At 54.3% G+C, this 56434-nt stretch carries 61 protein-coding genes (1 of these 61 cut by a window edge); 19 read left to right on the forward strand and 42 right to left on the reverse strand.

Annotation, left to right across the window (positions count from 1 at the left end):
- From ABIB59_RS24065 to fkpA, 9 genes are all read right to left on the reverse strand, one after another.
- On the reverse strand, positions 1 to 644 hold a 644-nt coding region (locus ABIB59_RS24065; protein ID WP_354037300.1), incomplete at its 3' end, for a GTP-binding protein.
- Between the two features lie 70 nt (positions 645 to 714).
- Entirely contained in the window at positions 715 to 2829 is a 2115-nt protein-coding gene (gene fusA / locus ABIB59_RS24070; RefSeq protein WP_041851438.1) for an elongation factor G, read from the reverse strand.
- Positions 2830 to 2917: 88 nt separating this feature from the next.
- Positions 2918 to 3388: a 30S ribosomal protein S7 gene (gene rpsG, locus ABIB59_RS24075; protein ID WP_035894363.1), complete on the reverse strand. Its 471-nt coding sequence runs from the start codon at positions 3386 to 3388 to the stop codon at positions 2918 to 2920.
- A 95-nt stretch (positions 3389 to 3483) separates the two neighbouring features.
- Positions 3484 to 3858, reverse strand: a complete 375-nt coding sequence (gene rpsL, locus ABIB59_RS24080) for a 30S ribosomal protein S12 (RefSeq protein WP_000246815.1) — start codon at positions 3856 to 3858, stop codon at positions 3484 to 3486.
- 124 nt (positions 3859 to 3982) lie between these two features.
- Positions 3983 to 4270 (reverse strand): sulfurtransferase complex subunit TusB, encoded by a 288-nt coding sequence (gene tusB / locus ABIB59_RS24085; protein ID WP_354037308.1) that lies wholly within the window; start codon positions 4268 to 4270, stop codon positions 3983 to 3985.
- 7 nt (positions 4271 to 4277) lie between these two features.
- Positions 4278 to 4637 carry a sulfurtransferase complex subunit TusC gene (gene tusC / locus ABIB59_RS24090; RefSeq protein WP_041851436.1) on the reverse strand — a complete coding sequence of 120 codons (360 nt, stop codon included), beginning with the start codon at positions 4635 to 4637 and terminating at the stop codon, positions 4278 to 4280.
- On the reverse strand, positions 4637 to 5023 hold the full coding sequence (gene tusD, locus ABIB59_RS24095) for a sulfurtransferase complex subunit TusD (protein ID WP_354037310.1): 387 nt from the start codon (positions 5021 to 5023) through the stop codon (positions 4637 to 4639). Before tusD ends, tusC begins: the two co-directional genes overlap by 1 nt.
- Positions 5023 to 5745 carry a helix-turn-helix transcriptional regulator gene (locus ABIB59_RS24100; protein WP_041851434.1) on the reverse strand — a complete coding sequence of 241 codons (723 nt, stop codon included), beginning with the start codon at positions 5743 to 5745 and terminating at the stop codon, positions 5023 to 5025. Before ABIB59_RS24100 ends, tusD begins: the two co-directional genes overlap by 1 nt.
- A 282-nt stretch (positions 5746 to 6027) precedes the next feature.
- On the reverse strand, positions 6028 to 6882 hold the full coding sequence (gene fkpA / locus ABIB59_RS24105; RefSeq protein WP_354037312.1) for an FKBP-type peptidyl-prolyl cis-trans isomerase: 855 nt from the start codon (positions 6880 to 6882) through the stop codon (positions 6028 to 6030).
- Between the two features lie 234 nt (positions 6883 to 7116).
- Between fkpA and ABIB59_RS24110 the strand changes: the two genes are divergently transcribed.
- Positions 7117 to 7335, forward strand: coding sequence for a protein SlyX (locus tag ABIB59_RS24110; protein ID WP_041851432.1), 219 nt, complete (start codon positions 7117 to 7119; stop codon positions 7333 to 7335).
- A 159-nt stretch (positions 7336 to 7494) separates the two neighbouring features.
- On the opposite strand, the gene slyD is transcribed toward ABIB59_RS24110, so the two are convergent.
- From slyD to kefG, 4 genes are all read right to left on the reverse strand, one after another.
- Positions 7495 to 8088 (reverse strand): peptidylprolyl isomerase, encoded by a 594-nt coding sequence (slyD, locus tag ABIB59_RS24115; protein WP_041851431.1) that lies wholly within the window; start codon positions 8086 to 8088, stop codon positions 7495 to 7497.
- 94 nt (positions 8089 to 8182) lie between these two features.
- Positions 8183 to 8383 carry a YheV family putative zinc ribbon protein gene (locus ABIB59_RS24120; protein WP_041851430.1) on the reverse strand — a complete coding sequence of 67 codons (201 nt, stop codon included), beginning with the start codon at positions 8381 to 8383 and terminating at the stop codon, positions 8183 to 8185.
- 10 nt (positions 8384 to 8393) lie between these two features.
- A complete protein-coding gene (kefB, locus tag ABIB59_RS24125; RefSeq protein WP_041851429.1) occupies positions 8394 to 10199 on the reverse strand; it encodes a glutathione-regulated potassium-efflux system protein KefB in 1806 nt (601 codons plus the stop codon).
- Positions 10199 to 10750 carry a glutathione-regulated potassium-efflux system ancillary protein KefG gene (gene kefG / locus ABIB59_RS24130; RefSeq protein ID WP_041851428.1) on the reverse strand — a complete coding sequence of 184 codons (552 nt, stop codon included), beginning with the start codon at positions 10748 to 10750 and terminating at the stop codon, positions 10199 to 10201. Before kefG ends, kefB begins: the two co-directional genes overlap by 1 nt.
- Positions 10751 to 10923: 173 nt before the next feature.
- Here kefG and ABIB59_RS24135 point away from each other — a divergent pair, with 173 nt between their 5' ends.
- The gene (locus tag ABIB59_RS24135) at positions 10924 to 12828 is read left to right on the forward strand and encodes an ABC transporter ATP-binding protein (RefSeq protein ID WP_041851427.1); all 1905 of its coding nucleotides are present in this window, start codon (positions 10924 to 10926) and stop codon (positions 12826 to 12828) included.
- An 18-nt stretch (positions 12829 to 12846) separates the two neighbouring features.
- Positions 12847 to 13779, forward strand: coding sequence for a LysR family transcriptional regulator (locus ABIB59_RS24140; RefSeq protein ID WP_354037316.1), 933 nt, complete (start codon positions 12847 to 12849; stop codon positions 13777 to 13779).
- Between the two features lie 12 nt (positions 13780 to 13791).
- Here ABIB59_RS24140 and mdcH read toward each other — a convergent pair whose 3' ends face one another.
- The 10 genes from mdcH to prs form a co-directional block, all read right to left on the reverse strand.
- Positions 13792 to 14694, reverse strand: coding sequence for a malonate decarboxylase subunit epsilon (gene mdcH, locus ABIB59_RS24145; RefSeq protein WP_041851425.1), 903 nt, complete (start codon positions 14692 to 14694; stop codon positions 13792 to 13794).
- Positions 14695 to 15309 carry a malonate decarboxylase holo-ACP synthase gene (locus tag ABIB59_RS24150; RefSeq protein WP_354037319.1) on the reverse strand — a complete coding sequence of 205 codons (615 nt, stop codon included), beginning with the start codon at positions 15307 to 15309 and terminating at the stop codon, positions 14695 to 14697.
- Between the two features lie 3 nt (positions 15310 to 15312).
- The gene (locus tag ABIB59_RS24155; RefSeq protein WP_354037321.1) at positions 15313 to 16272 is read right to left on the reverse strand and encodes an AEC family transporter; all 960 of its coding nucleotides are present in this window, start codon (positions 16270 to 16272) and stop codon (positions 15313 to 15315) included.
- 130 nt (positions 16273 to 16402) lie between these two features.
- Positions 16403 to 17203: a biotin-independent malonate decarboxylase subunit gamma gene (gene mdcE / locus ABIB59_RS24160; RefSeq protein ID WP_354037408.1), complete on the reverse strand. Its 801-nt coding sequence runs from the start codon at positions 17201 to 17203 to the stop codon at positions 16403 to 16405.
- Complete coding sequence (locus tag ABIB59_RS24165) at positions 17203 to 18036, reverse strand: biotin-independent malonate decarboxylase subunit beta (protein ID WP_110295368.1); 834 nt, start codon at positions 18034 to 18036, stop codon at positions 17203 to 17205. The genes mdcE and ABIB59_RS24165 overlap by 1 nt, the downstream gene beginning before the upstream one ends.
- Positions 18029 to 18328 (reverse strand): malonate decarboxylase acyl carrier protein, encoded by a 300-nt coding sequence (gene mdcC, locus ABIB59_RS24170; protein ID WP_041851420.1) that lies wholly within the window; start codon positions 18326 to 18328, stop codon positions 18029 to 18031. Before mdcC ends, ABIB59_RS24165 begins: the two co-directional genes overlap by 8 nt.
- Before the next feature lie 9 nt (positions 18329 to 18337).
- The gene (locus ABIB59_RS24175) at positions 18338 to 19195 is read right to left on the reverse strand and encodes a triphosphoribosyl-dephospho-CoA synthase (protein WP_071194928.1); all 858 of its coding nucleotides are present in this window, start codon (positions 19193 to 19195) and stop codon (positions 18338 to 18340) included.
- Positions 19195 to 20850, reverse strand: coding sequence for a malonate decarboxylase subunit alpha (gene mdcA, locus ABIB59_RS24180; RefSeq protein ID WP_354037324.1), 1656 nt, complete (start codon positions 20848 to 20850; stop codon positions 19195 to 19197). The genes ABIB59_RS24175 and mdcA overlap by 1 nt, the downstream gene beginning before the upstream one ends.
- A gap of 212 nt (positions 20851 to 21062) precedes the next feature.
- Positions 21063 to 22553: a nicotinate phosphoribosyltransferase gene (locus ABIB59_RS24185; protein ID WP_354037326.1), complete on the reverse strand. Its 1491-nt coding sequence runs from the start codon at positions 22551 to 22553 to the stop codon at positions 21063 to 21065.
- A gap of 13 nt (positions 22554 to 22566) precedes the next feature.
- Positions 22567 to 23427 carry a ribose-phosphate diphosphokinase gene (prs, locus tag ABIB59_RS24190; RefSeq protein ID WP_354037328.1) on the reverse strand — a complete coding sequence of 287 codons (861 nt, stop codon included), beginning with the start codon at positions 23425 to 23427 and terminating at the stop codon, positions 22567 to 22569.
- A 192-nt stretch (positions 23428 to 23619) separates the two neighbouring features.
- Between prs and ABIB59_RS24195 the strand changes: the two genes are divergently transcribed.
- From ABIB59_RS24195 to ABIB59_RS24210, 4 genes are all read left to right on the forward strand, one after another.
- Positions 23620 to 24339, forward strand: a complete 720-nt coding sequence (locus ABIB59_RS24195) for an NUDIX hydrolase (RefSeq protein WP_041851415.1) — start codon at positions 23620 to 23622, stop codon at positions 24337 to 24339.
- 123 nt (positions 24340 to 24462) lie between these two features.
- Positions 24463 to 25446, forward strand: coding sequence for a hydrolase (locus tag ABIB59_RS24200; RefSeq protein WP_072039771.1), 984 nt, complete (start codon positions 24463 to 24465; stop codon positions 25444 to 25446).
- Complete coding sequence (locus ABIB59_RS24205; RefSeq protein WP_041851414.1) at positions 25447 to 25665, forward strand: YheU family protein; 219 nt, start codon at positions 25447 to 25449, stop codon at positions 25663 to 25665.
- Positions 25666 to 25716: 51 nt separating this feature from the next.
- On the forward strand, positions 25717 to 26586 hold the full coding sequence (locus tag ABIB59_RS24210; RefSeq protein ID WP_041851413.1) for a phosphoribulokinase: 870 nt from the start codon (positions 25717 to 25719) through the stop codon (positions 26584 to 26586).
- A gap of 90 nt (positions 26587 to 26676) precedes the next feature.
- Here the strand turns inward: ABIB59_RS24210 and ABIB59_RS24215 are convergent, their stop codons facing one another.
- A complete protein-coding gene (locus tag ABIB59_RS24215) occupies positions 26677 to 27081 on the reverse strand; it encodes an OsmC family protein (protein WP_041851412.1) in 405 nt (134 codons plus the stop codon).
- A 309-nt stretch (positions 27082 to 27390) separates the two neighbouring features.
- On the opposite strand from ABIB59_RS24215, the gene crp reads away from it, so the two are divergent.
- Complete coding sequence (crp, locus tag ABIB59_RS24220) at positions 27391 to 28023, forward strand: cAMP-activated global transcriptional regulator CRP (RefSeq protein ID WP_000242758.1); 633 nt, start codon at positions 27391 to 27393, stop codon at positions 28021 to 28023.
- A 53-nt stretch (positions 28024 to 28076) separates the two neighbouring features.
- Complete coding sequence (locus tag ABIB59_RS24225; RefSeq protein ID WP_041851411.1) at positions 28077 to 30155, forward strand: YccS/YhfK family putative transporter; 2079 nt, start codon at positions 28077 to 28079, stop codon at positions 30153 to 30155.
- On the opposite strand, the gene argD is transcribed toward ABIB59_RS24225, so the two are convergent.
- The 6 genes from argD to ABIB59_RS24255 form a co-directional block, all read right to left on the reverse strand.
- On the reverse strand, positions 30152 to 31372 hold the full coding sequence (gene argD, locus ABIB59_RS24230; RefSeq protein ID WP_354037343.1) for a bifunctional acetylornithine/succinyldiaminopimelate transaminase: 1221 nt from the start codon (positions 31370 to 31372) through the stop codon (positions 30152 to 30154). The two genes, ABIB59_RS24225 and argD, sit on opposite strands and share 4 nt — an antisense overlap.
- Positions 31373 to 31451: 79 nt before the next feature.
- The gene (pabA, locus tag ABIB59_RS24235; protein WP_125123786.1) at positions 31452 to 32024 is read right to left on the reverse strand and encodes an aminodeoxychorismate synthase component 2; all 573 of its coding nucleotides are present in this window, start codon (positions 32022 to 32024) and stop codon (positions 31452 to 31454) included.
- A gap of 30 nt (positions 32025 to 32054) precedes the next feature.
- The gene (locus tag ABIB59_RS24240) at positions 32055 to 32657 is read right to left on the reverse strand and encodes a putative adenosine monophosphate-protein transferase Fic (RefSeq protein ID WP_041851408.1); all 603 of its coding nucleotides are present in this window, start codon (positions 32655 to 32657) and stop codon (positions 32055 to 32057) included.
- Positions 32647 to 32817 carry a FicA/YhfG family antitoxin gene (gene ficA, locus ABIB59_RS24245; protein WP_064572417.1) on the reverse strand — a complete coding sequence of 57 codons (171 nt, stop codon included), beginning with the start codon at positions 32815 to 32817 and terminating at the stop codon, positions 32647 to 32649. The genes ABIB59_RS24240 and ficA overlap by 11 nt, the downstream gene beginning before the upstream one ends.
- A 106-nt stretch (positions 32818 to 32923) precedes the next feature.
- Complete coding sequence (gene ppiA / locus ABIB59_RS24250; RefSeq protein ID WP_041851407.1) at positions 32924 to 33496, reverse strand: peptidylprolyl isomerase A; 573 nt, start codon at positions 33494 to 33496, stop codon at positions 32924 to 32926.
- A 152-nt stretch (positions 33497 to 33648) separates the two neighbouring features.
- Positions 33649 to 34944 carry a cytosine deaminase gene (locus tag ABIB59_RS24255; RefSeq protein WP_132440284.1) on the reverse strand — a complete coding sequence of 432 codons (1296 nt, stop codon included), beginning with the start codon at positions 34942 to 34944 and terminating at the stop codon, positions 33649 to 33651.
- A gap of 240 nt (positions 34945 to 35184) precedes the next feature.
- Between ABIB59_RS24255 and nirB the strand changes: the two genes are divergently transcribed.
- The 9 genes from nirB to ABIB59_RS24300 all read left to right on the forward strand — a co-directional run bounded on the left by nirB (position 35185) and on the right by ABIB59_RS24300 (position 45566).
- Positions 35185 to 37728: a nitrite reductase large subunit NirB gene (gene nirB, locus ABIB59_RS24260; RefSeq protein WP_041851405.1), complete on the forward strand. Its 2544-nt coding sequence runs from the start codon at positions 35185 to 35187 to the stop codon at positions 37726 to 37728.
- Entirely contained in the window at positions 37725 to 38051 is a 327-nt protein-coding gene (gene nirD / locus ABIB59_RS24265; protein WP_041851404.1) for a nitrite reductase small subunit NirD, read from the forward strand. Before nirB ends, nirD begins: the two co-directional genes overlap by 4 nt.
- 69 nt (positions 38052 to 38120) lie before the next feature.
- A complete protein-coding gene (gene nirC, locus ABIB59_RS24270) occupies positions 38121 to 38930 on the forward strand; it encodes a nitrite transporter NirC (protein WP_079497016.1) in 810 nt (269 codons plus the stop codon).
- Between the two features lie 74 nt (positions 38931 to 39004).
- A complete protein-coding gene (cysG, locus tag ABIB59_RS24275) occupies positions 39005 to 40369 on the forward strand; it encodes a siroheme synthase CysG (RefSeq protein WP_079497015.1) in 1365 nt (454 codons plus the stop codon).
- Positions 40370 to 40690: 321 nt separating this feature from the next.
- A complete protein-coding gene (frlA, locus tag ABIB59_RS24280; RefSeq protein WP_041851401.1) occupies positions 40691 to 42031 on the forward strand; it encodes a fructoselysine/psicoselysine transporter FrlA in 1341 nt (446 codons plus the stop codon).
- A gap of 21 nt (positions 42032 to 42052) precedes the next feature.
- Positions 42053 to 43075 carry a fructoselysine 6-phosphate deglycase gene (gene frlB / locus ABIB59_RS24285; protein WP_354037348.1) on the forward strand — a complete coding sequence of 341 codons (1023 nt, stop codon included), beginning with the start codon at positions 42053 to 42055 and terminating at the stop codon, positions 43073 to 43075.
- Positions 43076 to 43125: 50 nt separating this feature from the next.
- Positions 43126 to 43956 (forward strand): fructoselysine 3-epimerase, encoded by an 831-nt coding sequence (frlC, locus tag ABIB59_RS24290; protein ID WP_071194939.1) that lies wholly within the window; start codon positions 43126 to 43128, stop codon positions 43954 to 43956.
- Positions 43953 to 44738 carry a fructoselysine 6-kinase gene (gene frlD, locus ABIB59_RS24295; RefSeq protein WP_354037351.1) on the forward strand — a complete coding sequence of 262 codons (786 nt, stop codon included), beginning with the start codon at positions 43953 to 43955 and terminating at the stop codon, positions 44736 to 44738. Before frlC ends, frlD begins: the two co-directional genes overlap by 4 nt.
- A 96-nt stretch (positions 44739 to 44834) precedes the next feature.
- The gene (locus ABIB59_RS24300; protein WP_041851397.1) at positions 44835 to 45566 is read left to right on the forward strand and encodes a GntR family transcriptional regulator; all 732 of its coding nucleotides are present in this window, start codon (positions 44835 to 44837) and stop codon (positions 45564 to 45566) included.
- A 114-nt stretch (positions 45567 to 45680) separates the two neighbouring features.
- On the opposite strand, the gene trpS is transcribed toward ABIB59_RS24300, so the two are convergent.
- The 12 genes from trpS to ABIB59_RS24360 form a co-directional block, all read right to left on the reverse strand.
- Complete coding sequence (gene trpS / locus ABIB59_RS24305) at positions 45681 to 46685, reverse strand: tryptophan--tRNA ligase (protein WP_041851396.1); 1005 nt, start codon at positions 46683 to 46685, stop codon at positions 45681 to 45683.
- On the reverse strand, positions 46678 to 47439 hold the full coding sequence (gene gph / locus ABIB59_RS24310) for a phosphoglycolate phosphatase (RefSeq protein ID WP_107223560.1): 762 nt from the start codon (positions 47437 to 47439) through the stop codon (positions 46678 to 46680). Before gph ends, trpS begins: the two co-directional genes overlap by 8 nt.
- Positions 47432 to 48109 carry a ribulose-phosphate 3-epimerase gene (rpe, locus tag ABIB59_RS24315; RefSeq protein WP_041851394.1) on the reverse strand — a complete coding sequence of 226 codons (678 nt, stop codon included), beginning with the start codon at positions 48107 to 48109 and terminating at the stop codon, positions 47432 to 47434. The genes gph and rpe overlap by 8 nt, the downstream gene beginning before the upstream one ends.
- Positions 48110 to 48188: 79 nt before the next feature.
- A complete protein-coding gene (gene dam, locus ABIB59_RS24320; RefSeq protein ID WP_041851393.1) occupies positions 48189 to 49010 on the reverse strand; it encodes an adenine-specific DNA-methyltransferase in 822 nt (273 codons plus the stop codon).
- Positions 49011 to 49135: 125 nt separating this feature from the next.
- Positions 49136 to 50461: a cell division protein DamX gene (damX, locus tag ABIB59_RS24325; RefSeq protein WP_354037354.1), complete on the reverse strand. Its 1326-nt coding sequence runs from the start codon at positions 50459 to 50461 to the stop codon at positions 49136 to 49138.
- Between the two features lie 90 nt (positions 50462 to 50551).
- On the reverse strand, positions 50552 to 51640 hold the full coding sequence (aroB, locus tag ABIB59_RS24330) for a 3-dehydroquinate synthase (RefSeq protein ID WP_071194942.1): 1089 nt from the start codon (positions 51638 to 51640) through the stop codon (positions 50552 to 50554).
- A gap of 55 nt (positions 51641 to 51695) precedes the next feature.
- Entirely contained in the window at positions 51696 to 52217 is a 522-nt protein-coding gene (gene aroK / locus ABIB59_RS24335; RefSeq protein WP_035892101.1) for a shikimate kinase AroK, read from the reverse strand.
- Between the two features lie 294 nt (positions 52218 to 52511).
- The gene (gene hofQ / locus ABIB59_RS24340; protein WP_110295377.1) at positions 52512 to 53750 is read right to left on the reverse strand and encodes a DNA uptake porin HofQ; all 1239 of its coding nucleotides are present in this window, start codon (positions 53748 to 53750) and stop codon (positions 52512 to 52514) included.
- On the reverse strand, positions 53713 to 54069 hold the full coding sequence (locus ABIB59_RS24345; RefSeq protein WP_354037357.1) for a HofP DNA utilization family protein: 357 nt from the start codon (positions 54067 to 54069) through the stop codon (positions 53713 to 53715). Before ABIB59_RS24345 ends, hofQ begins: the two co-directional genes overlap by 38 nt.
- Positions 54056 to 54520 carry a HofO family protein gene (locus tag ABIB59_RS24350; RefSeq protein ID WP_169038741.1) on the reverse strand — a complete coding sequence of 155 codons (465 nt, stop codon included), beginning with the start codon at positions 54518 to 54520 and terminating at the stop codon, positions 54056 to 54058. The genes ABIB59_RS24345 and ABIB59_RS24350 overlap by 14 nt, the downstream gene beginning before the upstream one ends.
- Complete coding sequence (locus ABIB59_RS24355; protein WP_079497007.1) at positions 54504 to 55043, reverse strand: PilN domain-containing protein; 540 nt, start codon at positions 55041 to 55043, stop codon at positions 54504 to 54506. The genes ABIB59_RS24350 and ABIB59_RS24355 overlap by 17 nt, the downstream gene beginning before the upstream one ends.
- Positions 55043 to 55828, reverse strand: a complete 786-nt coding sequence (locus ABIB59_RS24360) for a type IV pilus biogenesis protein PilM (protein WP_354037359.1) — start codon at positions 55826 to 55828, stop codon at positions 55043 to 55045. Before ABIB59_RS24360 ends, ABIB59_RS24355 begins: the two co-directional genes overlap by 1 nt.
- A 120-nt stretch (positions 55829 to 55948) precedes the next feature.
- On the opposite strand from ABIB59_RS24360, the gene mrcA reads away from it, so the two are divergent.
- On the forward strand, positions 55949 to 56434 hold the start of the coding sequence (gene mrcA, locus ABIB59_RS24365) for a peptidoglycan glycosyltransferase/peptidoglycan DD-transpeptidase MrcA (RefSeq protein ID WP_079497005.1). The gene runs 2067 nt beyond the window's last position; only the first 486 of its 2553 coding nucleotides appear in the window; the start codon lies at positions 55949 to 55951; the stop codon falls past the right edge of the window.

Raw genomic sequence — 56434 nt, forward strand, 5'->3', positions numbered from 1 at the left:
ATCGGCAGCAGGAACGGCTTGTCAATCGCACGCTCTGGTTCCGGGATATAGGTATCCAGGTGGCCAGCCAGTTCGATGATTTTCGCTTCCCACTCAGCTTCGCCTTCCAGCGCTTTCAGAGCAGAACCACGAACGATCGGAGTGTCGTCGCCCGGGAAATCGTACTGAGACAGAAGTTCACGAACTTCCATTTCAACCAGTTCCAGCAGCTCTTCGTCATCAACCATGTCGCATTTGTTCAGGAACACGATGATGTACGGAACGCCTACCTGACGACCCAGCAGGATGTGCTCACGAGTCTGCGGCATCGGGCCGTCAGTCGCAGCAACAACCAGGATCGCGCCGTCCATCTGCGCAGCACCGGTGATCATGTTTTTAACATAGTCGGCGTGGCCTGGGCAGTCTACGTGTGCGTAGTGACGGATCGCAGTATCGTACTCAACGTGAGAGGTGTTGATGGTGATACCACGTGCTTTTTCTTCCGGCGCGTTATCGATCTGGTCGAATGCACGAGCCTGGCCACCGTAAGTTTTGGACAGAACGGTAGTGATTGCAGCAGTCAGAGTAGTTTTACCGTGGTCAACGTGGCCGATGGTGCCGACGTTAACGTGCGGTTTTGTACGTTCAAATTTTTCTTTAGACACGGCTATATTCCTTACTATAGTGCTCCCCCCTTATGGAGAGAGCACGGGACTTTGGTTTTAACCCTGCGGCTTATTTACCACGGGCTTCGATTACGGCCTGAGCAACGTTGTTCGGGGCATCATCATACTTCAGGAATTCCATAGTGTACGATGCGCGACCTTTGGTCAGAGAACGCAGCTGAGTTGCGTATCCGAACATTTCAGACAGCGGTACTTCAGCGTGGATCTTAACGCCAGTCACTTCGGATTCCTGACCGCGCAGCATACCGCGACGACGGCTCAAGTCACCAATAACGTCACCAGTGTTCTCTTCCGGAGTCTCTACTTCAACCTTCATGATCGGCTCAAGCAGAACTGGTTTTGCTTTCTTAAAGCCTTCTTTAAAGGCAATAGACGCAGCCAGTTTAAACGCCAGTTCAGAGGAGTCAACGTCATGGTAAGAACCGAAGTGCAGACGCACGCCCATGTCAACTACCGGGTAACCAGCCAGCGGACCAGATTTCAGCTGCTCCTGGATGCCTTTATCAACGGCCGGGATGTATTCGCCAGGAATTACACCACCTTTAATGTCGTTGATGAACTCGTAACCTTTCGGATTTGAGCCCGGCTCCAGCGGGTACATGTCGATAACAACATGACCATACTGACCACGACCACCAGACTGTTTCGCGTGTTTACCTTCAACATCGGTAACTTTCTGACGAATCGCTTCACGGTAAGCAACCTGAGGTTTACCTACGTTAGCTTCAACGTTGAATTCACGTTTCATACGGTCAACGATGATATCGAGGTGCAGTTCACCCATACCAGCGATGATGGTCTGGTTAGATTCTTCGTCAGTCCATACACGGAAAGACGGGTCTTCTTTAGCCAGACGGCCCAGAGCCAGACCCATTTTTTCCTGGTCAGCTTTGGTTTTCGGTTCTACTGCGATGGAGATTACCGGTTCCGGGAATTCCATACGCTCCAGAATGATCGGGTGATCCGGGTTACACAGGGTGTCACCGGTGGTCACGTCTTTCAGACCGATAGCTGCAGCGATATCGCCCGCGCGAACTTCTTTGATCTCTTCACGTTTGTTCGCGTGCATCTGCACGATACGACCAAAACGTTCACGAGCCGCTTTCACGGAGTTCAGTACGGTATCACCAGAGTTAACCACGCCAGAGTACACGCGGAAGAACGTCAGGTTACCTACGAACGGGTCGGTAGCGATTTTGAATGCCAGCGCAGAGAACGGCTCGTCATCACTTGCGTGACGTTCAGCCGGGGTATCTTTACCGTCGTCCAGAATACCGTTGATTGCCGGTACGTCAGTCGGTGCAGGCAGGTAATCAATTACCGCATCCAGCATCGCCTGAACACCTTTGTTCTTAAATGCAGAACCACAGGTTACCAGGATGATTTCGTTGTTCAGAACACGCTGACGCAGCGCTTTCTTGATCTCTTCCTCGGTCAGCTCTTCGCCGCCCAGGTATTTTTCCATCAGCTCTTCAGACGCTTCAGCTGCGGACTCGATCAGGTTCTGGTGCCATTCGTCAGCCAGGTCCTGCATGTCAGCCGGGATATCTTCGTAAACGAAGGTAACGCCCTGGTCTGCATCGTTCCAGTTGATGGCTTTCATTTTCACCAGGTCAACAACACCGGTGAAACCTTCTTCAGCACCAATCGCCAGCTGCAGCGGAACAGGGTTCGCGCCCAGACGGGTTTTGATCTGACCAACAACTTTCAGGAAGTTCGCGCCCATACGGTCCATTTTGTTAACGAACGCGATACGCGGAACTTTATATTTGTTTGCCTGACGCCATACGGTTTCAGACTGCGGCTGAACACCACCAACTGCGCAGTAAACCATTACCGCGCCATCAAGAACACGCATGGAACGTTCTACTTCGATGGTGAAGTCAACGTGCCCCGGGGTGTCGATGATGTTTACGCGATGCGGTTCATACTGTTTGGCCATACCAGACCAGAATGCAGTAGTTGCAGCGGAAGTGATGGTGATACCACGTTCCTGCTCCTGCTCCATCCAGTCCATGGTAGCGGCGCCGTCGTGAACTTCACCGATTTTGTGGTTTACACCGGTGTAGAACAGAATACGTTCGGTAGTCGTGGTTTTACCGGCGTCGATGTGCGCACTGATACCGATGTTACGGTAGCGTGCGATGGGTGTTGTACGAGCCATTTGATTCCTCGTTTATTGCTTTAGACGTTCAGATTAAGTGAGCCAGAGCGGGCACCGAAGCGCCCGCCTGGTGACTAAACCGAAGGGATTACCAACGGTAGTGTGCGAACGCCTTGTTGGCTTCTGCCATACGGTGAACGTCTTCACGTTTCTTAACTGCAGTACCTTTGTTGTCTGCAGCATCAGAAAGTTCGTTCGCCAGGCGCAGAGCCATGGATTTATCACCGCGTTTACGAGCAGCTTCAACGATCCAACGCATTGCCAGAGCATTGCGACGAACCGGACGGACTTCAACTGGAACCTGATAAGTAGAACCACCAACGCGGCGAGACTTAACTTCTACAGTCGGGCGCACGTTTTCGAGAGCGACTTCGAATGCTTCCAGTTCGTTTTTACCAGAACGCTGAGCCAGGGTCTCAAGCGCGCTGTATACGATAGATTCGGCAGTAGATTTTTTACCATCTACCATCAGGATATTTACAAATTTAGCCAGCAGTTCTGATCCGAACTTCGGATCCGGCAGAATTTTACGCTGACCAATGACGCGACGACGTGGCATGGAAATACTCCGTTGTTAATTCAGGATTGTCCAAAACTCAAAGAGTTTAGTTTGACATTAATTTAAAACGTTTGGCCTTACTTAACGGAGAACCATTAAGCCTTAGGACGTTTCACGCCATACTTGGAGCGTGCTTGCTTACGGTCTTTAACACCGGAGCAGTCAAGCGCACCACGAACGGTGTGGTAACGAACACCCGGGAGGTCTTTTACACGACCGCCACGGATCAGGATCACGGAGTGCTCCTGCAGGTTGTGACCTTCACCACCGATGTAGGAAGTCACTTCAAAACCGTTAGTCAGACGAACACGACATACTTTACGCAGTGCGGAGTTCGGTTTTTTAGGAGTGGTAGTATATACACGAGTACATACGCCACGTTTTTGCGGGCATGCTTCCAGCGCAGGCACGTTGCTTTTCGCAACTTTGCGTGCACGTGGTTTGCGTACCAGCTGGTTAACTGTTGCCATTAAATAGCTCCTGGTTTTAGCTTTTGCTTCGTAAACACGTAATAAATCGACCTCATATAATATGAGGACGCAGAATTTTATGGCTGTGCTGAAAAGGTGTCAAGAAATATACAACGATCCCGTATCACCAACGCATCTGAGTCTCGTGTTTTACCGCCAGGCTAACGAAATCATTATAGCCAACCCTGACGACACTGCTCGAAATTTGACCAGACAGACCCCGCGCATCAATGTCTTCATTCAGCGCATGCATCGTTATGGGGGCATTTAGCAGCAACTCAAGGTACTGCCCGCCTTCCAGAGCCGCAATCACACCATCGGAAAGCAATAAAAGATCGTCCCCACTGCGCACGGTTCGCAGTAACGTTGCCATATCACATTGCCAGGGAGAGTGAGTCAAAGTGTGCAACATAAATGCCTCAAAACGTCATGACAACATCGTACCCATCTAATTGATCGCGAAGCGCATCCGGCTCCAGCAGTTGCGCTGGTAACACAAATTGCGTCGCATCACTCAGGCCACGCTCGCGAAGCGATGTCTGGCAAACCCAACAGGTTTCGATGTCATAAAGAGGAAGAACTTTAAAGGTCGCGATGTAATCTCGTGCCAGGATAGCGTTCGGCTGCTGATTCACCAGCAACTGGAAGACACCGTCACCGATAAAAAACACGCCGATATCATCGGTAAACGCGGACGCGGCCATTAATGCATCAAGGCCTTCACGTCCGGCAGCAGATCCATGCGGCGCAGAGCTAAAGATAAAAGCGATACGTTTCATTAAAATTGCACCACACGATCGCACGTTAATGCCGCTTCGGCCAGCGCCCCCAGGCCCGAGAGCGTGAACCCCGGCTGGAGATTAGCGCAAGGCAAGCCCTGTTGACTGGCCTCGTTTTCATCAACAACGCCCCGACGCAGCGCCGCCGCAACGCAGATATGCAATGCAACCTGATGCTGCTCATGCAGACGTTGCCATGCGCGAACGAGATCAAACTCGTCCGAGGCGGGAGAGGTCAACGCGTTCGCATTGCTGACCCCGTCCTGGTAGAAAAAGACACAATCCAGCTCATGCCCACAGGCGAGCAGCGCGCAGGCAAACTGCCAGGCACTGCTCGCCTGCTGGGAACCATAAGCCGGGCCGGTGACCATTAAGGCAAAACGCATTACCGATCCTGCCCGGAGAAGTCGCCGCTTTTGAACTGACGGATATACAGATAAACGGTGTGCTTGGAGATATTCAAACGATCCGCCACCTGGTTGATGGCATCTTTGATATCGAAGATACCTTTTTCGTAGAGGTTCAGAACGATTTGGCGATTCTTGGCGTTATTGGAAACGTTACGATCGGCATTCACTTCTTCAATCGTGAACTCAAGGGTCTGAGTTACCAGATCCTCTACCGAAGAGGCAAAGTTGACAGACGAACCTGCATCCGGTGTTTCTGGCGGGATAAAGGTGTTCATGATTTGCGAGAACGGCACGTCAAGGTTCATGTTGATGCACAACAGACCAATGACCCGATGATCGCGATTACGAATAGCAATAGTCACCGATTTCATTAAAACGCCGCTTTTCGCGCGCGTGAAGTAGCACTTGGACACGCTACTGTCCGCACCGGTCATATCATGCAGCATACGCAATGCAAGGTCAGTAATCGGCGAACCGATTTTACGCCCGGTGTGCTCGCCGTTAGCGATACGAATGGCGGAACATTTCAGATCCTGCAGGGAGTGCAAAACAATTTCGCAGTGAGAACCAATGAGCATCGCTAACCCGTCCACAACGGCTTCGTATGACTTAAGAATATCGAAGTCTGTTTGATCGAAAGGACGTTGATCCAGTAAATCAAGTTCACTGGTTTCGTTGGTTAAAAGCGACCTGGACATGAAAAAAAGCACTCCTTTTCAGGAGCCTGTCGTTATGTTTTCAGGGCAGGCTCGACATTTACACAGAGGATTAAATTAATACAGCGTGGGTGACGCTTTCCAGAATTATATACATTTTATGCTTCAAACTGCTTCTTTGTTGGCGGCATCAGCGCTGTCTGGTCACAGATTTGAGTATGCGTAGGAAATACTGGCATTCCCGCCCCGAAGCAATATGAATGATGTGTATCTCTGTGCTGCAATAAAAAAACCGCCGCTCAAAAGGCGGCGGCGTTTACATCATTATTTTTTGCTTGCGTCAGCGGGCTTATCGCCCGTAGCGGCTGGCGCATCAGGCGCAGCTGCTGCATCTGGCGCGGCAGATGCGTCTGCTTTCGGTGCTGGTTTGATATCCAGCAGTTCTACGTTAAAGACCAGCGTAGAGTTAGCCGGAATACCCGGAACGCCGTTTTTACCGTAAGCCAGTTCTGGCGGAATCACGAGTTTGATTTTGCCGCCTTTCTTGATGTTTTTCAGCCCTTCGGTCCAGCCAGGGATAACACCATCAAGACGGAAAGAGAGCGGCTCGCCACGGGTATAAGAGTTGTCGAACTCTTTACCGTCAATCAGCGTACCTTTGTAGTTAACAACTACGGTATCGCTGTCTTTCGGTGCATCACCCGTACCTTCTTTCTCTACCTGATAGAGCAGGCCAGTAGAAGAGGTTTTAACGCCTTTCTCTTTAGCGAACGCATCACGGAAAGCTTTGCCCTTGGTTTCGTTTTCCAGAGCGTCTTTTTCCATTTTTTCCTGCGCGGCTGTCTTCACGCGGGTTTCAAACGCCTGCAGAGTCTGTTCGATCTCCTGGTCGGTCAGTTTGCTCTTATCAGCAAACGCATCCTGAACACCTGCGATCAGCTGATCTTTGTCCAGTTTGATGCCCAGTTTTTCTTGCTCTTTCAGGGAGTTTTCCATGTAGCGGCCCAGTGACGCACCCAGCGCATACGCGGATTTCTGGTCGTCATTTTTAAATGCCGCTTTGCTGTCAGCTGCTGCAGTTGCATCTTTCGTTGCGGTTTCAGCAGCGAAGGTCAGCGGCGCATTCAGTGCAACGGCCATCGTGGTCGCCAGCAGCGTGACTTTAAACAGTGATTTCATCCATATCTCCAGGGCCGGGGCATCTCACCCCAGGGTTAAACGTAAATGAGAAACGTACTATAAAACGTTGTGGGCGAAATCAACATAAGGTCTCCCCCTGAAATCGCCTGTTTTCAGACTATTTTTGTTTAAATTAGTTTCGCGTCGCCAGTCGGATGCTGCAGACGGGGTGAAAGTTCAGTAAAATCCGTCATCCTGGCGATAACCGTGCAGAACATTGATACGAGGTACACCATGAACGATTTAACAATGGAAGCGCGGCTGGCAGAACTGGAAAGCAAACTGGCCTTCCAGGAGATGACCATTGAAGAGCTCAACCAGACGGTCATTGCCCATGAACTGGAAATGACGAAGCTGCGCGAACATATGCGCTTAATGGCAGAAAAACTCAAAGCCAGCCAGCCCTCACACATCGCTTCACAGTCCGAAGAGACACCTCCGCCCCATTATTGAGACGTAAAAAAAGCGGGAATCTCCCGCTTTTTTTGTGCCCGAACATTTACAGAGTCACCGCAACACATAAAGCTACTGGACTCCCCGGAGCATAGATCACTCTGTGACCGGGGTTCGCAAGCGTAGCCCATGCCGCTGTGGCTGGAAAGACGACGGGTATTAGTGGCAGCCGCAACCGCCATTACCACCGCAACCACCTTTGCCATGCTCATGACCGTGGTCATGATCGTGGCCGTGGCCGCCGCAGCAACCGTCGTGACCATGGTCGTGATCGTGATCATGGCCGTGAGCACCGTGAACGTGACCATGAGCCAGTTCTTCTTCGGTTGCTTCGCGAATAGCAACAACTTCAACGTTGAATTTCAGGTTCTGGCCAGCCAGCATGTGGTTACCGTCAACCACCACGTGATCGTCTTCCACTTCGGTAATTTCTACCGGTACCGGGCCCTGATCTGTTTCAGCCAGGAAACGCATGCCAACCTGCAGCTCGTCAACGCCCATGAAGACGTCTTTAGGAACGCGCTGAACCAGATTTTCGTCGTATTGACCGTAAGCGTCATTCGCGCCTACAGCAACATCAAATTTGTCGCCAACGTCGTGACCTTCCAGCGCTGTTTCCAGGCCAGAGATCAGGGAACCATGACCATGCAGGTAGTCCAGCGGCGCACTCACCGGAGACTCATCAACCAATACACCGTCTTCTGTACGTACCTGATAGGCCAGGCTGACCACCAGGTCTTTTGCTACTTTCATGATATCTCCTGAGCGTGGGAAAATTGCTGGCGCAGATTGTAACGGAAATCCGCCCCTGTGTACCCTTTAGCTTAAAAAAACTCTGGGTATATCGCTAGTCCGGATGAAAGATCCCGATAACTTGCTCATCTTTGCGGACATGTTCACGGGCTTCTTTATCCGCCTCACGCATCTGGTGACCGCACTTAACGCATTCAACTATATCGACATTATTCTCGCGCCACATTGCCATCGAATCCTGCGCCTGGCAGGACGGGCATACGGCCCCGGCAATAAAACGTTTACGTACTGCCATGGGTTCCCCCTTATTCAAACTCATCCCAGCCATCCAGTTGGCGACGCTCTTGCTGCATTTCACGCTGAAAAATCTCTTCCAGCTCTCGTCTCGCTTCCCGCACACGGGAAATTTGCATCGTATCGGTATGCACTGGCATCAGCTCACGCAGCATACGCATATCGAGACGCTTAAAGTGCAACTGCGCACGGTGGGCCTGATGCGGGTGCATCCCCACCGAGATAAGCGTCTTACGGCCTAATTCAAGCGCACTGGAAAACGTCTCACGGGAAAATTGTGTCACGCCCACCTGCAAGAGCTCATGTGCTTCCACACGGCCCCGCGCACGCGCCATGATCTTAAGCTGCGGGAAATGTTGCTGACACAGTTCCACCAGCTTCATCGTATCTTCCGGATCGTTACAGGTGATGACGATGGACTGGGCCTCTTCCGCCCCCGCAGAACGCAACAATTCAAGCTGCGTGGCGTCACCGTAATACACTTTATAGCCATATTTACGCATCAGGTTAACGGCGCTGATATCCCGCTCCAGTACCGTTATGCGCATTTTATTGGCCATCAGCAGACGACCAATCACCTGACCGAAACGCCCGAATCCCACCACAATCACCTGCGGTTTATCGTCGTCCACCCACGGCATTTCGTCTTCATCTTCTGGCTGGTTAAAGCGCCGGGACAGCAATTTATCAATGAGCTTCATCAGCGCTGGCGTGGTCATCATGGATAAGGTGACCGTCACCAGTAGCAACGCCATTTGATCATTGTGGAACAGGCGTTGCGAGGATGCCGAGGAAAAAAGCACAAAAGCAAATTCTCCCCCCTGGCTCAACACCCCGGCAAACTGCATTCGCTCGGAACTGCGCAGACCATAGATACGCGCCAGGGAATAGAGCACTCCCGTCTTCACTGCCACCAGCACGGCAACACTCGCCAGTACCCAAAGCAGATGGGTATAGAGCACGCCAAGGTTGAGCGCCATGCCGACAGAAATAAAGAACAACCCTAACAGCAACCCTTTAAACGGATCGATGGCTATTTCCAGCTCATGACGGTATTCACTTTCCGCCAGCAGCACACCCGCAATGAAGGTGCCCAGCGCCATCGACAACCCCAGCGCATCCATAAACAGCGCCGATCCGAGGACCAGTAACAATGTAGCGGCTGTAAAAACTTCCCGCACGCCGGATGCGGCAATAAAGCGAAACACCGGGCGCAACAGATAGCGCCCGCCAACCAGCACACCCGCAAACACCAGCACCTTGATGCCTATTTTTACCCAGTCAGGATGGTCATCACCGTTACCCGCCAACAGCGGTACCAGCGCCAGCGCCGGGATCACCGCTAAGTCCTGAAACAGGAGCACCGAAAAGCCAAGCTGGCCGGATTCGCTACGGTTCATCCCTTTTTCACGCATCAACTGGAGCGCCATCGCGGTAGAGGACATCGCCAGACCAATCCCGCCAATCACCGCCGCCTGCCAGGAGAATTGTGTCAGCATCAGTAATCCGGCCAGCACGGCCGCGCTCATCAGCACCTGTGCGGCACCTACGCCAAAGATAGAGCGACGCAGCGCCCAAAGTTTTGACGGATTTAACTCCAGTCCAATGATGAACATCAGGAAGACGACACCAAGTTCCGAAAAGTGCAGGATTTCATCGACATCGCTGATGAAACCGAGCCCCCAGGGGCCAATGGCAATCCCCGCCAGCAAGTAACCGAGCACCGCGCCGATTCCTAACCTGGCAGCAAGCGGAACCGCCACCACCGCAGCGAAAAGAAACAGGACGCCAGCCAGCAATAAATCCGAACCTTCCATTACAGGCCTCCCGTCATGATTGGCGAGGCCAGCCAGTCGCCGTAGGCTTTCGCATGGTTTGCCAGCGCTTCTGGCGGCTGCCTGCGCGCCCAGTAAATAATGATGGGATTCATCCAGTGCATGCGGCACATGGCCGCCGTTAACTCAAAAGGGCGCAGAATATCGCTTATGGGATAACGGTTGAGCCCGTCATGGCGATAGGCCGCCTCCGGCTCACCGGTGGTGATGACACTACGCCAGTACTTTCCCGCAAGCTGACTCCCTCCCGGGCCGCTGGCGAATTCGCGCGTAAGCACGCGATCAAACCACTCTTTCAGCAACGCCGGGCAACTGTAGGTATAAAGCGGATGTTGGAAAACAATAACCTCATGCTCGCGCAGCAGCGCCTGCTCCCGGGGAATATCAATAAAAAAGTCTGGATAGTGTGCATAGAGGTCATGCACGGTGACATTGTGCAGTTGCTTTGCCGGCTTGAGCAAAACTCGATTTGCCACCGAGTCCTGTGATTCCGGATGGGCATACAGCAGCAGTACTTTCGCTGTCTGGGACATCATCCCCCTCCCGGGCGTAAAACCTGTCATTTTTATTACCGCATTCAGCGGTCAGAATGATTTTGTCTAAATTCTTTGTTTTGGGCTACCATTGCGGGCCTGGTGAGGCGAAACCGCTCACTACTTACATTATCATAATGACAAATTAACATAGTCTGAACATACGGCGCCTTATGATTGTTTTCTCCTCGTTACAAATTCGTCGCGGCGTGCGTGTCCTGCTGGATAACGCCACAGCTACCATCAACCCGGGTCAGAAAGTCGGCCTGGTGGGCAAAAACGGCTGCGGCAAATCTACGTTGCTGGCGCTTTTGAAAAACGAGCTCAGCGCTGATGGCGGTAGTTTTACCTTTCCCAATAACTGGCAACTGGCGTGGGTAAATCAGGAAACCCCTGCCCTGCCGATGCCTGCACTCGACTATGTGATTGATGGCGATCGCGAATACCGTCGTCTCGAAGCAGAGCTGAACGCCGCCAACGAACGCAATGACGGACACGCCATCGCCACCGTCCACGGCAAGCTCGACGCTATCGACGCCTGGACTATCCGTTCGCGCGCCTCCAGTTTGCTACACGGTCTGGGCTTTTCTAACGAGCAGCTCGAACGTCCGGTCAGCGATTTCTCAGGCGGCTGGCGTATGCGTCTTAACCTCGCGCAGGCGCTGATTTGCCGCTCCGACCTGCTGCTGCTCGATGAACCGACCAACCACCTCGATCTCGATGCGGTAATCTGGCTGGAAAAGTGGCTAAAGAGCTATCAGGGCACTCTGATTCTTATCTCCCACGATCGTGACTTTCTCGATCCGGTGGTCGATAAAATTATTCATATCGAACAGCAAACCATGTTCGAATACACCGGAAACTACAGCTCCTTCGAGCGTCAGCGCGCAACCCGTCTGGCGCAGCAGCAGGCAATGTACGAAAGCCAGCAGGAGCGCGTGGCGCATCTGCAAAGTTTCATCGATCGCTTCAAGGCCAAAGCCAGCAAAGCGAAGCAGGCGCAAAGCCGCATCAAAATGCTTGAGCGTATGGAGCTTATCGCCCCGGCCCACGTGGATAACCCGTTCCACTTTAGCTTCCGTGCGCCAGAAAGCCTGCCCAATCCGCTGCTGAAAATGGAAAAAATCAGCGCCGGCTATGGCGACCGCGTCATCCTCGACTCTATTAAGCTCAACCTGGTGCCTGGGTCGCGTATCGGGTTGCTGGGCCGCAACGGTGCGGGTAAATCGACGCTGATTAAACTGCTGGCCGGTGAACTGACGCCGTTTAGCGGCGACATCGGTCTGGCGAAGGGCATCAAGCTTGGCTATTTCGCCCAGCATCAGTTGGAGTTCTTGCGTGCCGACGAGTCGCCGTTACAGCATCTGGCGCGTATGGCCCCGCAGGAGCTGGAGCAAAAGCTGCGTGATTATCTCGGCGGTTTTGGTTTCCAGGGCGACAAAGTCAGCGAAGAGACTCGCCGCTTCTCCGGGGGCGAAAAAGCACGCCTGGTACTGGCGCTGATCGTCTGGCAGCGCCCGAACCTGCTGCTGCTCGATGAACCCACCAACCACCTTGATCTCGACATGCGTCAGGCGCTGACCGAAGCGTTAATCGAATTTGAAGGCGCGTTGGTGGTGGTGTCGCATGACCGTCATCTGCTGCGCTCCACTACGGACGATTTATACCTGGTGCACGACGGAAAAGTCGAACCGTTCGATGGCGATCTGGAAGATTATCAGCAGTGGCTGAGCGACATTCAGAAACAGGAAAGCCAGCCGACCGATGCACCGAAAGACAATGCCAACAGTGCGCAGGCCCGCAAAGACCAGAAACGCCGTGAAGCCGAATTGCGAACCCAAACGCAACCACTGCGCAAAGAGATCACCCGCCTCGAAAAAGAGATGGAAAAACTCAATGCCCAGCTAGCGCAGGCGGAAGAGAAGCTCGGAGACAGCGGCCTGTATGACCAAAGCCGTAAAGCAGAACTTACCGAGTGTCTGCAGCAACAGGCGAAGGCAAAAGCGGGTCTTGAAGAGTGCGAAATGGCGTGGCTGGAGGCGCACGAGCAGCTCGAGGCCATGCTGCAAACTGATTAATCACGCAGGCAGGCTGAGATGAACCCCGACATCACCAGTGATCTCACCTTTCGCAAGCTGGCCATTTTTATGGCCTTCATGGAGAAAGGCAATATCGCCCGAGCCGCCGAGGCGCTGAACCTTAGCGGTGTGAGCGTGCATCGCGCGCTGCATACGCTGGAGGAGAACGTACGCTGCCCGCTGTTTGTCCACAAGGGGCGTAACTTATTGCCCCTTCCGGCGGCCTGGACATTACTGGAGTATTGCCAGGAGGCCACGCAAATCATGGAGCGCGGTCTGGCAGAAGCCCGCAAGATGGCGGGTATCGGCCAGAATCGTTTGCGCGTCGGCACCCTCTATTCACTCACGCTGGAAACCGTCCCCCAGTTGATCATGGGGATGAAGCTGCGCCGCCCGGAACTTGAGATGGATTTGACGATGGGGTCGAACGAGACCCTGTTACATAAACTGGAGGAAGGATCTCTGGACGCGATACTGATCTCGATTTCTGAATCGGAACTGGATTCAGCCAACCTCGAAATGCTGCCGCTCTTCCACGATGAAATCTTTCTGGCTGCACCGGCGGCCGCGAAACTGGATACCTCAGCTCCTGCCGATTTACGCGACTATCGCCAGCAAAAATTCGTTGCTCTCGCCGAAGGGTTTGCCACCTACGCCGGGTTTCAGGAAGCCTTCCATATCGCCGGGTTTGAGCCAGAGATTGTGACGCGGGTGAATGATATCTTTTCTATGCTGAGCCTGGTGCAGGCGGGCGTGGGCTTCACGTTGATGCCGGGGCGAATGAAGAAGGTGTATGAGAATTCCGTGCAGCTACTCAAACTCGCACAGCCCTACCAGATGCAGCAGCAAATAGCCATTGTCTTTGCCCGCAACCGCGAGCATGACCCGAACTTACTGGCGCTGGCGGCGGAAGGCCGTATGTACGCCAGAAATCGGCAGGACAACGCCTGAACCGAAAACGGCTTATTCCTGCGATCTGAGCCGTTTTGCGAGGTGTTCTGCGACCGACACGCCACTGCGATCTAATGAAATCGTCTCTCCCGTCCATGCGGCCTGACGGGTTAAGCAGGTCAGTATGCCGCCGGGCGGCATCTCAATCGCCAGCCGGGCTTCACGTTCGTTTGCCGCAATCATCGCCTCCTGCCAGCGCACGGTGCGCGCCATGTTCATCGCCAGATCATCGGCAATTTTATCAGCCTGCCACAATACGCGCCCGGTGCTACCGCTAAGGTAAGCACAGCTCGGGCGAGCAAGTGTCACCTTGCGAAATGCCTCCGCCAGTTTTTGGGCCGGTTCAGCCAGCAGCGCACAGTGTGACGGCACGCTGACATCAAGACGTCGGACTTTATTTGCGCCTTTGGCGAGCGCTTTCTGCCCCACACTCGCCATAGCCGCGTCGCTACCGGCAATCACAATCTGGGTCTCGGCATTCAGATTGGCAATATACGCCCCGCTCCCTTCCACCAGTGCTTCCACCTGCGGTAGCGTCAGGCCCATGATCGCCGTCAGACCATAACCGTGGGGCCAGGCCTGTTCCATTAAATCACCGCGTAATGCCACAAGCCGCAGAGCGTCTGCGTAGTCCAGCGCTCCGGCGATGACCGCGGCCGGATAGGCGCCGATCGAAAGGCCGCTGACAATATCGGGCGAAACGTCCCGGCGCATAAGTTCACGCGCCCAGGCAACCCCGGCTATCAACAAACAAAGCTGAACGGCGCGCGTATGCTGTAAGGCTTCTGCAGTATCCAGCGTATCGATTTCTGCGCCCAGCACCTCACGTGCCTGCGCCAGTTCCGTTCCCGGAAGCGCGCGCAACATCCCCGGATGCTGCGTTCCCTGCCCGGGAAAGGTGAACAGAATTTTCATTTAATTTCCCTCAAACCAGGGATCGCTGACCAACTGCGGCCCGCGATTCGTTTTCAGAAGCACCCGGCCATCACGCAGCCACTCCGTCAGCGCAAAGCCGCCCTGCGGAACATTGACCTGCGTATCAACACGGCATAAGGCGCCTGAAATCTGCTGCTGCCAGCGAAGCAACGCCTCGCGTGCCAGCGGTTGCGGCGCACGGATCATCAGGTCAAGATCGCTGGCCGCATGCAAAACCGGAATCCCGGTTGCCAGGCTATAGCCGCTACTGCCCGTAATTCCCCAGACCCACGGCCAGCGCTGCTGAGCCAACTGGAACGCAACCTGCACGGGCGGCTGAGTGATAAACGGCGAACGGACCAGCGTCTGCGTATCAACGAGTTCTTCCGGAGAGACAACGCGGACAACGTGCTCCGGGGCAACCCAGGCCGCTGCGCGTTGCTCACGTTTGAGGCCGCGTATCCCGACAGGTACGCGTCCATTAGGATTCACATCACGCCGCACCACCACCGGCAAACCGGGGTGCCATATCTCTTCAACCCAGGCTTCGGTAACGCCTTCCAGGGCGCTACGCTCGGTCAGCCAGACAAGATCGTGTGGTCGTAATGTTTTCATGGTTTAGACTCCTGAGGTCAGCGAGATAAACAGCGGCAACGACAGAATACACAGTACTGAGCTTAACAGCAGCACGGCTTCTGCATCCGGCGATTGCACGCCAAATCGGTTACCGAATACCACGCCGAAGAAACCGGCAGACAGCGCAATCATCAGGATTGCGGTGATCGCCACCGAACCGTGCAGGCCAAAAATCAGCACGATGCCCCAGGCGATAAAGGGCTGAATCAGCAGCTTGGCAATGGTCGATGTGATGACCATCGTGTTGATCTGCAGTTTACGGGCAGAGAGGATCACCCCGGTCAGGAATAACGCCGCTGCGGTTGCAGACAGGCCCAGCGGTTTAATCGCCGCCAGCAGGAGTTCCGGCATTTTGATACCAATCGCAGAGAGGATCACACCCAACAGCGGCCCCATCACGATCGGTTTTTTCAGCGAGCGCCACATCAAAACCGGCAGCATTGCCAGCGTGGAACCGGAGTTACCTCCCTGCGCACGGGCCTTTTCACGCTCCAGAATCAGCAGGCAGAACGGGGTCATCAATACTGAGCCACAGGCAATCGACACCGCGACAGAAAGCGACGTAGAAGAACCTTCGCCCAGCACGCTACCCAGAATAGGCAGCCCCAGCGCCGCATAGTTCGGCAGCGCGACGGTCAGGGTCAGCACGGCGGCATCCTGCGGCGATTTTTTAAAGACACGGGTCGCCAGGAAGTAGATAACCGCGTAAGTAACCCACATCGCCAGCGTCAGGACCAGAATCAGTGGAGACTGGGCAACGATACCGGTCCACGGAGTTTGTACCGTGGCACTGAACAGGGCTGCGGGGAGTGCAAAATCCATGACGAAAATATTGAGCAGGGAAACATTCTTGTTATCCACCATTTTGGCCTTGCCCGCCCAGAAGCCCAGCAACATGATGATAAAAATCGGTGCGAGGGCATGAACAATTACATAAGTCATAAATCACCTGTAATAAATAAAGAAACGTTTAGCACTGGTGCGATGATTATTATTTTCAGGATGCACGTTCCCGCGTGGGCACAGTGGCTGTGCCCACGGAGTTAATGCATCTGGCAGGTCTCTTTTTTACTTACCAGCTCGCTTTCATGCGTTCACGCACAAGCGCAGAGCTGCGGCGATTGTCAGCGCCCAGACGGTTTTTCAGGGTGGCATCCTGACGAGCGGCGTTGATAGCCTCTTGCAGCGTGGTTTTCACCAGCGCCAGATCGGACGACGATGGCGCATCCGGATTGCTGATATCCAGCAGATTTTCCAGCAGCCCCAGGGTGGCGTAGTTACTGATGTCATACGCCATCGGTGGGATAGTCGCCGCCAGTTTTTCCAGCGCCTCTACGGTACGCAAGGTGATACGCGCGGCGGACTCTTTACCCATCGCGTGAATCAAAACGCCTTTGTCGTTGAAGGCAATCAGCCGGTTAGCCTGATAACCGTGCGCCAGAAACGCGCCGGACATCGCTTTACCAACAATGAGACCAATCACCGGATGGCCCGCCAGGCGTGCATTGGCATAGGCCGCAGCGGCACCGGCCAGCGCCAGGTGAATACCAAAACCTTCTTCACGGCGACCGTACGCCTGGCTTGGCACATCAATTACCGCCACAATCGGGCGTTTTACGGCTTTATCCGCATCAGCGGCGACCGTTTCGCTGATAACTTTCGCCAGCGTCCAGCCTTCCAGCAGGCCCACCTCGCCTTTGGCGGCGCGCGGGAAATGGTTATTCGCATCAGGGACAACGGCAACAAAGCGCACCGTTTCACCGTTCAGTTCACCATCGGCTACCTGTACGGACGGGCATAAGCCTGCCAGGTGCTGGGCGTTTGGGGCGAGAGTTTCCAGCCAGAGTTCGCCACGGCTTATTGCAGTACTCATCATTTCACCTCCCGGGCAAAAAGGGCTTTAATCTGTTCGGCATCAGCCTGTTTGCGGGTGTCGAAATTGGTCAGACGGGCAAGGTAGTCGTCGTACTTATCGGTGCGATGTTTTGCCGGTACGCCTTTGGCAATCGCCTCGTTCATGGCTTGCTTCACCGCGTTTACACCATCGCCCACCAGCGCATCCACCAGCCCGCTTTGATAGCGCACTTCCCCACCGGTCATGCTCCAGATAAACGGACGGTCGCGGGAGTCGTACTCTTCAATACCCGCTTCCTGTTCAATGACCTGCGGACCGTTCAGCCCCAGGCGGGCTTCGCGGGTAACAATCAGATAACTGCACAACGCTGCGGCAATGGACATCCCACCGAAGCAGCCCACGGTCCCGGCCACAATACCGATCACCGGGGTATAGCGGCGCAGGTCAACAATCGCGGCATGAATATCAGCAATCGCCGCCAGGCCAAGGTTGGCCTCCTGCAGACGAACGCCACCGGTTTCCAGACTCAGCACCGCCTGAGTCGGGATACCGTTGCGGTTATCTTCTGCCGCCAGTTCCAGCGCCGCTGCCATTTTGGCACCGGAGACTTCGCCCATGCTGCCGCCCTGGAAGGCGCCCTCAATGGCGACGACCACGGCAGGTTTGCCGTTGATGGTGCCTTTCGCCACCACCATGCCGTCATCGGCCTGCGGCACGATGCCCTGCGCGCCCAGCCACGGGGAGACAATCCCTTCAAACGGGTCGAGCAGCTCACGGTAGCTGCCTTCATCCAGCAATGCATGCGCACGCTGGCGTGCTTTTAGTTCGATAAAACTGCGATCATCACGCATAGCTCACCTCTTCAAAGACCTGTTCAATACGAATGCGCGCGACGCCAGGCGTGGCGCCGAAATCGTGAATGATCAGTTTGCCCGCAGGCAGGCTGCTGACGGTTTGCAGACGGTTGAACAAGGCTTCCCAGCGGCCACGGCTGTTGTCGACGGAAGTCGTGATATCTATAGTGAGTGTCTGGCTCTGGTCGGCGGTGAATAACACCTCCATATCCCCTGAACCAACAACCCCTGCCAGCGCTTTGCCATTTAAGGTACGGCTGGCGGGCACGGTTAATGTGATTTTTTCCATAACATCCTCTTAATGCTTGAAATAGGGCGTCCCGATACGGTCAAGAAACAGAGTGGCAGCCAGTAAGTCTGCCGCACCACCCGGAGAGGCGTTCAGCGCCAGCATTTGACGATCCAGGAGGTGGAGCGCCTGCTGTCCTTCCGGGGTCGCACTGCCCCCCGCGGTTAAAACGGCACGCGCGCCGTGCTGCATGGCCTCCAGCCCTTCCATCCCGGCACGGGAGAGCACGCAGGTATCGGTAAGCGAGGTCATGATGGCCATCAGGGCATCAATCCGGGCGTGAGACTCACTGCCACCGTTCATCCGGCTCAAACGCAATTGCGGTAAGGCGAGCTGTAAAATATGCGGGAAGGCCTGTTGTGCCTCTTCTCTGGCACCGGGTACGCGATAGCGATGTGTAGCGCGAAGCCCTTTACTGAAAATTTTGGGCGCGGCGGCGTCCGGCAGTTTCGCCAGTGTGGCGGCGGTCGCTGCAATAACAGACGCGCTCGCATCGCCACCACGCATCGCCACCGCGCTGACCAGCAGCCCCAGCGCCCAAATCGCACCACGGTGGGTATTCACGCCACCTGTTGCCGCCATCATCTGCTGTTCGCCAACACGTCCGAGTCGTCCAATGGTTTGTCGTAGCGCAATGTCCGCCGGACGTTGCCAGCTTTGTTGCGCCAGCGCCTGAAACGTGGGGGTCAGGCTATGGGCAGAGCGTTCCATCAGGGCAAGCGTTAAGTCGTGGTGCGCGCCGTTCCCCCGACTGTCCACCAGACCGGGTTTCGGGCTTAATCGTGCTTCGTCAATCAGACACTGCGTGGCGGTTCGCGCCAGCCATTCGGCACCGCCTTCAACCTGAATCTGTGGCAGAAGTTTCATTACCAGCTCCGGAATTTCGCAGGCGGGTTATAAAGACCACCGGACCATTCCACCAGGTCTGCCACGCTGCTTGCCGCCAGTAACGAACGGGTGGCCTCGGTGCGGCGAATACCCATATCTTCCGGGTAAACCACTTTGCCACTGCGGCGCAGTTCGGCGACGCGTTTGGCGTCTACGCCCAGGCCAATATCGGTAATACCCGCCACGGCGGCGACCATCGCACGGCGCTCTTCAAGGCTTTCAGCACGATAGAGGTAAGCAATGCCTTCTTCGGTCAGCACATGGGTGACGTCATCGCCATAAATCATGACCGGCGCCAGCGGCATACCGGACGTTTTGGCCACCTCTACAGCATCAAGCGTTTCCACAAAGGTGGGTTTTGCACCGGCCTGGAAGGTCTCAACCATCTGCACCACCAGCTTTTTACCGCGCTGCATGGGGTCAGGTTCGGTGATCATATTCAGCCAGGCAGGCGTCGCATGACGACGACCATGCGGGTCATGGCCCATATTTGGCGCACCGCCGAAACCAGCCAGACGCCCACGGGTCACCGTCGACGAGTTTGCCAGGCCATCCACCTGCAGGGTCGAGCCGATAAACATATCCACCGCGTACTGCCCCGCCAGTTGACAGAAGGCGCGGTTGGAGCGCATAGAACCGTCTGCGCCGGTAAAGAACACGTCCGGGCGGGCGCGGATGTACTCTTCCATCCCCAGTTCGCCGCCGAAGCAGTGCACGCTCTCCACCCAGCCGCTTTCAATGGCCGGGATCAGCGTCGGATGCGGGTTCAGCGTCCAGTGCTTACAGATTTTGCCTTTCAGACCAAGCTGTTCGCCGTAAGTCGGCAGCAACAGTTCAATCGCCGCGGTGTTAAAGCCGATACCGTGATTCAGTGACTGCACCTGATGCTCGGCGTAGATGCCTTTGATGGCCATCATCGCCATCAGAATGTGTTCCTGTTTGATCAGGCGCGGGTCGCGGGTAAACAGCGGTTCAATAAAGAAAGGCTTATCAGCCACAACCACGTAGTCAATCCACGAGCCAGGGATGTCCACACGCGGTAAATCGCATTCGTCATCCACCAGTTCATTGACCTGGGCGATAACAATACCGTCGCGGAAGGCGGCCGCTTCCACCAGCGCCGGGGTGTCTTCGGTACTCGGCCCGGTGTAGAGATTGCCTTTACGGTCCGCTTTGTAACCGGCAATCAGTGCCACGTTTGGCGAGAGGTCAACATACAGGCGGGAATACAGCTCGATGTAGGTATGAATAGCGCCGATTTCCAGCAGGCCATCTTCCAGCAACTGTGAGATACGCAGGCTTTGGGTACCCGAGAAAGAAAAGTCCAGCTTGTGGGCGATGCCTTTTTCGAAAAGGTCGAGATGTTCACTGCGTCCGACGCTTGGCATGATCATATGCAGGTCATGGACTTTTTGCGGGTTGACCGACGCCAGCGCGCGGGAGAGAAAATCGGCCTGTTTTTGGTTATTCCCTTCCAGTACCACTTTGTCGCCCGGCGCGATCAATTTTTCCAGCATGGCGACCAGATCGTCGGTCGGCAGCACCTTGCCCTGTACGGGTACGGATGCCAGGCGACGCTGTTTTTCCGTGCGCCGCGTATTCCACACCCGTTCTGGTGTTTGTCCAGATAACATTATTAACCTCCTGATTCAGCGAATCATTTTGATTTGCTTAACACTGAGTAAAGTGTGCGCGCTGGTGAGAAAGGCATCAATTAAGGATAAAAGACGATTGTTAGCCTGAGAGTAATAATCAAAGTGATGATTTGTGACGTCGATCATTTTAAGAGGGGAAAATCTGTAGCAAGTAGGGGGCACAATGCGCCCCCCGGAATGGAGTAGAGCGGTTAGCGCTGGGCGGTCAGGCGCTGGCGAATCTGTTCAAAATGGTCAACGTTATACAGTTTGCCGTCCAGGAAACGCGTTTTCAGTTCACCGGTTTTTTCCTGCTCCCAGGTTTGTTCATCATGCAGTTGCAGCTCACCCTGCGCGTCTCTTTCTACCCGTAACAGCCCGCGCGCTGAACGTTTCAGGCCGCTGTCAGTTTTCGGCTCTTTGAAGATCATCCGCCCTTCGCCGTTGACCGCGCCCCATGTCGCTTTCATCGCAAAACCAAACGTATCGCGTGTGTTGTACTGATAGGTAAATGATCCCACCCCGAAGACAACGTTTGAGCTGGCAAAACCTTTGGCTTCCAGGCGACGCAGGATTTCATCTGCCCGTGCAAGGGTAATGGAGTCGCCATAAATCAGGCCAACATGCGGGTCGAGTACCTTGTAGCCCTTCTCATTCACGGTGCCGCCGAAGATCTCCCATAACACTTCCACAGAACCTTTCTCCTCCGGGGTGCGCGTGTTGCGGGTATCATCATCCGCCCCGGTGCCACACAGGATCTCAACCGGGTCACCGCTGTCCGGGCGGAACACGACGCGCCCTTCACGATTAAGGATTATCTGTTTCAGTTCACGGGTGTATTCCGTCATCACCCGCCAGTAATCCCAGGTATCCGAGACGATTGAGACAAAGCCCTGCGGATAGAGATCGACTATCAAACGACGGAAGGTTTCAATTTCTTGTTCCTTCTCGCCCATGCACATCACGCTATGCTCGGTGGCCGGAATGCTCGCGCCGATAAAATAGTCCTCACCAGCGGTGTAGTGATCACGGGCGTAGAGCAGTGACGGAATGCTGTCGGTACCTTTAAAACTCAGCAGGTGCCCGGCACCAGCCTGCATAGTATCCTGGAGACCCGCCATGCCACGGAAGGAAAAATCGTGGCACTGGAAATCAATATGTGACATGTCGCTGCAGGTTTTTACCGCCCACTGTTCACAGACTTTACGGTAGTGGTGCGCAATGGTGGCGTTGGTGGAGGCTTTCCACAATTCAGCGGAGAGCACCGTCTCAAGATAATTCACCAGCCAGAAGAACTCGTCATGGGAATTGGTGATGGTCAGCACCGGCACTTTCATCGGCACTTTGCTGCCCTCATCAAGAGATTTAACGTGCAGAGGCAGATAACCCAAATTGTGCAGTGCGCGAATGTGGTCAACCGGCACGGCGTCTTTGCCCAGGTAGGCGTCCATCACCGCTTTGTATTCATTCACCACGTCTTCTTGTGGGCGGGCAAAAAAGGCATCGTTGAACAAATCGACCATAAACCACTGCAAAAACCCCTGCAGGCCAAAGAACACCAGCTTACCGTCCGCCACGGGAGATGAGAAAAAGCGATCGCTGCGCGGCGTAAAGTTGGAGTACACCTGCGTGGTCCCTTGCGGGTACTGCGCACGGTGGGAAACTTTGTAACCGTCGATAGCCAGGATGGGGTTCATTTTCATGGTGTTATCTCCCTTAAGCGCAAAAAATAGTGTCGATGTCGATAAGCTCAACGCGAGGTTCGCGAAGCTCAGAAGAGGCAAAAGAAGTAGTGGTATAAATGGCGTCAATACCATTGTTCAGCAGGTTCTCCACCCCTTTAGAAAACACGCCGTGGGTTACATATAAACTCACGCTGCGCGCGCCGGCATCACGTAGTACCTGAGCAGAGCCGATAAAGGTACCGCCCGCATCGCAAAGGTCATCCACAATTAGCACATCTTTGCCTGCCACATTGCCGGAGACGAGGGAAAAACCGGTCAGGTTACCCGTTGCAACATCACGCTCTTTCGTGAGGATGGCATAGTCCCGCGCCCCACTGGCTTTGGCTACGTTATGAATTTTCTTCAATGCCCCGGCATCGGGTGCTACAAGCATCAATTTGCCTGTGCTTATCGCCTGACGCAGATTTTCGCTTTTCATCAGGCAGGTTTCCTGTGCAATCACCACGCTATTGTTGATGGCCGCCGCTGCCGCATCACTGTGCGGATCCAGCAGAAGAACTTTATTGAAGTTCAGTGTGTTCAACTGGTTAGCGAATACTTTAAGCGCAAAACTGTCGCCGTTAACCATGTGTCGGTCCTGGCGCGCCCAGGGCAGCCATGCCAGTTCAAGATGGCTTACGGCGACGTCGGTAACGTGACGCACGGCATCAACCAGTTGGGCTAACAACATGAAATCGTTCATATCGCGCATGGCTGCAACGCGAACCCGCATGACCTGAGCAAAACGTGGCAGTTCACCGATGACTTTCAGCCATACCGCGCCGTCGGGAAAGACACCTCGTTCGATTTCAACGGGTTGATTATCAAGTGTTAACGCGATTCTGCTGGTCATGATTCACCTCACCATTAATTAATGTCCCTAAGACACTTATAATATTGTCCATGGGACACTTATTGGCAAGGGATTTTTTCCCTACCGCGCAAATAAAAAGTTAACAAATTGATATTTAAGGAGTTAAAAGTTAGCTTGCCGCCATTGGGTGGGCTGATAAACTTGTGGCGTGTTTAATAAGCCGAGTAAGCGATGATCAGCGAAGCAGAGTATCTGGATTCTTATGATGCCAGCCGGTTCCCTTCCCCCCTGGTGACGGTAGACAGTGTGCTGTTCACGCTGCACGAGCAGGCGCTTCGCGTTTTGCTGGTGAAACGAGCGAGTCACCCTCAACAGGGGCGTTGGGGTCTGCCTGGCGGATTTATCGATATGGAAAAAGATGAATCCACGCGAGCCACGGCATTACGTAAGCTGACAGAAAAAACGGGCGTCTCCCCTTCCTGGCTGGAGCAACTGGATACGTTTTCCGGGGCAAAACGCGATCCCCGTGGCTGGAGTCTGACCATCGCCTGGTATGCGTTAATCTCCTGGGTAGCCTGCGCGCCGCATATCGCGAGCGTCAGCGATGCCAAATGGATGCCCGTAACCGGGCTGGATGATATCGACCTGGCCTTCGATCACCGGGAGATAATTCAGACGGCGCTACAACGGTTACGACAGAAAACCATGTACTCTTTACTGCCAGTGTATTGTCTGCCTGATACCTTTACCCAGACACAATTGCAGGAGGCGACGGAGATTATCCTCGGCCAGCCTATCCAGCGAAAAAGTCTGATTCGCCGATTTGAGGCCTCAGGCATGTTTGAAGAGACAGGCGAGAGCGTAGCGACAGGTGCGCGAAAAGCACGCTTGTGGCGACGTAAGCCGGGTGTCGATATTCATCTCTTTTCCCGAAATTTACTGACGGACTAGTATGGCCTGCACGATGTCCCGCGAAATGAAAAAACGGCGCAACATCGAGCAGCTATAGTTGTCCCATTCTTGATTCTATTGTTCTTTACTATGGCTGAAATTACACCTTCACGACTCTCGGAAATGGCTGCTGATAGCTCTGCGTTCCGCCCACTGCGCGGCGGAAGCAATCCGCATTTCCAGACCATGCTCCCGCGATTGATCCGCCGGAAACTGGGCTTTACGCCGACCTGGCAGCGCCTGGAATTGCCCGATGGCGATTTTGTGGATCTCGCCTGGAGCGAAGACCCTGCACTGGCAAGACATAAACCACGGCTGGTGGTCTTCCACGGGCTGGAAGGCAGCCTGCACAGCCCCTATGCTCATGGTCTGATAGAAGCAGCAAAAGCGCGCGGCTGGCTGGGCGTGGTGATGCATTTCCGTGGCTGCAGCGGTGAACCTAACCGCCTTAACCGCATTTATCACTCTGGCGAAACCGAAGATGGCACCTGGTTTTTGCACTGGCTACAACGGGAGTTTGGCCAGGTCCCTACCGCGGCGGTGGGCTATTCGCTGGGCGGCAATATGCTGGCCTGCCTGCTGGCGAAAGAGGAAAATCGCGTACCCCTGGATGCTGCGGTCATTGTCTCTGCTCCCTTTGTACTGGAAGCGTGCAGCGCCCATATCGAAACCGGCTTTTCACGGGTGTATCAGCACTATCTGCTCAACCTGCTGAAAGCCAATGCGTCGCGCAAATTAAAAGCCTATCCGGGTTCCTTACCCATTGATTTACGGCAGTTGAAACGTCTGCGTCGTCTGCGCGATTTTGATGATGCGATTACGGCGCGCATCCATGGTTTTGCCGATGCGATTGACTATTACCGCCAGTGCAGCGCCATGCCGTTGCTGAATAAAATCAGCAAACCGACGCTGATCATCCATGCTAAAGATGACCCCTTTATGGATCAAAATGTGATCCCCGATACGCAGACATTACCGCCGTCGGTAGAATATCAACTCACCGAACATGGCGGTCACGTGGGGTTTGTGGGCGGCACGTTACTTCACCCGGAAATGTGGCTGGAAAAACGTATCCCCGACTGGCTGCAAACTTATCTGGAAAGCTAAATGATTATTCCCTGGCAGGACCTGGCGCCTGAGACGCTCGACAGCCTGATTGAAAGCTTTGTCTTGCGTGAAGGCACCGATTATGGTGAACATGAGCGCTCACTCGAACAAAAGGTCGCCGATGTGAGACGGCAACTTAAAAACGGTGAGGCCGTACTGGTGTGGTCAGAACTGCACGAAACCGTCAACATTATGCCGCGCTCGCAGTTTCGCGAGTAACTCACTGGCGGCTGGCTTCGTCTACAACAATGGTTTACTCAGGGAGCTGCTATGTCCGCTAAACATCCGGTTATTGCCGTAACAGGTTCCAGCGGTGCGGGAACCACTACCACCAGCCTCGCGTTTCGCAAAATCTTTGCTCAACTGAATTTGCATGCCGCCGAGGTTGAAGGTGACAGTTTTCATCGCTATACCCGCCCTGAAATGGACATGGCAATTCGTAAAGCCCGCGATTTAGGTCGACATATCAGCTATTTTGGCCCGGAAGCGAATGACTTCGGCCTGCTGGAACAAACGTTTATTGAGTACGGACAAACCGGCACAGGCCAGGCACGAAAATATCTGCACACCTACGATGAAGCCGTTCCCTGGAACCAGGTTCCCGGTACGTTCACCCCCTGGCAGCCCCTGCCGGAGCCAACAGATGTGCTGTTTTATGAAGGGTTGCACGGCGGCGTGGTGACGCCCCAGCACGATGTCGCCCGCCACGTCGATCTGCTGGTAGGCGTGGTACCCATCGTCAACCTCGAGTGGATGCAAAAGTTGGTACGCGATACCAGCGAGCGCGGTCATTCCCGTGAGGCAGTGATGGACTCGGTGGTTCGATCGATGGAAGACTACATCAATTTCATCACCCCACAATTTTCCCGCACCCATATTAATTTCCAGCGCGTGCCGACGGTGGATACCTCCAACCCGTTCGCCGCCAAAGTGATCCCATCGCTCGATGAGAGCTTTGTGGTGATTCATTTTCGAAATCTTGAAGGGATCGACTATCCCTGGTTGCTGGCGATGTTGCAGGGTTCGTTCATTTCACACATGAATACGCTTGTGGTGCCTGGCGGCAAAATGGGGTTAGCAATGGAGCTGATCATGACACCGCTGGTCCAACGGCTGATGGAAGGGAAGAAGATTCAATAGGCCTCCAGCCGACACAAGCGCTGTAGCCCCGGTAAGCGCGGCGCCACCGGGGAATGTGTCGGATACGCGACGCTTATCCGACCTATGTTCTCAGGCCTCAATCACCTCATATGAATGCGTGATTTTCACCGCTTTCTCCAGCATTAATGCCACGGAGCAATACTTCTCGGCAGAGAGATCCACCGCGCGCGATACCGCCGCCTCTTTCAGCTCTTTGCCGGTCACGATAAAGTGCAAATTGATATGCGTGAACAGACGCGGAGCCTCTTCACGACGCTCTGAGGTCAGCTTCACTTCGCAATCTTTCACATCGTGGCGGCCTTTCTGCAAAATAGATACAACATCGATAGCGCTGCATCCGCCTGCTGCCATCAGCACCATTTCCATCGGGCTTGGGGCTTTGTCGCCTGAGTTACCATCCATCAGGATCTGGTGCCCGGACGCAGACTCGCCAAGGAACGTTAAACCTTCTACCCATTTCACACGAGCTTGCATTTTTAATTCACTCCGGAGTTACAGTTTTCTTTACAGATTACGCGCACATAAGAAAACTCGCAACGGAAGGCGACCTGCGTCAAGCTGAAGCGAGACACCAGGAGACACGCGACAAAAGCTATGCTAAAACAATCACGATGCTACAGTGATACATTGACGTTATGCATGTATGCAGAGGACATCACATATTACAGGCCGCAGGCATGTCTGACGGTCCACTTCCCAGGTATGGGGAAGATAGATTGCAACCCCGGACGCGATATGTGAATCCAGCGTCTGGAGCCAGCTTATAACAGAGGATAACCGCGCATGGTGCTTGGCAAACCGCAAACAGACCCGACTCTCGAATGGTTCTTGTCTCATTGCCACATTCATAAGTACCCGTCGAAGAGCACGCTGATTCACCAGGGTGAAAAAGCGGAAACGTTGTATTACATCGTCAAAGGCTCAGTGGCTGTGCTAATCAAGGATGAAGAAGGTAAAGAGATGATCCTCTCTTACCTTAACCAGGGAGATTTTATCGGTGAACTGGGTCTGTTCGAAGAGGGTCAGGAGCGCAGTGCATGGGTACGCGCTAAAACCGCTTGTGAAGTGGCCGAAATCTCCTACAAAAAATTCCGCCAGTTAATTCAGGTGAACCCGGATATCCTGATGCGCTTGTCTTCCCAGATGGCGCGTCGCCTGCAGGTCACCTCGGAAAAAGTCGGTAACCTCGCCTTCCTTGATGTGACGGGCCGTATCGCACAGACGCTGCTGAATCTGGCGAAACAACCGGATGCAATGACCCACCCGGACGGTATGCAAATTAAAATTACCCGCCAGGAAATTGGTCAGATCGTTGGCTGTTCCCGCGAAACCGTCGGCCGTATCCTGAAAATGCTGGAAGATCAAAACCTGATCTCCGCGCACGGTAAAACCATTGTCGTGTATGGTACACGTTAATTCTCAAGCGGCGCATCGCCCTTAACGATGCGCCGTTTTTGTCTCTCTTCCCCATGTGGCGCAGGCTGATTTATCACCCCGAAATCAACTATGCACTGCGACAAACGCTGGTGTTATGCCTCCCTGTGACCGTGGGTCTGATCGCAGGTCGTCTCGATCTTGGTCTGCTGTTTTCTCTCGTTCCCGCCTGCTGCAATATTGCCGGTCTGGATACTCTGCATAAACGTTTCTTCAAACGCGTCATTATCGGCGGCACGCTCTTTGCTGGCAGTAGCCTCACCGTACAGCTATTACTGACGCAAAATATTCCGCTGCCGCTGATTCTGACCGGATTAACGCTCTTGCTCGGCGTCACAGCAGAAATCAGCGCATTACACGGGCGGCTTCTACCCGCCTCGCTCATTGCCGCCATCTTTACTCTCAGCCTCGCCGGTAACATGCCCATCTGGGAGCCGTTGCTGATTTATGGGCTGGGTACCCTGTGGTACGGCGCGTTTAACGCCTTCTGGTTCTGGTTGTGGCGAGAGCAACCGCTGCGTGAATCCTTGAGCCTGCTGTATCGCCAACTGGCGGACTATTGCGAAGCGAAATACAGTTTACTGACGCAGCACGTCGATCCAGAAAAAGCCCTTCCGCCACTCCTGGCACGCCAGCAAAAGGCGGTGGATATGATTAGCCAGTGTTACCAACAACTGCATATGCTGGCGGCGAATAACAACAACGACTACAAGCGGTTACGCCGCGTCTTCCAGGTGGCGCTGGACTTACAGGAACATATTGCCGTCAGCCTCCACCAACCGCAGGAAGTGCAGGAGCTGGTCGAACGCAGCCATGCCGAGGAAGTTATCCGCTGGAATGCGCAAACCGTTGCCGCGCGGTTACGGGTCATAGCCGATGATATTCTTTATCACCGCTACCCCAAACGCTTCAATATGGATAAACAGATTGGCGCGCTGGAGAAAATTGCCCGCCAGCACCCGGATAACCCGGTTGGGCAGTTTTGCGCCTGGCATTTCAGCCAGATAGCCCGGGTTCTGCGTACCCAGCGCCCGCTCTATGTCCGTGATCTGATGGCGGAGAAGCAGCGCCGTTTGCCCCTGATCCCGGCCCTCAAAAGTTATCTGTCGTTGAAATCCTCCGCCTTACGTAATGCGGCACGCATTAGCGTCATGCTGAGTATTGCCAGCCTGATGGGCAGCGCGCTCCATCTGCCTAAACCTTACTGGATCATGATGACGGTGATGTTTGTTACGCAAAACGGTTATGGGGCGACACGCGTGCGCATCCTGCACCGGGCGGCAGGCACCATGGCCGGGCTGATCATTGCCGGCGCGACGCTGCACTACCACGTACCGGAAGGCTTCACGCTCACCGCGATGCTGATTGTGACGCTGGTGAGCTATCTGATTATCCGCAAAAGCTACGGCTGGGCGATGGTCGGTTTTACCCTCACCGCGGTCTATACACTCCAGTTGCTTACACTGAATGGCGACCAGTTTATTGTTGCCCGTCTTATCGATACGTTGATCGGCTGCCTGATAGCTTTTGGTGGCATGGTCTGGCTGTGGCCTCAATGGCAAAGCGGCCTGCTGCGAAAAAATGCTCATGACGCGCTGGAAACTTACCAGGATGCCATTCGGCTGATCCTGAGCGATGATCCCCAGGCGACGCCGCTGGCCTGGCAACGCATGCGGGTAAACCAGGCGCACAATGCGCTCTTTAACTCGCTGAATCAGGCCATGCAGGAGCCGGGTTTTGATACGCGTTACCTGGCAGACATGAAACTGTGGGTCACGCACAGTCAGTTTATTGTCGAACATATCAATGCAATGACCACGCTGGCGCGGGAGCACACCATGCTCACGCCGGAACTGGCTCAGCGTTATCTGCAGTCCTGCGAAATTGCCCTGCAACGTTGCCAGCAGCGGCTGGAGTATGATGGTCCGGGAAGTTCAGGAGATGTGAATATTCTGGAGGCGCCAGAGAGCATGACGCATGGCCCAATGAGTACGCTGGAGCAACATCTGCAACGGATCCTGGGGCATCTGAACACCATGCACACCATTTCGTCGGTGGCATGGCGTCAGCGCCCACATCATGGCATCTGGTTAAATCGCCGCTTGCGCTCTTAAGCGTTAACCACGTTGGCTACAGCTTTAGCAAAGCGCAGCATACCTTCTGCGATATCGTTCTCTTCAATGATAAGCGACGGCGCAAAACGCATTACGTCAGGACCGGCATTAAGCACCATCAGCCCTTCATTTGCCGCCGCGTTGAGGAAATCACGCGCACGGCCTTTGTACTGCGGTTTCAGTTCCGCGCCAACCAGCAGCCCCATGCCGCGAATTTCGCTGAACAGGTCATACTGCGCATTGATGCCTTCAAGATGCTTAACGAACAGTTCGCGTTTCGCATTGACGCCATTTAAGACCTCTGGCGTATTAATGATGTCGAATGCCGCACCGGCAACAGCACAGGCCAGCGGGTTACCGCCGTAGGTTGAACCGTGGGAACCCGGATGGAACGCGCTGGCAATCTCCTGAGTGGTGAGCATGGCGCTTACCGGGAAACCACCGCCGAGCGCTTTGGCGCTGGTCAGGATATCCGGGGTGACACCATAGTGCATGTAGGCGAAGAGATCGCCGCTACGCCCCATTCCACACTGCACTTCATCAAACACCAGCAGCGCTTTGTGTTCATCGCACAGCTCACGCAAACCCTGTAAAAACTCTGGCGTTGCCGCCGTCACCCCGCCTTCCCCCTGAATCGGTTCAACCACGACTGCACAGGTATGATCGTCCATGACCGCTTTTACGGCATGCAGGTCGTTATAGGGCACATGAATGATATCCGCCGGTTTCGGACCGAATCCGTCCGAGTATTTCGGCTGACCGCCCACGGTCACGGTGAACAGCGAACGGCCATGGAACGCGTTGTGGAAAGCGATGATTTTGGTTTTATGCGGACTGTGGCGGGTAGATGCATAATAACGCGCCAGTTTGAATGCCGTTTCATTGGCCTCGGTGCCGGAGTTCATAAACACCACGCGCTCGGCGAAGGTGGCGTCGATCAGCTTACGCGCCAGGCGCAATGCGGGTTCATTCGTAAACACGTTGCTGATATGCCACAGCGTTTCGCCCTGTGTTTTTAACGCTTCCACCAACGCCGGATGGCAATGCCCCAGCGCGGTAACGGCGATACCACCCGCAAAATCAACATACTCTTTACCCTGCTGATCCCACACGCGGCTACCTTTTCCTTTCACCGGAATAAATTCGGCCGGTGCGAAAATTGGTAGAATGACTTCGTCAAATGTTGCGCGCGTGATTGCACCCTGCTGAGTTGCCATGTAACCCCACCCTTTTTAAACAAGAAGTAGAAGTGAAAATATAATCACGAAATATGCATAAAAAATCACTCAATGGCAACTAAAAATCGGCGCGATGCAAAAAGTTATTCAATAACGCATGTCCCTGCTCGCTAAGAATACTTTCCGGGTGAAACTGCACGCCTTCCAGATCCCACTGACGATGGCGAATCCCCATGATCTCTTGCGTCTCGCTCCAGGCGGTCACCTCAAAGCAGTCCGGTAATGAAGGCGGATCGATCAACAAAGAGTGGTAGCGCGTGACGGTTAATGGATTATTCAGGCCGCGAAAAACGCCCTGCCCGGTATGGGTTATCGGAGAGGTTTTCCCGTGCATAACCTGTTGCGCCCGGACAATGCGAGCGCCAAAAACCTGGGCGATGGCCTGGTGACCGAGGCAGACGCCGAGAATCGGCAACGTGCCAGCATAGTGGCGAATAACCTCCAGCGAGATACCCGATTCATCCGGCGTGCAGGGGCCTGGGGATATCACGATCTTTTTGGGGGCCATAATCGCAACATCCGCCAGGGTGATCTCATCATTACGCCTGACCTCGACCTGTGCCCCCAGTTCGCAAAAGTACTGATACAGGTTCCAGGTAAAAGAGTCGTAATTATCAATAAGCAGGATCATGGCGGCCTCATCATTTTAAGCCGCCCTATTCTACTCAGTTTCGACGGCTTCGCTTACCACTTTGCCGAAGATCTCGCACAGCGGTTTTAGGTCACCCATCGCCCCGGTCTGGTTCGCTTTACTCCAGTTTTCCGGGTCGACGCCACGCCAGTCCAGCCGGTATCCGGCATGCAGCGCAAGCTGCTCAAAGAAAATCCGCTGGGCAATGCCATTGCCTATACGAAATGGATGCAGCACATTGATTTCACAGTAGTAATGCGCCAGTCGCTCAATAAATTCTTCCTTCCCAAGCCCCTGTAGCCACTCTTCGTCTTCCAGCGACTGCATTAACGCATTCCCCTCTTTTTCGATATATTCGAAATGGCAGAAACGCGTATCTCCCTGATAGATATCCACTTCGCGTACCTGTCCCGCCCAGTCGAAGACGTCCTGGTAAATATGACGGTGAATGGCGCACAGATGTGGCAGCCCTCGGGCCAGCGGACCCAGTTCCAGCGTGGCGGCACGTAACGCGGTGAGCTCCCATGCCGCCTGTTCCAGCCGTTGCGCCTCGCGAATACCCAGCCTGTTGCGCATAACATTGAGGCCAGAGTAGAAGTAAGGATCGCGACCGTCGCCGAATTTATCGCTCATAGTGCCTCCTTAGCTCTTCAATACGCGCCAGCGCTTCATCGGCTGTAAGCGTTACCAGCGGGCTTTCAACGCCTTCAAGACGCCTGCTGGCCTGAAAATTGACATTACGGTCTTGCTCCCAGAGACGGGATTTTTGTCGGTCGGTGAGTTTTTTGGTCATAACGCCTCCCTGATGTCTCGCTCATGTGCCACAAGTATAAGCAGCAATTTCGCGTCACGCAGGGAGGAGAACGCGCACAGGCCGGACGGCCCGTGCGAAAAAAAGATTATGGCAGGACTTTAGCAGAGAGGATAACAACCGGTTTTGTCGGCACATTCTGGTAAGGACCGACGTCGTGGGTTGGAACCTGAGAAATCTTGTCGGCGACATCCATCCCTTTGACAACTTTACCAAATACCGCATAGCCAAAATCACGTTGACCATGGTCCAGGAAGGCGTTATCAGCGACGTTAATGAAGAATTGACTGGTGGCGCTGTCTTTATCTGCGGTACGGGCCATGGAGATGGTGCCACGCGTATTGCGTAAACCGTTATCGGCTTCGTTTTTAATGGGCGGGTTAGGCTGTTTTTGCTGCATTTGCTCAGTAAAACCGCCACCCTGAACCATAAAACCCGGGATCACGCGGTGAAACGTGGTGTTGTTATAAAAACCGTTATTCACATAATCCACAAAGTTTTTCACCGACACGGGGGCTTTCTGACTGTTCAGCTCCAGTTCGATGTTGCCGGCTGACGTGGTGAGCAGAACATGGGGATCACCTTTTGCCGCCAGTGCGGAAGAGGAGATTGCAGAAAGGGCACAAACAGCCGCAATTGCCGCCAGAGTCGATTTAACCATGAGGTTTCCTTAACGAAATACAGGTAAGAAAGCGAGTGGCTTGATTCTAAAGAGCACTCCGCCACCAGGCCAGCCTTTTACTTAATTTTACGCAATTGAAACATATGTTACTCAGGCTGACCACGCATTGTGTGGTCATTCTGCTATCAGCTTCACTCACTCTTGCGATGAAACGCCACTTCTTCACCGCCGCTGTCCGTCTGAATCCAGGTTTGCGCAGGTTGCGTGGTAGCAATCACCCGCCCCTGGCGAATGGACCAGCGCACCGGCGACTGACATCGCACCGCGTCAAAACCGCTCTCAACCGGCAAAATGATCATATTCGCCGGGTTACCCGGCTCAATACCGTAATCATCCAGACCAAAGGTTCTGGCGCTATTATCGGTAATCAACCGCAGGCCATCGTCGATTTGCTGATACCCCATCAACTGGCAAACATGCAGACCCATATGCAGCACCTGCAACATATTGCCCGTGCCGAGTGGATACCAGGGATCAAAGACATCATCATGGCCGAAGCAGACGTTAATCCCGGCGGCCAGCATCTCCTTCACGCGGGTGATCCCACGCCGCTTCGGATAATCATCAAAACGCCCCTGCAGATGGATATTCACCAGCGGATTGGCGACAAAGTTGATACCGGAGAGTTTCAGCAAGCGGAAAAGGCGAGAAGTATAGGCACCGTTATAGGAGTGCATCGCCGTCGTGTGACTGGCGGTAACGCGCGACCCCATTTCCATTTTCAGCGCCAGCGCGGCGACCGTTTCGACAAACCTCGACTGTTCGTCGTCGATCTCGTCACAGTGAATATCCAGTGGTCGGTCATATTTCTGCGCCAGTTCAAAGGCGATATGCAGTGATTCCACCCCATACTCGCGGGTAAATTCAAAATGGGGAATCGCCCCTACCACATCCGCGCCAAGCTGTAAGGCCTCTTCCAGCAACGCTGCGCCGTTGGGGTAAGACAAGATACCCTCTTGCGGGAAGGCGACGATTTGCAGGTCTATCCAGGGGGCGACTTCCTGTTTCACTTCCAGCATTGCTTTGAGCGCTGTCAGCGTCGGGTCGGAGACATCAACATGGGTGCGCACATGCTGAATACCGTTCGCCATTTGCCATTTTAACGTCTGCCAGGCGCGCTTTTTCACATCATCATGGCTGAGTAACGCTTTGCGTTCCGCCCAGCGTTCAATCCCCTCAAATAGCGTTCCCGACTGATTCCAGTTTGGCTCGCCTGCGGTTTGGGTGGTATCCAGGTGAATGTGCGGTTCAATAAATGGCGGCAGCGCCAGCCCGCCCCTGGCGTTTAAGACTTCATAACTTTCATGCTGTGGGGCGCTCATCGGGGTGATGTCACCGAAGTGGCCTTTCTCAATCGCGATTTGCCATAGCCCTTTTCGCCCAGGTAAATGAACGTTCTGAACCAGCCAAAGTGGTGTTGCCGTCATGCTTCTACCCCCTGGTTATCACTGAAACGTTGTTTCAGGCAATTGCCATAAATTCACATCTTTTTTTGTACACAATTTCCACAATTCTGAAAAGCCTGACAGATCCGCGACTTATAAAAAACCATCAAAATCAATTATCTACCCATTAAGTGGTAGGTGAAGATGTATTTGACCTGCATCAATAAGTGCCGAGGCTGAATCGTTAAGGTAGGCAGTAATAGAAAAGAAATCGAGGCAAAAATGAGCAAAGTCAAACTCGCTATAATCGGTAACGGCATGGTCGGCCACCGTTTTATTGAGGATCTCCTCGATAAAGCAGATGCCAGCCAGTTCGATATTACCGTTTTTTGTGAAGAACCCCGTAAAGCCTACGATCGCGTTCACCTGTCTTCCTACTTTTCGCATCATACTGCGGAAGAACTGTCGCTGGTACGTGAAGGTTACTACGAAAAGCACGGCGTTAACGTTCTCGTTGGCGAACGTGCGATTACCATCAACCGCCAGGAGAAAGTGATCCACTCCAGCGCCGGTCGTACCGTCTATTATGACAAACTGATCATGGCGACTGGCTCTTACCCATGGATCCCGCCCATTAAAGGCTCCGAAACCCAGGATTGCTTTGTTTACCGCACCATTGAAGACCTCAACGCCATTGAATCCTGCGCTCGTCGCAGCAAACGTGGTGCGGTGGTCGGCGGTGGCCTGCTCGGTCTGGAAGCCGCCGGCGCACTTAAAAACCTCGGCGTTGAAACGCACGTTATTGAATTTGCTCCCATGCTGATGGCTGAACAGCTCGATCAGATGGGCGGTGAACAGCTTAAACGCAAGATCGAAAGCATGGGTGTGCGTGTGCACACCAGCAAAAACACCAAAGAGATCGTCCAGGAAGGGACAAGCGCGCGTAAAACCATGCGCTTTGCCGACGGTACCGAGCTGGAAGTCGACTTTATCGTCTTCTCAACCGGTATTCGCCCGCGCGACAAACTGGCGACCCAATGTGGGCTGGATGTCGCGCAGCGTGGCGGTATCGTGATTAACGACACCTGTCAGACCTCTGATCCGGATATCTACGCGATTGGCGAATGTGCGAGCTGGAATAGCCATGTGTACGGTCTGGTCGCACCGGGCTACAAAATGGCGCAGGTCGCCGTGGACCATATCCTCGGCAATGCTAACGCCTTTGCGGGTGCAGACATGAGCGCCAAGCTGAAACTGCTGGGCGTGGACGTTGGCGGTATCGGCGATGCGCATGGTCGCACGCCGGGCGCACGTAGCTACGTTTACCTCGACGAAAGCAAAGAAGTCTACAAACGCCTTATCGTTAGCCCTGACAACAAAACCCTGCTCGGCGCGGTACTGGTGGGTGACACCAGCGACTTCGGCAACCTGTTGCAACTGGTGCTGAATGCTATCGAACTACCGGAAAACCCGGATGCCTTGATCCTGCCAGCACACGCCAGTAGCGGCAAACCGTCTATCGGCGTGGATAAACTGCCGGACAGCGCACAAATCTGTTCCTGCTTCGACGTCACCAAAGGCATGCTGGTCGCCGCCATCAACAAAGGCTGCCACACCGTTGCCGCACTGAAAGCAGAAACCAAAGCCGGTACTGGCTGCGGCGGCTGTATTCCGCTGGTCACCCAGGTGTTGAACGCCGAGCTGGCGAAACAGGGCATCGAAGTCACCAATAACCTGTGTGAACATTTCGCCTACTCCCGTCAGGAGCTCTATCACCTGATTCGCGTTGAAGGCATTAAATCTTTCGACGAGTTGCTGGCGAAATATGGCAAAGGCTACGGTTGTGAAGTGTGTAAACCAACCGTGGGTTCTCTGCTGGCCTCCTGCTGGAACGAATACATTCTGAAACCGCAGCACACGCCGCTGCAGGATACCAACGACAACTTCCTGGCAAACATCCAGAAAGACGGCACCTACTCCGTTATCCCGCGCTCTGCCGGTGGCGAAATCACCCCGGAAGGGCTGATGGAAGTAGGCCGTATCGCCCGCGAATTTAATCTCTACACCAAAATCACCGGCTCACAGCGTATTGGCTTGTTTGGTGCGCAGAAAGACGATCTGCCGGAAATCTGGCGTCAGTTGATTGAAGCAGGCTTCGAAACGGGTCACGCGTATGCTAAAGCGCTGCGAATGGCGAAAACCTGCGTGGGCAGCACCTGGTGCCGCTACGGCGTGGGGGACAGCGTGGGCTTCGGCGTTGAGCTGGAAAACCGCTACAAAGGCATCCGCACTCCGCACAAAATGAAGTTTGGCGTTTCCGGCTGTACCCGTGAATGTGCCGAAGCACAGGGTAAAGATGTAGGCATTATCGCTACTGAAAAAGGCTGGAACCTGTATGTTTGCGGCAACGGCGGGATGAAACCACGCCATGCGGATTTGCTGGCGGCGGATCTCGACCGTGAAACCCTGCTCAAATACCTCGACCGTTTCATGATGTTCTATATCCGCACGGCCGACAAACTGACCCGTACGGCCTCCTGGCTGGATAATCTGGAAGGCGGCATCGCTTACCTCAAAAGCGTCATCATCGACAACAAACTGGGTCTGAACGACCAGCTTGAAGCCGAAATGGCGCGCCTGCGCGACGCCGTTATCTGCGAATGGACAGAAACCGTCAACAACCCGCAGGCACAGGTTCGCTTCAAACACTTTATCAACAGCGACAAACGCGACCCGAACGTTCAGGTTGTGGCAGAACGCGAGCAACATCGTCCGGCAACGCCATATGAACGCATCCCGGTCAAAATGGTGGAGGAAACCGTATGAGCCAGTGGAACACTATCTGCAAAATTGACGATATCGTCCCGGCAACCGGCGTCTGTGCCCTGCTGAATGGCAAACAGGTGGCCATTTTCCGCCCACGTCACGATGACCAGGTTTACGCGATCAGCAATATCGACCCGTTCTTTCAGGCAAGCGTGCTGTCGCGCGGCCTGATTGCCGAGCACAACGGGGAGCTGTGGGTCGCCAGCCCGCTGAAAAAACAGCGTTTCCGCCTGCGTGACGGCATGTGCCTTGAAGATGAAAGCCGTTCTGTCGACCATTTCGACGCCCGTGTAAAAGACGGTGTGGTGCAACTTAAAGCGTAATTTTCAGTGGGGGTGCAATGCCCCCACTTTTTAAACCTTTTTCTTTTTTAACTTTGGGTAATCAACACTATGTTTACAGACACGATTAATAAGTGTGCGGCTAACGCTGCGCGCATTTCACGCCTCTCGACAAATAATCCTGTGGGTTTCTGGATAAGCTCCGCTATGGCTGGCGCTTATGTGGGCTTAGGGATTATTTTGATTTTTACCCTCGGTAACTTACTTGACCCGTCAGTGCGTCCGCTGGTGATGGGCGCAACCTTCGGTATCGCCTTAACACTGGTTATCATCGCAGGGTCCGAACTCTTTACCGGCCATACCATGTTCCTGACTCTCGGTGTGAAAGCAGGCACCATCACTCAGGGCCAGATGTGGACCATTCTGCCGCAAACCTGGCTGGGTAATCTGTTAGGTTCCGTTCTGGTTGCGCTGCTGTATAACTGGGGTGGTGGTAGCTTACTGCCGCTGGATACCAGCCTTGTGCATACCGTTGCACTGGCCAAAACCAACGCGCCCGCAGGCGTGCTGTTCTTTAAAGGCGCGCTGTGTAACTGGCTGGTTTGCCTGGCAATCTGGATGGCGATTCGTACCGAAGGCGCCGCAAAGTTCCTCGCCATCTGGTGGTGTCTGCTGGCCTTTATCGCCTCTGGCTACGAGCACTCCGTTGCCAACATGACGTTGTTTGCCCTCTCGTGGTTTGGTCACCACAGCGAAGCGTATACCCTCTCTGGAATTGGTCATAACCTGTTGTGGGTAACCCTGGGCAATACTTTCTCCGGTGCCGTGTTTATGGGCCTGGGTTACTGGTATGCTACGCCGAAAGCGGAGCGTCCGTCTGCAACCCAGACAGCGAAGAGCCAACCAATAACAACCCATTAATAAAGACACAAATAATTCGAGCCGCAGGCAACGCACCTGCGGCTCGCAGAATGATGTGTATTTGAGGTGATGTCGTGGACCATTTACCCATTTTTTGTCAATTACGCGACCGCGCCTGCCTGCTGGTCGGCGGCGGGGATGTTGCCGAACGTAAAGCCCGACTTTTGATGGATGCTGGTGCACGGCTTACCGTTAACTCACTCACCTTCGTTCCCCAGTTTCATGTGTGGGCTAACGAAGGGATGCTGACGCTGGTAGAAGGCGGTTTCGACGAGCGCCTGCTCGACCCTTGCTGGCTGGTGATTGCCGCGACCGATGATGAAGCGGTTAACCAGCAGGTCAGCGACGCGGCGGAATCCCGCCGTATCTTCTGTAACGTGGTGGATGCGCCGAAGCAGGCGAGCTTTATCATGCCCTCGATTATTGACCGTTCTCCATTGATGGTTGCCGTCTCTTCCGGCGGTACCTCTCCGGTGCTGGCGCGTCTGCTGCGTGAAAAACTTGAATCGGTTCTTCCCCAGCATCTTGGGTACGTTGCCAGCTATGCTGGCAAACTGCGTCGCCGCGTAAAAGAACACTTTGCCAGCGTTGCCGAACGCCGCCGCTTCTGGGAAAAACTGTTTGTTAATGACCGTCTCGCACAGTCGCTGGCAAATCAGGATTCTCCGGCTGTTGAAGCCATTACCGGGCAACTGCTTGCCGAGCCGCTGGATCATCGTGGCGAAGTGGTGCTGGTCGGCGCAGGCCCGGGCGACGCCGGTTTGTTGACGCTCAAAGGGTTACAACAAATCCAGCAGGCCGACGTGGTGGTGTATGACCGCCTGGTCTCAGATGAAATCATGAATCTGGTACGTCGCGATGCCGACCGGGTGTTTGTTGGCAAACGCGCGGGTTATCACTGTGTGCCGCAGGAAGAGATTAATCAGATTCTGCTGCACGAAGCGCAACAGGGCAAACGTGTAGTGCGCCTGAAAGGGGGCGATCCGTTTATCTTCGGACGCGGCGGTGAAGAGCTGGAAACCCTGTGCCATGCAGGCATTCCCTTTTCGGTTGTCCCAGGCATTACCGCAGCCTCAGGGTGTTCTGCTTACTCCGGCATTCCGTTAACCCACAGGGATTATGCCCAGAGCGTACGCCTGGTCACGGGGCATTTAAAAACCGGCGGCGAACTGGACTGGGCAAATCTGGCGGCAGAAAAACAGACGCTGGTCTTCTATATGGGGCTGAACCAGGCGGCGACCATTCAGGAAAAATTGATTGAGCACGGCATGCAGGCAGATATGCCCGTCGCGCTGGTAGAAAACGGCACCTCGGTAAAACAGCGTGTCGTCAGCGGAGCTTTGACGGAGCTGGGTGAACTGGCCCGGCAGGTAGACAGCCCGGCGCTTATCATCGTTGGCCGCGTCGTCGGCCTGCGCGACAAGCTAAAGTGGTTTTAACATTTCCTTCCACAGGTTAGTCATTTCGCAGAGGTAACCCGGATAGGCGCTTGCGCCGCATCCGGGAGTCCCGGCAGCCCGACTCCATGATCCCGGAACCCATTCGTATTTTTTAAATATTAAAATCAAGAAGTTAAACATAATATAGCATCACAATTGCTCTCTCGTCGCAAATTTGTGATCTCTCTCGCCAATACAATTCATCATGTGTTGTTATATTGATTATGTGTCGTCATATATTGAAACAAGCCGTTGGCTGTCGGCGGATTTCAGGCGACACCCTTTTGACCCTACATACAACATTCTAAGAAAGGTATTGATATGGAAAGCCAGGAACTTCAACGCAAGCTCGGCTTCTGGGCCGTGCTCGCTATCGCCGTCGGGACAACCGTCGGTTCCGGTATTTTCGTTTCAGTGGGAGAAGTTGCAAAAGCGGCAGGATCGCCGTGGTTAACCGTACTCGCCTTTGTGATTGGCGGTCTGATCGTCATTCCACAAATGTGTGTCTACGCCGAACTCTCAACCGCCTACCCTGAAAACGGCGCGGATTATATTTATCTGAAAAATGCGGGCAGCCGTCCGCTGGCCTTTCTCTCCGGCTGGGCCAGCTTCTGGGCCAACGATGCCCCCTCATTATCGATTATGGCGCTGGCGGTGGTCAGTAATCTCGGCTTCCTGATGCCGCTCGATCCGCTCACTGGCAAGCTGGTGGCAACGGCGTTAATCATCATGTTTATGCTGCTGCATCTGCGCTCCGTCGAAGGCGGCGCCGCCTTCCAGACGCTGATCACCATCGCCAAGATTATTCCCTTCACCATCGTTATCGGCATTGGCATTTTCTGGTTCAAAACCGATAACTTCGCCGCGCCAGCAACTACGGCCACCGTTACTGCGGCCTCCGGCATTATGGCACTGCTGGCGGGCGTATCGGCCACCAGTTGGTCTTATACCGGTATGGCCTCCATCTGCTATATGACCGGCGAAATCAAAAACCCCGGCAAGACCATGCCGCGCGCATTGATTGGCTCGTGCCTGCTGGTTCTGGTGCTCTACTCCCTGCTGGCGCTGGTTATTTCCGGTCTGATGCCTTTTGAAAAACTGGCGGCCTCCGAAACGCCCATCTCCGACGCCCTGACCTATATTCCGGCGCTGGGCAGCATGGCGGGCATCTTCGTGGCGATCACTGCGATGATCGTTATTCTTGGCTCGCTTTCCAGTTGCGTGATGTACCAACCGCGTCTGGAGTATGCGATGGCGAAGGACAAGCTGTTTTTCAAATGCTTCGCCCATGTTCACCCGAAATACAACACCCCGGATGTATCAATTATTTTGCAGGGAGCGCTCGGGATCTTCTTCATCTTCGTCTCCGATCTGACCAGCCTGCTCGGCTACTTCACGTTGGTGATGTGCTTCAAAAACACCCTCACCTTCGGCTCGATTATCTGGTGTCGCAAACGCGACGACTACAAACCGCTCTGGCGCACGCCTCTGTTTGGCCTGATGACGTTCCTTGCCATCTGCTCAAGCCTGATCCTCGTCGCCTCTACCTTTGTCTGGGCGCCCATTCCTGGTCTGATCTGCGCCCTGATCGTTATCGCCACCGGTCTGCCCGCTTATGCCTTCTGGGAAAAGCGCAATCGTCGGCTGGCCGCACTTTCGTAAACCCGTCTGGAGAAACGTTACATGTTGGATATTGATAAAAGCACCGTGGATTTCCTGGTTACCGAAAATATGGTGTCGGAAGTGGAGAAAGTTCTGCAACAGGATGTTCCCCGCGTTCACGGCATCGTTGATGAAATGCTGCGTCGCGGCATTGACCGGATCTATTTCGTGGCCTGTGGTTCGCCGCTCAACGCTGCGCAAACGGCGAAGCATCTTGCGGATCGTTATTCCGATTTACAGGTTTACGCGATGTCTGGCTGGGAGTTTTGCGATAACACTCCGCACCGCCTGGACAACCGCTGTGCGGTGATAGGGGTGTCGGATTACGGCAAAACCGAAGAGGTCATTAAAGCGCTGGAGCTAGGGTGTGCCTGTGGCGCACTGACCGCTGCCTTTACTAAAAAACCGGACAGCCCGATCACCGTCCCGGTGGAGTATGTTGTGGACTACCAGGCCGACTGCATCTGGGAAATCCATCTGCTGCTCTGCTACAGCGTGGTACTGGAGATGGTGACCCGCCTCGCGCCGCATGCGGAAATCGGCAAAATCAAAACCGATCTGCAGAAACTGCCGCAGGCACTGGGCTACCTGGTGCGTAACTGGGAAGAGAAAGGTCGTCAGCTTGGCGAGCAGGCAAGCTCATGGCCGATGATCTATACCGTTTCCGCCGGCCCGCTGCGCCCGCTGGGCTACAAGGAAGGGATTGTTACCCTGATGGAGTTTACCTGGACACACGGCTCGGTTATTGAGAGCGGGGAATTCCGCCACGGCCCGCTTGAAGTGGTGGAGCCCGGCGTCCCCTTCCTGTTCCTGCTCGGCAATGACGAAAGCCGCCACACCACTGAGCGTGCCATCCGTTTCGTCAAAGAGCGTACCGATAACGTCATCGTGATTGATTACGCCGACATTGCCCAGGGCCTGCACCCATGGCTGGCACCCTTCTTGATGTTCGTGCCGATGGAGTGGCTCTGCTACTACCTGTCGATTTACAAAGATCACAACCCGGATGATCGTCGCTATTACGGCGGCCTTGTGGAGTATTGATTTCGCTATCCGGCCCGACCGGGCCGGTTTTCCTTAAAAGGAGCAGAGCAATGAAAACAGGCATGTTTACCTGCGGTCACCAGCGTTTACCGGTGGAAGAGGCGTTTCGCGACGCGCATGAACTGGGCTATGACGGTATCGAATTGTGGGGCGGGCGTCCCCACGCTTTCGCCCCCGATTTGAAAGCGGGCGGGATTAAGCAAATCAAAGCACTCGCCCGCACATACCAGTTGCCCATTATCGGCTACACGCCAGAGACCAACGGCTACCCGTGGAATATGATGCTGGGCGATGAACGGATGCGCCGCGAAAGCCTGGATATGATCAAACTGGCGATGGATATGGCCAAAGAGATGGGCGCAGGCTTCACATTGATTTCCGCTGCCCATGCCGGCTATCTGACCACACCGGATGTAATCTGGCAGCGTCTGGCCGATAACCTGCATGAACTGTGCGAGTATGCGCAGGACATTGAGATGGATCTGGTGCTCGAACCGCTTACGCCCTATGAGTCCAACGTGGTCTGCAATGCCAATGACGTGCTACGCGCTTTCTCGCTTGTCCCCTCGCCACGCCTGTACAGCATGATTGACATCTGCGCCCCCTGGGTGCAAGGCGAACCAGTGATGAGTTACTTCAATAAGTTGGGGAATAAACTTCGCCATTTGCATATCGTCGACAGCGACGGCGCAAGCGACAGCCACTATATCCCCGGTGAAGGCAAAATGCCGCTGCGGGAGCTGATGCGCGATGTTATCGCCAGCGGCTACAACGGTTATTGCACGATCGAGCTGGTGACCATGTACATGAACGAGCCGCGTCTCTTTGCCCGTCAGGCACTGGAGCGCTTTCGCGCGTTGCTGCCGGAGGAAAGCGCATGAAACGGCTGGCGACCATTGGCGATAACTGTGTCGACATCTATCCGCATCTCGGTAAAGCCTTTTCCGGCGGCAATGCGGTGAATGTGGCGGTTTACAGCACCCGTTACGGCATGCGGCCTGGCTGCGTGACATGGGTTGGCGAAGACGAATATGGTCGGATGTTAAAGGACGACCTGGCAAAGATGGGGGTCGATACCAGCCATGTGCATGTCAAACGCGGCGTCACCGCGCAAACGCAGGTAGAGCTGAAAGGTAATGATCGGGTGCTGGGCGACTATACCGAAGGTGTCATGGCAGATTTCACTCTGCAGGAGAGTGATTTTGCCTGGCTTGATGGCTATGACATTATTCACTCCGCTATCTGGGGCCACGCTGAAAGCGCCTTTCCCCGGCTACATGCGGCGGGCAAGCTGACGGCTTTTGACTTTGCCGATAAATGGGACAGCCCGCTCTGGCAAACCCTGCCGCCGCATCTCGATTTTGCCTTCGCCTCGGCGCCGCAGGAGGAGACGGCGTTAAGGGAGCGAATGCAGGCGATAGTTGCGCACGGCGCAGGCATCGCTGTCGTCACGTTGGGTGAAAATGGCAGCATCGCCTGGGATGGCGAGCAGTTTTACCGCCAGGCCGCGGCTTGCGTTGATGTCATCGATACCATGGGCGCAGGGGACTCGTTTATTGCAGGCTTCCTCTGCGCTGTGGCCTGCGGCAGGCCGCTGACTGTGGCGATGGAGCAGGGTACATTCAGCGCGGCGCGTACCATTCAATACCATGGCGCATGGTAATACTGTGCTGGCATGAGCCGCATCATGCCAGCGCTCTGTTACTCGCTGATAAACAACCCTATAATTCCCCTATTCCATTCTTTTCAGGGTTGAGCCATGCCAGCTACGGACCGCTATTCTCACCAACTGCTCTACGCCACGGTTCGCCAGCGCCTGCTGGATGACATTGCCCAGGGCGTCTACAAAGCCGGGCAACAGATCCCCACCGAAAGTGAACTGTGCGCGCAGTACAACGTCAGCAGGATCACGATCCGCAAGGCCATAAGCGATCTGGTGGCAGATGGGGTGTTGATTCGCTGGCAGGGGAAAGGAACGTTTGTACAAAGCCAGAAGGTGGAAAATGCCTTGCTGACCGTCAGCGGCTTTACCGATTTTGGCGTCTCGCAGGGCAAACCGACGAAAGAAAAGGTGATTGAACAGGCGCGTATCTCTGCCGCGCCGTTTTGCGAAAAGCTGAACATTCCGGGTAACAGTGAAGTTTTCCACTTAAGCCGGGTGATGTATCTGGACAAGGAACCGCTATTTATCGACAGCTCATGGATCCCGCTGTCACGCTATCCGCAATTTGACGCGTATTACAGCGAGGGAGAATCAACCTATCAGCTATTTCAAAAACATTTTGACACGCGGGTAGTGAGCGACAAAAAGACGATCGATATTTTCGCCGCCACCCGTTCACAGGTGCAGTGGCTTAAGTGCGAACTGGGCGAGCCGCTGTTTCGCATCAGCAAAATCGCCTTCGATCAAAACAGTAAACCGGTCCATGTTTCCGAACTTTTCTGTCGCGCGAACCGTATTACGCTAACAATTGATAACCAGCACGCGTAGGTAAGAGATCCCGGATGCGGCGTAAACGTCTTATTCGGACAACCATCCGGATCCATCCTGCACAGTCGATCCCCTCACCCCATTGGGGAGAGGGGAACATACGCACCGACGGACTTACGGCTTCGCCACGAACCCAATAGCTTCGTAGACTTTTTTCAGCGTTTCAGACGCACGGGCGCTGGCTTTTTCCGCGCCCTCTTTCATGATCTTCTGCAAAAACGCTTCGTCATCGCGATAGCGGTGATAACGCGCCTGCAGCTCAGTCAACATACCGGACACGGCGTCCGCGACTTCGCCTTTCAGATGACCATACATTTTGCCTTCGAAGTGCTGCTCCAGTTCCGGAATGCTCTGGCCGGTTACGGCAGAGAGAATATCCAGCAGGTTAGAAACGCCCGCTTTGTTCTGGATGTCGTAACGCACGACCGGTGGCTCGTCACCGTCGGTCATCGCACGTTTGATTTTCTTCACCACCGATTTCGGATCTTCCAGCAGGCCGATAACGTTATTGCGGTTATCGTCAGACTTGGACATTTTCTTCGTCGGTTCCAGCAGGGACATCACGCGCGCGCCGGATTTCGGAATGAACGGCTCCGGCACTTTAAAGACGTCGCCGTAGATCGCGTTAAAACGCTGGGCGATGTCGCGGCTCAGCTCCAGGTGCTGTTTCTGGTCTTCGCCGACCGGAACCTGATTGGTCTGGTACAACAGAATATCCGCCGCCATCAGTACCGGATAATCGAACAGACCGGCGTTAATGTTTTCGGAGTAACGCGCTGATTTATCCTTGAACTGGGTCATACGGCTCAGTTCGCCGAAATAGGTGTAGCAATTCAGCGCCCATCCCAACTGTGCATGTTCCGGCACGTGTGACTGAACGAAAATGGTACTTTTCTCAGGATCGATACCGCATGCCAGATAGAGCGCCAGCGTGTCCAGGGTCGCTTTGCGCAGTTTTTCAGGATCCTGACGCGCAGTGATGGCATGCAGGTCAACGATGCAATAGATGCAATGGTAGTCATCCTGCATGTTTACCCACTGACGCAGCGCACCCATGTAGTTACCAATGGTCAATTCACCTGAAGGCTGTGCGCCACTAAATACGATGGGTTTAGTCATGTTTCACGTCCTGATTTTCACTGTGCGGGAGCCCAAGTGCGGGCAGTAGTTCGTTGAAGCGGTCGTACACGTAGTCCGGCTCACTCAATGTAATGGCTTCGCCGTAATTGTAACCATAGGTCATGCCGACAGAGCAACAGCCAGCAGCCTGGGCGGCGAGAATATCATTACGAGAATCGCCAACGAACAGCAATTCGTTCGGTGCCAGACCCAGCTTTTCCGCCACCAACAGCAGCGGTTCCGGATGCGGCTTTTTGTTTTTTACGTCATCACCACCGATGACCACGCTGAAATAGCGCGCAATACCCAGCGTTTCAAGGAGCGGGGCAACAAATGGCGTAGGCTTGTTGGTGACCAGCGCCAGCGGGAAACCTTTTTCGTGCAGTGCAGCCAGCGTATGGGCCACATCAGGGAACAGAAAACTGCCCTCTTCCACCGACTCAGCGTAGTAGCGGTCAAACAGCTTACGCAGCATCACGGCCTGCTCTTCCTGTGGAATATCCGCATGGTTAATCGCTGGTTTACCGGACGCAGCGCGTTGCGCGTTGCGCTCCTGCAGCGACCAGGTCAGAGCGCGTGACATCAGCACATCTGCGCCATTACCAATCCAGGTGATGACCCGATCTTCACCCGCCTGAGGCAGTTCCAGCGCATATAATGCGTTATCTACCGCTGCCGCCAGCCCCGGCGCGCTGTCCACCAGCGTACCGTCGAGGTCAAAGGCTATCCCACGAATTACCTGCATTTTATCCATGACTTACCTTTGCCAATTCACTGCGCATTTCATCAATGACTTTTTTGTAATCCGGCTGATCAAAAATCGCCGAGCCCGCCACAAACATATCTGCACCTGCGGCAGCTATTTCAGCGATGTTGCTGACCTTCACACCGCCATCCACTTCCAGGCGAATATCCAAACCGGATTCATCAATCCGACGGCGCACTTCGCGCAGTTTATCAAGCGTATGTGGAATGAAGGATTGACCGCCGAAGCCAGGGTTCACTGACATCAGCAAAATGACATCCAGCTTATCCATGACATAGTCCAGATAACTCAGCGGCGTGGCAGGGTTAAAGACCAGACCGGCTTTACAGCCGTTCTCTTTGATCAATTGCAGCGTACGATCAACATGCTCAGAAGCTTCCGGATGGAACGTAATAATGCTTGCCCCGGCGGCGGCGAAATCCGGCACCAGACGATCAACCGGTTTCACCATCAGATGCACGTCAATCGGCGCCGTAATACCGTACTTACGCAGCGATTTCAGTACCATCGGTCCAATGGTCAGGTTCGGTACATAGTGGTTGTCCATTACATCGAAGTGAACCACATCTGCACCGGCAGCCAGCGCACTGGCAGTGTCTTCACCCAAACGGGCAAAATCAGCCGACAGAATCGAGGGGGCGATCAAATACTGTGTCATCCGCATCTCCTTGAGAAGAATCTACATTCATTTTACAGGGTGTAGACAAACGCATTTCTGACGGCGAAGCCGCTCTGGCTCAGACAGTTGCCGGGCGATAGAGCGCCAGCAGTTCATCCACCTTTTTACGTGTCCCACCGTTGCTGCTGATACTGCGTCGTACTTTCACAACGTGCAGTTTCGCCTGGCTATACCACTCACGCGTCAGCGCGGTGTCGTGGTTGGAAATCAGTACCGGGATCCGGTTATTTACAAGGCTCTCGGCAATGGCCGCCAGATGGGCCTGTTGCTCCAGGGTAAAGCTATTCGTATGGTACGCCGTAAAGTTCGCCGTGGCTGAGAGCGGAGCATAAGGCGGATCGCAATAGACCACCGAATTCGCATCCGCACGCGCCATGCTCTCGGCATAGGATTCGCAATAGAAGAAGGCATTTTGCGCCTTTTCCGCGAAATGGTACAACTCAGCTTCCGGGAAGTACGGTTTTTTGTAGCGGCCAAAGGGTACGTTAAATTCGCCGCGCAGATTGTAACGACACAGGCCGTTATAGCCGTGGCGGTTAAGGTACAAGAATAACAGCGCGCGCCGGAAAAGATCCTGGCTCTGGTTAAACTCAGTGCGCAACTGATAATAAGTTTCCGACTGGTTCGTCGCAGGCGTAAAGAGCTCCCGCGCGCCCTGAACATATTCATCCGCGCGTTCTTTGACGATGTTATAAAGGCCAATCAGATCGCTGTTGATATCCGCAAGAATGTAACGGGAAAATGAAGTATTGAGAAATACCGAGCCAGCACCAACGAAGGGTTCGATCAGGCATTCGCCTTTTGGCAAATGTCGTTCAATATCGGCAAGCAGAGGGTACTTTCCCCCTGCCCATTTCAGAAAAGCGCGATTTTTTTTCATGCTGGATGATTGATTACACTCTCTCCGGCTGTGGAGACAGCTCCGACAGCATCCTGCGCTTTATACACGTTATCATTCAGGCAAGGCCTGGGTGTGGCCTGCCTGAATGATGTTGTGACGTGAAATTATTTCAGGTCGGCCTGTACCTGATGAATAGGCTTGGCCCACGGGTTCTTAGCCTGAACATCTGATGGCAGTGCAGCAACAGCGCGTTTTGCATCATCCTTAGAGGCATACACACCGCTGACCAATACATACCACGGCTGACCATTACGTGTTGTCTGATAAACCACAAAGTTTTTCAGATTTTCTTTTTTGGCCCAGGCATTCAGGTTGTTGTAATTAGAAGAACTGCTCAACTGCAGCGTGTAATGGTCGGCTGGCGCAGATTTCAGTGAGCCCACGTTACCCGTCGCCACGCTCGCGCTGGCTGCAGGTGCAGCAGCAGTAGCTGCCGGTGCCGCAGGTGCAGTCGTGCTGGTTGTCGCTTTCGGCGTCGTCGCGGCCACGGTCGGCGCTTTGACCGGCTCAGAGGTCACAACTTTCGGTTGCGCTGCCGGAGCCTGAACAACTGCTTTCGGCTCTGCCTTCACCACCGGCGGTTTAACCTGCTGCTGTGGTTTCGGTTCGACAACCGCTTGTTTGTGTTCCGGGCGAGTCGTTGCCGTATGGTTTTCTGCGGTTGCTGCGGTATGAGTCGCATTCCCGCCGCCGTTACGTACTGGCGCAACGGTTGCAGGTTCCGTCGGCAGCGTGCTGTTTGCCACCGCGTTGTTGATCTGCGCCTGGTTTTGCGGCGAAGTGAGCGCGTTGTTCAAATCACCCTGCACTTCAAGACGCTGCTGGGCACCCGTGGTTGCAGGTGCCTGGCTTTGAGAAGGCGTAGAGGAGATGGGCGGCAGGGAAATATCCTGCGCTCCATTGCCATTGCCCGTCGTCGGCTGTGCAGCACCCGCAGTTTGTTCTGCAGAGGTGGTGCCCGGCGCGGGCTGAGTAGCGTTAGCCTGATCGGCAGTACCACCGTTCCCCGAAAGGTCGATGTTTTTACTGCCAGATGAACTCTGTTGGGCCGTACTGTTGCTGGAAGGGGCTTTCAATGCGGAACCGATGCCGACAATCAGCAGCAGCAGCACCAGAACACCGACCCCCATCATCACGTACTGACGTGATGCAGGTTTTGCGGCGGCGGCTTTTTTACGCTTACGTGGGCGACGCTCTGCGCGCTCCTCGTCCAGTGAGTTTTCTTCCGCTTCATAATCTTCTTCTGCGTATTCTTCGCGATCATCGCGCGTCTTACGTGTTCTCGAAGGGCGACGCTCGTCAGCATCAAGTTCAACATCATCAAAATTGATCTGCGGCTCATCAACACGTTCAGAAGATTGACGAGAACGACCAGTACGACGATCGCTGGGATCGGGTTTCAGCTCGTCTTCTGGTTTGAATTCATCCATTTAACACCCCACTCAAAGGCTCATGCTAACAACAATTGCATTCGCCCGAAGTTAAACGCCACGCACGCGCAGCAAGACCTTTCTAATAAATTACGCCTGCTGACAATCAGCAATAGCGCCAAGTACAACGTCTTGTGACACTCCGCCACGAACTTCGCTTTTCCCTATTGCCAGCGGGAGCACCAAACGTAGCTCGCCGGCCAGAACTTTTTTGTCACGCAGCATGTGCGGGATATATGCCTGTGCGGTCATTTCCTTCGGTCCATGAACCGGCAGACCTGCGCGCTCAAGCAGGGTAATAATGCGTTGGGTATCATCTTTACTGAACTGCCCAAGGCGCTCGGAGGCACGTGCTGCCATCACCATTCCAGCAGCGACTGCTTCACCATGCAACCAGTTGCCGTAACCCATCTCGGCTTCAATGGCATGCCCAAAGGTATGCCCCAAATTCAGTAAAGCACGTAAGCCTGTTTCCCGCTCGTCAGCCGCCACAACTTCGGCTTTCAGCTCACAACAACGGCGAATACAGTACGCCATTGCCGGGCCATCCAGACGCAACAGCGCGTCCAGATTTTGCTCAAGCCAGTCAAAAAAAGCGCCATCAAGGATGATGCCGTATTTGATAACTTCGGCGAGACCAGAGGAAAGTTCACGCGCAGGCAGCGTTTTCAGGCAGTCGAGATCCACCACCACCGAGGCTGGCTGATAGAACGCGCCAATCATGTTTTTGCCCAGTGGATGGTTTACCGCCGTTTTGCCGCCAACAGAAGAGTCGACCTGCGAAAGCAACGTTGTGGGGACCTGAATGAAACGCACGCCACGCTGATAGCTGGCTGCGGCAAAACCGGTCAGATCGCCCACTACACCGCCACCCAACGCGACAAGTGTTGTGTCACGACCGTGAGGTTTTTGCAAAAGCGCAGTGAAAACCGAGTCCAGCACCGTCAGGCTTTTATACTGCTCACCATCGGGTAAAACCACGCTATCGACTTTGATACCGGCCTTTTCAAGGACATGGCGAATCTTGTCGAGATAGAGTGGAGCCAGCGTTTCATTAGTGACCAGCATGACCTGGTCACCGGATTTCAGGGGCGAGAAGGAAGCTGGATCGTCGAACAAACCAGCCGCGATGGTGATAGGGTAACTACGATCCCCGAGAGTGACTGTGATCCTCTCCATGACGCGACATCCACCTTATTTGCTTAAACCCGCAGGCCTGTGTATTACGCCAGAATTAGTTGCTTTCCAGCATGTGAATAATCTGGTTTGCGACGACTTTCGCGCTCTGATCGTCTGTGCGAATGGTAACGTCGGCAATCTCTTCATACAGCGGATTGCGTTCATCAGCCAGCGCTTCCAGCACTTCACGCGGCGGCGTTTCCACCTGTAAAAGCGGACGTTTTTTGTCACGTTGAGTACGAGCCAGCTGCTTCTCGATAGTGGTTTCCAGATAAACCACTACGCCACGGGCGGAGAGACGATTACGGGTTTCGCGAGACTTCACAGAGCCACCACCGGTTGCCAGTACAATTCCCTGTTTTTCCGTTAGCTCGTTAATGATTTTTTCTTCGCGATCGCGGAAACCTTCTTCACCTTCTACATCGAAGACCCAGCCCACATCAGCTCCGGTTCGCTTCTCAATCTCTTGATCAGAATCGTAAAATTCCATATTGAGTTGTTGAGCTAACTGACGCCCAATAGTGCTTTTGCCGGCACCCATAGGCCCAACCAGAAAGATATTGCGTTTCTCTGCCATTTTTTCGGTACTACTAAGACTATTCGTTGATGATAAATCCGCTCCGTAGACACCGTGCGAAGCCGGACATGAACTGAAACCTCATATGCGATAGTGCGAGAGTCAGACCAAAAATTATCTCAGTACTGAGACTGGTTTGGCAACTGAATAAATTGCCGACCAGACGTTAACACTACTTATGGTAAGACGGAGATAGCTGACGCTCAAATCGGTACTCCTTGTAAGCTAAATCATCTCTCACGTCAAACACCTGTAGCGAGTTAGGCAGAAAAAGCGATACAGAATATGTATCGATCAACGAACTGGCACGAGCCTTGGTGTAATAAAGACCACCAGTTCACGGCGCTCATTATCTTTACCATCATGACGAAACAGTCGGCCAAACCAGGGTATCCCCCCTAAAATTGGTACACTGTCGGAACCGAGCTTATTCTTTTGTGAGAAAATGCCTCCCAGCGCCAGGGTATCACCGCTTTTTATTTCGACCTGGGTTTCAATCTCCTGTTTATCAATCGCCAGTACCTCGCCATCAGCCTGCTGGAGCACCTGACCCGGCATGTTCTGGGTAATACGCAACTTGAGACGCACACGGCTATCAGGCAGCACGGTCGGCGTCACCTCCATACCCAGCACCGCTTCTTTAAATTCCACCGACGTTGCGCCGCTTTCGCCGCTGGAGACCTGGTATGGGATTTCACTGCCTTGTTTAATGCTGGCAGGCTGCATGTGAGAGGCCAGTAATCGTGGACTGGCGATGATCTCCAGTTGCTGTTTTTGTTCCAGTGCGGATAACTCAATATCCAACAACCGCCCGTTAATACTGCCGATATTAAAACCGACCCGGGTGCTGGCACTTTCAACCGACAGATCGCTTGAAAGCGATGACACCTGCCCGCGTTTTCCGGGCTTTGTCGCCTCCCCCAGCCCCCATTTCACGCCGAGTTCACGCAAACTCTTTTCATTTATGGTGACAATATGTGCGGCCAGTTCAACCTGTTCAACGGGCAAATCCATCTGCGCAACCCACTTTTCCAGTACGTTAAGCGAGGCCTTATGATCGCGAAGCAACAGCCGGTTGAGCCGATTGTCTACCGTGATCGTTCCTTTTGGCCCAAGGAGCTTTTCGCCAGCCTTTGCCAACTCACTGGCCTGCGCATAACGCAGCGTCAGGCTACGCTCTTCCAGCGGCAGACTCTGTTTTTGCTTTTCCAGCGCCGCCTCACGCGCATCGTACTGTTGCTGTTGCCAGCTTGCGGAATGCACATACAGGATGTTGCCCTCTCTGCGTAGTGTCAGCCCTGCGCTGGCAATCACCGTGTTCAGCGCCTGCTTCCAGGGAACATCGACAAGATGCAAGGAGAGTGTCCCGCTGACGTCCGGCGAGATCACCAGATTATGTTTTTCCTGCCCGGCAAGTGCCTGTAGGACCTGGGTGACGGGAACATCATCTACCATTAATGTCACGGGGGCGGGTGTTGCCGCGCTCGCCGCCAGGCTACTGAGGCAAAGGGCCACCACTGCTGTTCTTTTCATGCTGAGATCCTTCTCGTTTCCAGCGCCAGTGCGCGGGTTCACAACCTTCCCCTGTCGCGATGCGCATCTCTTCTTTATTAAATTCCACCACGCGCCAGCCTCCCGTAAGCGTTTCCCCCTTCTGCACGCGTCGCCATCTGCCGGCGGGATCGCGCACAATCCCTGTCGCGGCCTGAGCCATGCTTACCACACCCTGGTAATGCCAAAGCGCAAGCTGACTGACCATGCAGCGATCGGGAGGCGGTTTGAAAGGATCACGCATACCCGCCAGCATTAGCACCAGCAAACATGACGCTGCGATGCGTTTAGCCGCCATCATCGCTCTCCACCTGGAGCACAAAACGCAGCGCCTTGTCCTGCGCGGTGATGGAAAAAGCAGGTGCGAGCATTTGCCGTTCGGCAAGCCAGGAAAACGTCCGGGGAATCGATACCCACTGCGCCTCCAGCACCATCTCGCCCCCCCGATGGGCAGGACGCCAGCCAATCAGTTGGGCATCAGGAGTATGAAAATCCAGCGGTGAAAAGGCCTTTGGGATATCTGCTTGAGCATGCGCTATCTCCGGTGGTTTAAGGGCCAGGATCTCTCGCCAGCTTTCCTGCAATGCCGCCTGCTGCACAAGATATTGTTGCTCCCGTGCCGTTTGTTCACGCGTTATGGGCTGAATCTGCCACCACCACACCGCAAGCAGGAGAAGAACCATAAGCAATAATCCGTACCCGGCACGGGTTGCTGGCGAGAGGGCGTACCAGAGTTCAAGGCTGCGCGGCATGCTCATCTTCCTTATTAAGCTGATAGTGAAACTGCCAGCGCCCTTGCGCATCTCGCCCGGTCGAACCGGTTTGGCGAAGACGAAAACCGGCGGTCGTGTCCAGCGCCTGCTCCAGTTCGCTTAATGACTGAAACGTTCTGGCAATCCCCGACACGCTGAGTTGCCCTTGCTGAAAATGCACCTCCGTAAGCCAGGCGCTGTCGGGCATTTTTTCCGCCAGTTCTGCCAGCCGCTGCTGCCATTGGCGGGTCTGGTTGTGCCGCTGCATTCTGGCCTGCTGCTTTAACCACAACTGGTGTTGCGCCTGGAAATGCGGCTGTTTTGCCTTAAGCGCTGACAGCATCTGCGCGTCAGATTGCAGCCACAACGTAGCGATCTGCTTGTCCTGGCCCGCCTTTACCTGACACCCCAGGGTAATCAGCGCCATCAGGCCCACAGCATACGCCAGCAGTTGCCCCCAAAAGCGCCGACATGCCTGTTGTCGCTGTTCTCGCCAGGGCAGCAGGTTGATCATCTGTTCCATTAGCGAACCGCTCCCAGGGCCAGGCCAATCGCTACCGCGAAACGCATGCCATTTGGCGGTAAAGGCGGTTGCCGCTGCACAAGGACGCTCCAGGGGTCAAACTCAGGCGTTGCCGCGGTGCATAGCGCAACGTCGGCAATGTCCAGCCCGAGGCTTGCGCTTAGCGCGTTTACGGTGGGCTGATCTTCGTGCGACCGGCGCCCCCATCCGGTGCGCGTTGCCCACAGCCATTGCGCGTCGCCTTCCCAAATAAGACAACGTGCCGGAGGCGGTAAAAAAGGGACAAGATGCTGTAACGCGCAGGCATCAGGCGTCAGGGAGGTCAAATTCAGGTGCAGAGAGGTTGCCAGTTCCAGCATTTCGGCCACGTCTTTATGCTGCGCCGCCGTCACGCTATAGGCCTGCGCCAGTGAATCTTCGGTATAGTCGAAACGCAAATCTGCCGCTGCCATTTCAAGTTCACGCGCCATGGCGTGAGAAACCCAGCTTGCCAGTTCGTCTTCCCGCAAGGCCATTGCCGGGCGGGGGAGTTTACGCTGCAATGTGCGCGCTGCCGGAAATGCCAGCCGTACTCGGTGGCGCTGCGGTAACGATTTTCGCCACGGTAAGAGCGTGGTCAACAACTGTTGTGGAGCTTTAAGCTGCCCGTTTTCAACTGTGCCCAATGGTAACGGGATGTGCCACCAACGGCGTAGCGCCCACCCTGTTCTGCCTGGGGTTAATGCGACGATGAAAACGCTATCTTGCTGAATATGCAGTCCAATCTGCCAGTGCCCGAATGCCATAAATCGCGACCTCCTTATCGCCAGGAAAGATGACGGCTATATCAATGCATCAGGCTTGCATTTATACTACCGCGCGGTTGTTTATAAACTGCCCAAATGAAACTAAATGGGAATCCTCCGGTGAAGTTCGTAAAGTATTTATTGATCCTTGCAGTGTGTTGCATTCTGCTGGGAGCAGGCTCGATTTATGGGTTGTACAAATTCATTGAGCCGCAGCTACCTGACGTCGCGACGCTGAAAGACGTGCGACTACAAATCCCGATGCAGGTCTATAGCGCCGACGGCGAATTGATTGCGCAGTACGGTGAAAAACGTCGTATTCCGCTGACGCTGAATCAGATTCCGCCAGAAATGGTGAAAGCGTTTGTCGCCACAGAAGACAGCCGCTTCTATGAACACCATGGCGTTGATCCTGTGGGGATTTTCCGTGCGGCCAGCGTAGCGCTTTTCTCTGGTCACGCCTCACAGGGCGCCAGCACCATCACGCAACAGCTCGCACGTAACTTCTTCCTGAGTCCGGAACGCACGCTGATGCGTAAAATCAAGGAAGTGTTCCTGGCTATCCGCATCGAGCAGTTATTGAATAAAGACGAGATCCTCGAGCTT

It is taken from the genome of Citrobacter sp. UYEF32 (assembly GCF_040546205.1).
GTDB lineage: Bacteria > Pseudomonadota > Gammaproteobacteria > Enterobacterales > Enterobacteriaceae > Phytobacter > Phytobacter diazotrophicus.

Coding starts and splice junctions, on each gene's coding strand:
- fusA (WP_041851438.1), bottom strand. CDS start 2,829: ATGGCTCGTACAACACCCATCGCACGCTACCGTAACATCGGTATCAGT.
- rpsG (WP_035894363.1), bottom strand. CDS start 3,388: ATGCCACGTCGTCGCGTCATTGGTCAGCGTAAAATTCTGCCGGATCCG.
- rpsL (WP_000246815.1), bottom strand. CDS start 3,858: ATGGCAACAGTTAACCAGCTGGTACGCAAACCACGTGCACGCAAAGTT.
- tusB (WP_354037308.1), bottom strand. CDS start 4,270: ATGTTGCACACTTTGACTCACTCTCCCTGGCAATGTGATATGGCAACG.
- tusC (WP_041851436.1), bottom strand. CDS start 4,637: ATGAAACGTATCGCTTTTATCTTTAGCTCTGCGCCGCATGGATCTGCT.
- tusD (WP_354037310.1), bottom strand. CDS start 5,023: ATGCGTTTTGCCTTAATGGTCACCGGCCCGGCTTATGGTTCCCAGCAG.
- ABIB59_RS24100 (WP_041851434.1), bottom strand. CDS start 5,745: ATGTCCAGGTCGCTTTTAACCAACGAAACCAGTGAACTTGATTTACTG.
- fkpA (WP_354037312.1), bottom strand. CDS start 6,882: ATGAAATCACTGTTTAAAGTCACGCTGCTGGCGACCACGATGGCCGTT.
- ABIB59_RS24110 (WP_041851432.1), top strand. CDS start 7,117: ATGAACGATTTAACAATGGAAGCGCGGCTGGCAGAACTGGAAAGCAAA.
- slyD (WP_041851431.1), bottom strand. CDS start 8,088: ATGAAAGTAGCAAAAGACCTGGTGGTCAGCCTGGCCTATCAGGTACGT.
- ABIB59_RS24120 (WP_041851430.1), bottom strand. CDS start 8,383: ATGGCAGTACGTAAACGTTTTATTGCCGGGGCCGTATGCCCGTCCTGC.
- kefB (WP_041851429.1), bottom strand. CDS start 10,199: ATGGAAGGTTCGGATTTATTGCTGGCTGGCGTCCTGTTTCTTTTCGCT.
- kefG (WP_041851428.1), bottom strand. CDS start 10,750: ATGTCCCAGACAGCGAAAGTACTGCTGCTGTATGCCCATCCGGAATCA.
- ABIB59_RS24135 (WP_041851427.1), top strand. CDS start 10,924: ATGATTGTTTTCTCCTCGTTACAAATTCGTCGCGGCGTGCGTGTCCTG.
- ABIB59_RS24140 (WP_354037316.1), top strand. CDS start 12,847: ATGAACCCCGACATCACCAGTGATCTCACCTTTCGCAAGCTGGCCATT.
- mdcH (WP_041851425.1), bottom strand. CDS start 14,694: ATGAAAATTCTGTTCACCTTTCCCGGGCAGGGAACGCAGCATCCGGGG.
- ABIB59_RS24150 (WP_354037319.1), bottom strand. CDS start 15,309: ATGAAAACATTACGACCACACGATCTTGTCTGGCTGACCGAGCGTAGC.
- ABIB59_RS24155 (WP_354037321.1), bottom strand. CDS start 16,272: ATGACTTATGTAATTGTTCATGCCCTCGCACCGATTTTTATCATCATG.
- mdcE (WP_354037408.1), bottom strand. CDS start 17,203: ATGAGTACTGCAATAAGCCGTGGCGAACTCTGGCTGGAAACTCTCGCC.
- ABIB59_RS24165 (WP_110295368.1), bottom strand. CDS start 18,036: ATGCGTGATGATCGCAGTTTTATCGAACTAAAAGCACGCCAGCGTGCG.
- mdcC (WP_041851420.1), bottom strand. CDS start 18,328: ATGGAAAAAATCACATTAACCGTGCCCGCCAGCCGTACCTTAAATGGC.
- ABIB59_RS24175 (WP_071194928.1), bottom strand. CDS start 19,195: ATGAAACTTCTGCCACAGATTCAGGTTGAAGGCGGTGCCGAATGGCTG.
- mdcA (WP_354037324.1), bottom strand. CDS start 20,850: ATGTTATCTGGACAAACACCAGAACGGGTGTGGAATACGCGGCGCACG.
- ABIB59_RS24185 (WP_354037326.1), bottom strand. CDS start 22,553: ATGAAAATGAACCCCATCCTGGCTATCGACGGTTACAAAGTTTCCCAC.
- prs (WP_354037328.1), bottom strand. CDS start 23,427: ATGACCAGCAGAATCGCGTTAACACTTGATAATCAACCCGTTGAAATC.
- ABIB59_RS24195 (WP_041851415.1), top strand. CDS start 23,620: ATGATCAGCGAAGCAGAGTATCTGGATTCTTATGATGCCAGCCGGTTC.
- ABIB59_RS24200 (WP_072039771.1), top strand. CDS start 24,463: ATGGCTGCTGATAGCTCTGCGTTCCGCCCACTGCGCGGCGGAAGCAAT.
- ABIB59_RS24205 (WP_041851414.1), top strand. CDS start 25,447: ATGATTATTCCCTGGCAGGACCTGGCGCCTGAGACGCTCGACAGCCTG.
- ABIB59_RS24210 (WP_041851413.1), top strand. CDS start 25,717: ATGTCCGCTAAACATCCGGTTATTGCCGTAACAGGTTCCAGCGGTGCG.
- ABIB59_RS24215 (WP_041851412.1), bottom strand. CDS start 27,081: ATGCAAGCTCGTGTGAAATGGGTAGAAGGTTTAACGTTCCTTGGCGAG.
- crp (WP_000242758.1), top strand. CDS start 27,391: ATGGTGCTTGGCAAACCGCAAACAGACCCGACTCTCGAATGGTTCTTG.
- ABIB59_RS24225 (WP_041851411.1), top strand. CDS start 28,077: ATGTGGCGCAGGCTGATTTATCACCCCGAAATCAACTATGCACTGCGA.
- argD (WP_354037343.1), bottom strand. CDS start 31,372: ATGGCAACTCAGCAGGGTGCAATCACGCGCGCAACATTTGACGAAGTC.
- pabA (WP_125123786.1), bottom strand. CDS start 32,024: ATGATCCTGCTTATTGATAATTACGACTCTTTTACCTGGAACCTGTAT.
- ABIB59_RS24240 (WP_041851408.1), bottom strand. CDS start 32,657: ATGAGCGATAAATTCGGCGACGGTCGCGATCCTTACTTCTACTCTGGC.
- ficA (WP_064572417.1), bottom strand. CDS start 32,817: ATGACCAAAAAACTCACCGACCGACAAAAATCCCGTCTCTGGGAGCAA.
- ppiA (WP_041851407.1), bottom strand. CDS start 33,496: ATGGTTAAATCGACTCTGGCGGCAATTGCGGCTGTTTGTGCCCTTTCT.
- ABIB59_RS24255 (WP_132440284.1), bottom strand. CDS start 34,944: ATGACGGCAACACCACTTTGGCTGGTTCAGAACGTTCATTTACCTGGG.
- nirB (WP_041851405.1), top strand. CDS start 35,185: ATGAGCAAAGTCAAACTCGCTATAATCGGTAACGGCATGGTCGGCCAC.
- nirD (WP_041851404.1), top strand. CDS start 37,725: ATGAGCCAGTGGAACACTATCTGCAAAATTGACGATATCGTCCCGGCA.
- nirC (WP_079497016.1), top strand. CDS start 38,121: ATGTTTACAGACACGATTAATAAGTGTGCGGCTAACGCTGCGCGCATT.
- frlA (WP_041851401.1), top strand. CDS start 40,691: ATGGAAAGCCAGGAACTTCAACGCAAGCTCGGCTTCTGGGCCGTGCTC.
- frlB (WP_354037348.1), top strand. CDS start 42,053: ATGTTGGATATTGATAAAAGCACCGTGGATTTCCTGGTTACCGAAAAT.
- frlC (WP_071194939.1), top strand. CDS start 43,126: ATGAAAACAGGCATGTTTACCTGCGGTCACCAGCGTTTACCGGTGGAA.
- frlD (WP_354037351.1), top strand. CDS start 43,953: ATGAAACGGCTGGCGACCATTGGCGATAACTGTGTCGACATCTATCCG.
- ABIB59_RS24300 (WP_041851397.1), top strand. CDS start 44,835: ATGCCAGCTACGGACCGCTATTCTCACCAACTGCTCTACGCCACGGTT.
- trpS (WP_041851396.1), bottom strand. CDS start 46,685: ATGACTAAACCCATCGTATTTAGTGGCGCACAGCCTTCAGGTGAATTG.
- gph (WP_107223560.1), bottom strand. CDS start 47,439: ATGGATAAAATGCAGGTAATTCGTGGGATAGCCTTTGACCTCGACGGT.
- rpe (WP_041851394.1), bottom strand. CDS start 48,109: ATGACACAGTATTTGATCGCCCCCTCGATTCTGTCGGCTGATTTTGCC.
- dam (WP_041851393.1), bottom strand. CDS start 49,010: ATGAAAAAAAATCGCGCTTTTCTGAAATGGGCAGGGGGAAAGTACCCT.
- damX (WP_354037354.1), bottom strand. CDS start 50,461: ATGGATGAATTCAAACCAGAAGACGAGCTGAAACCCGATCCCAGCGAT.
- aroB (WP_071194942.1), bottom strand. CDS start 51,640: ATGGAGAGGATCACAGTCACTCTCGGGGATCGTAGTTACCCTATCACC.
- aroK (WP_035892101.1), bottom strand. CDS start 52,217: ATGGCAGAGAAACGCAATATCTTTCTGGTTGGGCCTATGGGTGCCGGC.
- hofQ (WP_110295377.1), bottom strand. CDS start 53,750: ATGAAAAGAACAGCAGTGGTGGCCCTTTGCCTCAGTAGCCTGGCGGCG.
- ABIB59_RS24345 (WP_354037357.1), bottom strand. CDS start 54,069: ATGATGGCGGCTAAACGCATCGCAGCGTCATGTTTGCTGGTGCTAATG.
- ABIB59_RS24350 (WP_169038741.1), bottom strand. CDS start 54,520: ATGCCGCGCAGCCTTGAACTCTGGTACGCCCTCTCGCCAGCAACCCGT.
- ABIB59_RS24355 (WP_079497007.1), bottom strand. CDS start 55,043: ATGGAACAGATGATCAACCTGCTGCCCTGGCGAGAACAGCGACAACAG.
- ABIB59_RS24360 (WP_354037359.1), bottom strand. CDS start 55,828: ATGGCATTCGGGCACTGGCAGATTGGACTGCATATTCAGCAAGATAGC.